We start from the raw sequence: 55,619 nt of genomic DNA, 5'->3' as shown, positions 1-55,619 counted from the left end.
TCTCTGGGAGCCCGGCGCGCCCCACCTCTACGGCGTGCGGTTCGAATTGCGCGGCCCGGACGGTGCGCTGGTCGACGCCCTCGATTCGTACGCCGGCCTGCGGTCCATCGCGATCGACGGGCAACGGGTGTTGATCAACGGCCGCCCGGTGTTCCAGCGGCTGGTGCTCGACCAGGGGTACTGGCCCGACGGCCTGATGACCGCCCCGAGCGAGGCGGCGCTGGTCGCCGACATCGAGCTCGGCCTGGCCGCGGGGTTCAACGGGGCCCGCGTGCACCAGAAGATCGCCGAGGAACGCTACCTCTACCACGCCGATCGGCTCGGTTACCTGGTCTGGGGCGAGTTCGCCGACTGGGGCGCGAGCGGCGCGGGACCGGCGGGGGACAACCAGCGCCCGACGCCGACCTGGATCGCGCAGTGGGTCGAGGCCGTCGAGCGCGACTATTCCCACCCGAGCATCGTCGGGTGGTGCCCACTGAACGAGACCCACCAGTTCATCCATGATCGATTCACCGTGCTGGACGATGTCACGACCGCGCTCTTCCTTGCCACCAAGGGAATCGACCGCACCCGCCCGGTGATCGACGCCTCCGGCTACAGCCACCGGGTCGCCGCGACCGATGTCTGGGACAGCCACGACTACAGCCAGGATCCGGAGGTGTTCGCCGACCGGATGGCCGGGCTGGAACGTGGCGAACCGTTCGCCAACACGGGCGCGAACAGCGGTGAGGCCCGGCCGGGCGCCCCGGACTACTCGCTGCCGTACGCCGATCAGCCCTACTTCTGCAGCGAGTTCGGGGGGATCTGGTGGGTCCCGCCGCACCTGCGTGGCGACGGCGACGACGGCTGGGGCTACGGGGATCGGGTCGCCGACGAGGAGGAGTGGTACGCCCGCGCTGCCGGCCTGACCCGCGTTCTTGATCAGAATCCGCTGATGTTCGGCTATTGCTGGACCCAGCTCACCGACGTCTTCGGCGAGCAGAACGGAATCTACCGCTTCGATCGCTCCGCCAAGCTGGATCCCGATCGCGTGCGCGCGATCTTCGATCACCCGGCCGCGTACGAGGACTCGTGATCGAGCACGGCGCTCTTCACCTGCAGCCCGTAGCGGAAGCCGCCCAGGCTGCCGTCGGTGCGCAGCACCCGGTGACAGGGCACGAACAGTGCGGCGGCATTGCGCGCGCAGGCGCTCGCCGCGGCGCGCGAGGCGGCCCGATTGCCCGACAGCTCGGCGAACTCGGTGTAGGTGACCGTGCCGCGTACCGTCCGCAGCACCTGCCAGGCCTGCTCCAGGAACGGCCCGGAGCGTTGCCGGACGGCGACCGAGTCGAGGGCGGTCAGCTCGCCGTCGCCCCACGCGCGCACGGCGTCGTCGACAGCCGCGGCATTGCGCGGGCGTACCGACCCGGGGCGCAGGCTCGGGTGCACCAGCGCGCGCAGCTCCTCCGGATCGGTGGTCCAGCCGCTGGCCAGGACGACGGGCGTACCGCCCTCGTCGCGCCACAGATAGCCGAATCCGCCGCCGACGGTGTCGAGGGTGCCGAAACCGGTCTCGGGTGCGGTGGTCGGGGGGTTGGTGTCGATCATGATGGTGCTCCGTTCCACAGGTGCAGGGATGCATAGGTACGCCAGGGGGCGAGGCGGTCGGTGTCGGTGACCCCGCGGCGGTCGAGTTCGCGGCGGATGATCAGGTCGGAGTCGAGCAGCACGTCGGGATCGCCGAGCGCGCGGATCATCAGATAGCCGGCGGTCCACGGGCCGATCCCGCGCAGCGCAGTCAGCGCGCGGTACGCCGCGGGCCGGTCGGCTGCCGGGCCGAGGTCGATCTCCCCGGCAGCCAGGGTGGCGGCGAGACCGACGAGGGCGCGCCCGCGGCTGCGGGGCATCGCGAAGGCGTCAGGGTCGGCCGCGGCGAGCGTCGCCATCGACGGGAACAGCCGGGTCACCGCGCCCCGGACCAGTTCGGGGGGCAGGTCCTCGCCGTGCTCGGCGACCAGCCGCTCGGCCGCGCGTACCCCGCCGAGCAGGGAGATCTGTTGGCCGAGCAGAGCGCGGACGGCGAGCTCGTCCGGATCGGGGCCGCCCGGAATGCGCAGCCCGGGGTGCGCGGCCACCAGCGGGGCGAACGCCGGGTGCGCGCCGAGGACGCCGTCGATAGCGACCGGATCGGCGTCCAGATCGCACATCCGCCGCAGCCGTGCCACCAGCGGACCAAGATCGCGCAGCTCGGCGAGCCCGACGATCGCCTCCAGCGGTGACGTCGCGCCCGGGGTGACGACCAGCTCGAACACGCCCGGACCGTGCGGCAACCGTACGCTGCGCGCGAAGCGGAGGGGGCCGTCGGCGAGCTGCGCGGACTCGGTACCGGCGACAGTCCGGGTGCCGAGGAAGCGCAGCAGCGCCGCGCCGTCGAACGGCTCGCGGACCGGCAGTCGCAGGCGCAGCGTCCCGGCGGAGCCGGCGGCCGGGGTCCGGCGCGCCGCGCGCAGCCGGGTGGGGGTGGCGCCGAAGACCTCGCCGATCGTGTCGTTGAACTGCCGGATCGAGCTGAATCCGGCGGCGAAGGCGATGTCGGCCATCGTCAGGGTGGTGTTCTCGATCAGCAGCCGGGCCGCGTGTGCGCGCTGGGCGCGGGCGAGCGCGACGGGGGAGGCGCCGGTCTCGGCGACCAGCATCCGATGCAGTTGCCGCTCGCTGTAGCCGAGCCGGCGCGCCAGGCCGCTGACCCCCTCGCGGTCGACGACGCCGTCGGCGATCAGCCGCATCGCCCGGGCGGCAACGTCGCCGCGCAGATTCCATTCGGGTGATCCGGGCACGGCGTCGGGATGGCAGCGGCGGCAGGCCCGGAAGCCGGCCTGCTGCGCGGCACCCGCGGCGGCGAACCAGCGACAGTTCTCCCGGCGCGGCGTGAGGGCCGGGCAGGACGGGCGGCAGTAGATGCCGGTCGAGGTGACCCCGACATAGATCCACCCGTCGAAGCGCGGGTCGCGTCCGCTGACCGCGCGGTAGCAGGTGTCCGCATCGGGCAGCGCCCCGGTGGCGGCCGGCTGGTGTGCGGTGGCTGTCATGGGAACGAGTCTGGCACCGCAACGGCGGCGGCTCTGGCGGAAATCGGACATGGGTACGGGTGGTGTCTCGGCCCGGCGCGCTCTACCCGGCCGATCATCAGGCCCCGTGCCGGAAGGTACGCCGGTACGCGTCGGGGGCGACGCCGACGATGTCGCGGAAGTGGCGGCGCAGGTTCGCCGCGGAGCCGTGGCCGGTGCGCGCCGCGATCACCTCGACGGTGTCGCCCGTGGTCTCCAGCAGTTCCTGGGCCCGGCGTACCCGCGCCTGCGCCAGCCAGTCCAGTGTGCCGTGTCCGGTCGCGGCGCGGAAGCGCCGGCCGAGCTGGCGGGTGCTGAGCCCGGCCCGCGCGGCCAGATCGGCCACCCGCAGCGGCTGGTCGAGCCGCGCGATGGCCCAGTCGCAGAGCGCGGCGAGGTCGTCGGGCCGATCCCGCCCGGGCCGGTGCGCGACGAACTGGGCCTGGCCGCCGTCGCGGTGCGGCGCCATCACCAGCCGGCGGGCGACGGCGTTGGCAACGGCGGCCCCGTGATCGCGTTGCAGGACGTACAGGCACAGGTCAAGGCCAGCCGCGTTGCCGGCCGAGGTCAGCACGTCGCCGTCGTCGACGTGGATCCGGTCGGGCTCGATGACGGCCGTCGGCGCGAGCTCGGCCAACCGGCGCGCGTAATGCCAGTGCGTCGTTGCGCGGCGGCCGTCCAGCAGGCCGGCGCGCGCCAGCACGAACGCCCCGGTGCAGATCGAGATCACCCGGGCGCCGCGGGCGTGGGCCGCCCGGAGGGCGTCGACCAGGGGATCGAGATCGCGGAATCGCGCGCCGCCCACGCCGGGAACGACGATCGTGTCGGCGATGTCGAGCGTCTCCGGCGGATCCGTCGGGTCGAGCCGTCCCCAGGGACCGAGCGGCACGGAGTCGCCGCCGCAGACCCGGAAGTCGTACCAGCTCGCCGCGCCCGGCGGCGGCGCGGCGCCGAACGTGTCGCAGGGTGCGGCGAGGGACAGCATGGTCGGCGCCTCGACGAGCGCGACCGCCACGACATGGGAGCGTGGGACGTCGGGCGCGACCGTCATCATGTCCGAAATTGTACGATCATCGTCATTTCCGACACTGGTGGATCCGGACCGCGTCCGGGCACAGTGGCGATCGTGCAGCGCTTCGATTCGTCTCCGACGACCGGAGACGTTCCCGCGGGAACGTCTCGGCGAGAGGACGTTCCCGCGGGAACGCCGCGCGCCGATCGGCCGGTCTCGCCGAATGCCTGGTGGCCGCCGGCGCTGGCGCTGATGGCGGTCGGCTGGGGCGCGAACCAGTTCACGCCGATGCTGTTGCTCTACCGCGCGGACTTCGGGGTCGCCACCACGCAGGTGCAGCTTGCGTTCGCGGCCTACGTCTTCGCCCTGGTCCCGGGCCTGCTCGCCGGCGGGCCCGTCTCGGACCGGATCGGTCGCCGCCCGGTCGTGCTGATCGGGGTCGCCTGCTCCCTGCTGTCCGGGCTGGTGCTCGCCGGGGCCGGGATCGCCGATCGTCCCGCGCTGGTCGGTGTGCTGATCGCGGGCCGGCTCCTGCAGGGCTTCGCCGCCGGCGCGGCCTTCAGTGCCGGCGCCGCCTGGGTCGCCGAGCTCAGCGCACTCGCCGGCGATGCCGCTGCCGCACCTCGCCGTTCCACGATCGCCATGACCGCCGGGTTCGCGCTGGGACCGCTGGTCGCGGGGCTGTGCGCGCAGTGGGCGCCGCTGCCTCAGGTCACCGCCTACCTCCCGCATCTGGTGCTGTGCTGCGCGGCCATCCTCGCGCTCGTCCGGATGCGCGTCCCGGCGCGTCTCGGCCCGGTCGCGCCAGGTGCCACCCGCCCCCGTCGGCGGGTGCTCAGCCCGCATCTGCGGCACCGGCGGTTCCTGCTGGTGATCGCGCCGCTCGCCCCGTGGGTGTTCGCCGCGCCGAGCGTGTCGTTCGGCTATCTGCCCGGCGTGATCATGGACCGGCTGGGCGACCTTGCCCTCGCCTGGACGGCGATGCTGACCGCGGTCGTCGGTGTCGCCGGCGTCGCCGTGCAATCGGTCGCCCGCCGGCTCGCGCCGCGGGCCCTGCTGGCGGTGGCTCTCGGGCTCGCGACGGTCGGGATGCTGCTCGGCGGGGGCGCGGCGGGGCTCGGTTCGCCGGGAGCGGTGCTGGTCGCCGGGGTGGTGCTCGGAGCGGCCTACGGTTGCTGTCAGGTCGCGGGGCTCGGTGAGGTGCAGCGGCTGGCCGAGCCGGCTCATCTCGCCTCGACCACCGCCGCGTTCCAGGCGCTGTCCTATCTCGGGTTGACCGCGCCGCTGTGGCTCGCGCTCGCCGAGGCCATCGCGCCGCCGCCGGTGCTGCTGGTGGTGGTCGCCGGTCTGGCCGCGCTGACCATGCTGATCGTGCTCGCCGCCGCGCGGCAGCCGGCGTCGCCGGAGCGCGAGCCGGAGGCTGCGCCGTGACCGATGTCGCGCTCCCCGCGCCGGGCGACCCGCTGCCCGGGCTGCCCGGTCGGCTCGGCATCACCCTCGCGGAGTGCGGGCCGCGGCTGACCCGCGCGTCGCTGACCGTGACGCACGACCACGTCGCGCCCCCGATCGTCGCCGGGCAGGAGCCGTGGTCCCACGCCGGCGCGGCGTTCACTCTCGCCGACACCGCCTGCGGCTACGGCTGCCTGGCGGCAATCCGGGCCGCCCGTGAGCAGTCGACCGATGCCGATCCGGGTACGCCCGGGCCCGCCGGCTTCACCACGATGACCACCTCGGGCAACCATCTCGCCGCGGCGCAGGTCGGCGACGCGCTGGAAGCCTTCGCCCGGCCCGCGCATCTCGGCGCCACGACCCAGGTCTGGGAGGCGGAGGTACGCCGCGGCGACCGCGTGATCATGCTCTTCCGCTGTACCCAGTTGCTGCTCCGGCCCCGCTGACCCGCTCGCCCCCCTGACCCGTGATCAGCCGGTCCCGTGATCACTCGGGCCCGTGATCAGCCGGACCCGTGATCAGCCGGGCCCGTGATCACTCGGAGGCCGGGTGGACGGCGAAGTCCCACGGATCGGTGCGCAGCTCCGAGACCAGTGGCCGGGCGTCCGTCTCGGTCGCGATCACCCGGCCCAGCAGCGGCAGCCAGGTCCACTCCGCCGCCCAGTGCGCGACATCCAGCAGCGCCGGCGCATCGGCGTACTCGCGGAACTCGCTCGCGGGATGGTGCCGCAGGTCGGAGGTGAGATAGGCATCGGCGCCCGCCCGCCGGGCGTCGTCCAGCAGGGAATCACCGGCCCCGCCGAGCACGGCGACGGTGGTGATCATTGCGTCGGGATCGCCGGACACGCGTACCCCCGAAACGGTCGCCGGCAGCGCATCCGCCACCCGCCCGGCGAAGTCGGCCAGTCGCACCGGCGGATCCAGCTCGCCGACCCGGCCCAGCCCGTCGGCCGAGGGCTCGGCGGCCAACTCGTGCACATGCCAGGCCGGCTCCTCGTAGGGATGCGCCGCGCGCATCGCCGCCACCACCGCGGCCCGCCGCGCCCGCGGCATGATCATCTCCACCCGCGACTCGGCGACCTCCTCGATCTCGCCGGCCCGGCCGAGATACGGATCGCTGCCCGGCCCCGGCCGGAAGCTGCCGGTGCCCTCGGCCGTGAAGAAACACCGGTCGTAGTCGCCGATCCGACCCGCACCGGCCGCCGCCATCGCGTCCACCACCGCGCCGCGATGATCCACCGGCACGAACACCACGATCTGGTCGCGGGCCGGCTGCCGGTCGCGCTCGGCCAGCGGCCGTACCGCGCGCAGGCCGAGCGCGTCGGCGAGCGCGGCGGAGACGCCGTCGGGCGCGATGTCGGCATTGGTGTGGGCACAGACCAGGGCGATGCCCGCGGTGATCAACTCGGTCAGGATCGCGCCCTTGGGAGTTGCCGGGTCGACGGTATGGATGCCGCGCAACAGCACCGGATGGTGCGCGATGATCATCTGCGCCCCCGCCTCGCGGGCCTGCGCCACCACCTCCCGGGTGACGTCGACGCAGAGCAATACCCGCGAGACCGGCGCTGCCCGATCACCGCAGACCAGCCCCACCCGGTCCCAGCCCTCCGCGGTCCCGGGCGGCCAGTGCCGGTGCACCAGATCGGTCAGCTCGCCGACCGTCGCCATGATCAGTCCCGTCCGGCGTCGCTCGCCGCGGCATTGAACTCCTGGCAACGCAGGGCGCGCCGGGTGTCGTCGAGCTGCTCGGTCAGGATCCGCGCCACCGAGTCGGTCAGCTCGCGTTCACCCATCCACTCCTGCGCCCGCGCCACGAAGTCGGCATCGGCCACGACCCTCGGGTAGAGCATCTCCAGCACGTTCTGCGACGCCTGCGATCCCCGCTGCGGCCAGTCGCCCCGCGCGGCGGAGATGTCGTCGGCGACGGCCAGATAGCGTTCCGCGTAGGGGGCCAGCACCTCGGCCTGCCCGGGCTGGTTGAACGACGCGCAGATCTGGCGAAGGGTCTCGTTCGGCACCGACGGATCCGCCGTCGCGGCCTGCCAGGCCTGTTCCTTGGCCTCCGCGGTGTTGCCGGCGGCCCGCGCGGCCGCCGCCCTTTCGGCGCCGGTGATCGTCTGGTCCCGTTCGGCCTCCGCGGCGATCTCGGCCTCACCGACCGCGCCGAGGCGCGAGAGCTGGTTGATCAACCACCAGCGCAGCTCCTGGTCGATGGCGAGGCCTTCGGGCGCCTCGTCCCCGGCCAGCCAGCCACGCAGCAACTCCGCTCCGGCGTCGTTGTGCACCGCACCCGCGAGGGCGCGGGCGAAGGCGAGCTGATGATCGGAACCGGGCTCGGCATCCTTCAGCAACCGCGCCAGGCCGGCGACGAACCGGTCGGCCACGGCGCTCGCCCGACCGGCCGGCAGGAAGCGGTCCACGGCCAGGCCCGCCTGGCCGAGGCTGCGCTGCACCGCCGTCAGGTCGGATTCGGCCCCCATCCCGGCCAGCACCAGCTCGACATAGTCGGCGACCGGGAGTTCGGCGTCGCGGCACATGTCCCACGCCGCGCCCCGCAGCAGCGCCCGCGGCAGCTCCGCCGCCAGTCGGGGCAGGTGCGCGGTCGCGGTCGCCGAGGACCGCTCGTCGAGGCGTACCTTGGCATAGCTCAGGTCGTCGTCGTTGAGCAGGATCAGGTCCGGGCGGGCCAGCCCGATCAGCTCGTCGATCTCGGTGGACGCGCCGTCGATGTCGGTCTCCACCCGCTCGGTGCGGACAAGTTGATCATCGCGCAGCCGGTAGAGCCCGATCGCGATCCGGTGCGGGCGCAGCGTCGGCCAGTTCTCCGGCGCCTCCTGCAGCACCGCGAACCGGGCGAGATTCCCGGCATCGTCGACGTCGAAGTCCGCGCGCAGGGTGTTCACCCCGGCTCGTTCCAGCCAGGCGGCCGACCACGCGGCAAGATCACGGCCGGACTCGGCCGTCAGCGCTCGCAACAGATCGGCCAACTCGGTATTGCCCCAGGCATGCTCGGCGAAGTAGCTGCGCAGCCCGGCGAGGAACTTCTCCCGCCCGACGAAGGCGACCAGTTGCCGCAGTGCGGACGCGCCCTTGGCGTAGGTGATCCCGTCGAAGTTCAGCTCCACCGCGGCCAGATCGACCATGTCCGCGGCGATCGGGTGCGAGGTCGGAAGTTGATCAACGCGGTACGCCCAGGTCTTGCGCGAGGCCCCGAACATCGCCCAGGCGTGATCAGGATCGTCGTAGATCAGCGACTGGGCGAAATGCGATGCCCACTCGGCGAACGACTCGTTCAACCACAGATCGTCCCACCAGCGCATGGTGACCAGGTCGCCGAACCACATGTGGGCAAGCTCGTGCAGGATGGTGTTGTCGCGGCTCTCGTAGGCGGCGGTGGTGACCCGGGAGCGGAACAGGTACTCGTCGCGGAACGTCACGCAGCCCGCGTTCTCCATCGCCCCCATGTTGTACTCGGGCACGAATGCTTGGTCATAGCTGCCGAACGGGTACGGCTGACCGAAGTGCTCCTCGAAGACGTCGAAACCCTTGGTCGTGGTCTCCCAGATCCGGTCGGCGTCGAGATGATCAACCAGCGACCGCCGCGCGACCAGCGACATCGGCACGACGGTGCCCGCGGCCGTGGTGTGCTCGCGCGTCACCCGGTGGTAGTCGCCGGCGACCAGCGCCGTGATGTAGGTCGAGATCGGCTTCGTGGTCTCGAAGGTCCACTGGGCGAAGCCGTCGCCGATGTCGGTCGGGTCGCCGGCGACGGTGTTGCTGATCACGGTCCAGTCGCGTGGCGCCCGGATCACGAAGTCGAAGGTGGCCTTCAGGTCGGGCTGCTCGAAGTTGGCATACATCCGCCGGGCATCCGCGGTCTCGAACTGCGTGTAGAGATAGGTACGCCCGTCGGCCGGGTCGACGAACCGGTGCAGCCCCTCTCCGGAACGGCTGAACCGGTGGATGGCGGTGATCGCCAGGCGATGATCACCCTCGGTCAGCCGCAGCGGCAACCGCGTACCCTCGAAACCGGAGACGTCGATCGGGGTGCCGTCGAGCCGGGCGTCGAGGATCCGCTCGGCGATCACGTCGACATGGGTGTCGCCGGCCTTCGAGGAGAAGTTGATCACCGATGTCGCGCCGAAGGTGGCGTCCGGCTCGGGCAGCGCGGTGCCGTCGGGCAGCCGCCCGGTCAGGTCCACCGTCACGTGGTAGTTCCGGGTGGAGACCAGCGCGGAGCGCGCGGCTGCCTCCTCGCGCGTGATATTCGCGTACATCTGCGCGACCTCTCGTCCAGTTCGAGTTGCACCTTGTCGGAGGGTGCATGCCAACAATCAAAGTCCCCCGACACTACTCACGATCATGGCGCACCGAGTGCCCGGGGGCCGGGATTTGGCCGTGACTAGGCTGAGGGCATGTCCGAGACGACGACTGGCGAGCGCCAGCAGGTTGACCTGTGGTTCGATCCGATCTGTCCGTGGGCGTGGATGACCTCGCGCTGGCTGCTGGAGGTGGAGAAGGTCCGGCCGATCACGGTCCGGTTCCATGTGATGAGTCTGTCGGTGCTGAACGAGGGGCGCGACGATCTCCCCGAGCAGTACCGGGAACTGATGAAGAGCGGCTGGGGCCCGGTCCGGGTCTGCATCGCGATCGAGCAGCAGTACGGGCCGGAGAAGCTCGCGGAGTTCTACACCGCAATCGGCACCAGGATCCATCCCGGTCAGGAGGGCCGGGGGCCCGAGGTGATCGAGGCGGCGCTGGCCGATGTCGGGCTGCCGGCCGACCTGGTCCGCTACGCCGACAGCGACGAGCTGGACGAGGCGCTGCGGGCCTCGCACCACGAGGGCATGGACCCGGTGGGCGACGAGGTCGGCACGCCGGTGATCAGGATCAACGGCAAGTCGCTGTTCGGCCCGGTGATCAGCCCCGCCCCGAAGGGCGAGACCGCCGGCCGGCTGTTCGACGGGGTGGAGCTGGTCACCGCCTACGACGGCTTCTTCGAGCTGAAGCGCACGCGCACCGTCGATCCGATTTTCGACTGACCCGGGCTTCGACTGAAATCAGGGCGCGGCGGCACCGGTCGCCGCGCCCATCAGCGCGGTCCAGGCGCCGTCGTCGGTGAGTGAGCCGCCGACGCCGATGTCGGCGAGCACCCGCCCGGTCGCGGCCCGGGTCGCGTCGTCCCAGCGTCCGGTGATCGGCACGTCGAGGCCGTACAGATAGCTGCACACGGCCTGGACGCCCTGCAGTTGCGTCCGCGAGCGCGTGGAGAAACGCGCCAGCTCCGCACCGGAGGCCCCGTTGTCGACGTGGATGTGGTTGCGATGCGCGTCGTTGTAGAGATAGGTGACCACATAGGAGAAGTGCCGGTGCAGGCTGGCCGCCAGCGCCCAGTAGCGCCGCCGCTGCGTCGGCAGGTCCGCCGCTTCCCGCCACAGGTCGTTGCGGCAGGAGACGATCTCGGCATCGCCGCGGACCAGCCGGGCGAAGTCGAGCGCCCGGCCGGAATGGTGCCAGGAATCGCAACTGCCCGACCCGTCGATCCAGGCGCCATACGTCCGGATCCGGTCCGGCGCGCCGAGGCCGGCGCGGGCATCGAAGAACTCCAGCCACCCGTCGAGCTGGCGGGCGAAATCGGCGTCGATGTTGAACGGCTGGGCCCGGTCGTTCTCCTCATAGGCCAGTTCGGCCTCGCCGATGCCCGCGCGCCGCTGCGTCGCCGACCGGGGTACGCAGTACGCCCGATCGCCGTCGCGCTCCCCGCCGCCCAGCCGGTCCAGGCCGCAGCCGGCGAGCAGGCTCGCGGCGCCGATGCCCGCACCGGCGCCCAGCAGGCGGCGGCGGGCGATCACGGACTCCACCGTATGTGCCATGGGGTATGCGCAGTAGGGAATGCGCAATAGTTGGGCCATGCGCGTACACCTCGCCGCCGATCACGCCGGCTTCGAACTCAAGGCCGCCCTCGCTGATGCCCTCGCCGCCGACGGACACGAGGTCGTCGATCATGGCGCGGCCGCCTACGACGCCGACGACGACTACCCGGCCTACTGCATCGCCGCGGCCGAGGCGGTGCGCGACGACCCGGGCTCGCTCGGGATCGTCATCGGCGGCTCGGGCAACGGCGAACAGATCGCCGCGAACAAGGTCGAGGGGATCCGGGCCGCGCTGATCCACAGCACCGAGACCGCGCGGCTGGCCCGCGAACACAATGATGCCCAGGTCGCGGGCATCGGTGCGCGCATGCACACCCCCGACGCCGCGATCGAGCTGGCCCGGATCTTCGTGGGTACGCCGTTCTCGAACAATCCACGCCACGTCCGCCGGATCGAGCAGGTCGCTGCCTACGACGCAGCCCGCGGCTGACGGATGCCCGAGGGTCACACCCTGCGCCGGTTGGCGCTCGATCTGGACGACGCGTTCTCGGGCACCGCGCCGCGGGTGAGCAGCCCGCAGGGACGGTTCGCCGAGGGCGCCGCGCTGCTGGACGGCATGCCCTATGCCGGCGCGATCAACAACGGCAAGCAACTGTTCGTCGGTTTCGGTCCGGACGACGAACACCCCGACGGCGCGCGGGTCCTGCACATCCATCTCGGGCTGATCGGTTCGATGCGGTTCGACGCGCCGCTGCCGGCGCCGGCACGGTTGCGGATCGAGCTGCCCGACGGGCCGGTGGCGGAGCTGCGCGGGCCACAGACCTGTGCGCTGATCACGCCCGGCGAGCGGCAGGCGATCGAGGCCCGGCTGGGTCCGGACCCGTTGCGCGCCGATGCCGATCCGGATCGCGCCTGGCAGCGGATCCGCCGATCGAACAAGCCGATTGCGGCGCTGCTGATGGACCAACAGGTGCTGTCGGGAATCGGCAACGTCTATCGGGCGGAGGTGTTGTTCCGGAACCGGATCAATCCCGACACCCCCGGCAAGGCGCTGAAGCCGGCGAGCTGGCGCGCGATCTGGGCGGATCTGGTCGAGCTGATGCCGACGGGCGTGATCGACAACCGGATTGACACGGTACGCCCGGAGCACACCCCGGAGGCGATGGGCCGCGAACCGCGCGTCGATGATCACGGCGGCGAGGTCTATGTCTACCGGCGCCATGATCAGCCCTGCCTGGTCTGCGGGTCGCGGGTGCGCACCCGGGTGCTCGAGGGCCGCAATCTCTTCTGGTGCGGGAAATGTCAGCGGCGCGGCTGATCATCGACGGCCGGCCGCTGGAGGTCGGCGACGACGGTGCGGCCGCCGCGCCGGGGGTGGCCGTGCGGCTGGTCGGCGTACTGATCGACGGCCGGCGCACGGAGATCGCCGACTGGGCGGTGCAGGCCGATCCCGACGAGGTGAACCTGGCCGGGGAGCTGCCGGGTCTACGGGTCGACCAGCGGCACGGCGCCGACACGGCCTGGAACTGGCGGCTCCGGCTGGCCGCCACCGGCGACGCGGAGGTACGCGTCGCGCCGATCGTCGAGATCGCCGCCGCCGACGGATGGGTACGCCGGGCCTGGGCCGGCGGCACGGATGCGTTGATCACCGTGCGCGTGCCCGGCGAACCGCTGTGGGCCTGGCGGCCGCGGCTCGGGGCGCTCGCCGTGGGGGAGCCGGGCGAGCTTGCCGTAGGCGGGCCCGATGAGCCGGCCGGCCCGGCGGAGTTGATCATGGCCGAGCGGGTGCTCGCACCCGGGGAGGCCTACGCCGTGCACTGGCGGGGCGAGCTGCTGCCCGATCCCGCCGCGGCGGCGGCCCTGCTGCCGGCGTGGCTACCCGATCGGCTCGAACTGGCCGACGACGCCGAGTGGGAGCTCGACCTGCCCGATGCCGCCGTCGTGGGCGTACCCGGTGGTCCCGGTGTGCACCGGGCGCTGGTGCACGCCGGCACCGGAAGCACCGAGTTGATCATCAGCGTCCCGCAGGACCTGCCGATGCTGTTGGACGCGGCGGCCGGGGCGATCATGGCCCGCGGTGGCCGGGGCGGGGCGGATGCCGTCGTGTTGTTGCACACCGCGGCGATCGGCCCGCAGCACGGGGCGATCGAGGAGGCCGAGCTCGCGGTCCAGCGGCCGGCCCTCGACGATCCGCTGGCCGTGATCGCCGTCGCGACCGGGGTGAACGTCGCCGGCTGGAACGACGGGGAGATCGGGGCCGAACTGGTCGACGCGGCGCGGGCCCTGCCGGGCCCCGGGGGCGATCTCGCGCGCCTGCACGTGCGCGCCGCGTCCCTGGTGGCCGGTGCGGAGGCCGGGGTCGGGCAGGTGCACGGCGGCGCCGCTCCCGAGGAGATCCTGGCCCGGCTGGGGTCGGGACTGCCCGGCGAGACCGACGGGGCGAGCCCGGCATCGACCGGCCTGGCGCTGGCCTGGGCGGCAACGCTGCCGGAGGAGTTGTGGGCACGATTCGCCGACGGGCTGGCCGCGCCGCCGGGGGAGATCTTCGACCGGGCGCGGAGCTGGGCGCTGGCCCGGCTGCGCCCGGGCGACGCCTCGCCGCGGGCCGTCGAGGCGCTGGCCTGGCTGGCGATCCACCAGCAGCTCGTCCGGGGCTGACGGGGGCGCTGGTCCGCTAGACTCACGCCGTTGCGGTACGCCGCAGCGGGGCGTGGCCCAGTGGCTAGGGCACCTGCTTTGGGAGCAGGGGATCGCAGGTTCGAGTCCTGTCGCCCCGACGGGGTGATGTCTCACGACATCGGCATGGCCCGATCGACGCAGTCCCGGGGCCGGAGTGTGTCACGAAGGCTCCGTGGCGGCTGGTGCGGCGACCTCCGGCGCGGCGGGTCGGGTGCGTTCCCGCAGCGAGAAGCTTGCGGCCAGCGCGATCACCAGCAGGCCCGTCATGAGCGCCATCGTGGTGCGGATGCTCGTGGCGTCGGCGAGCGCACCGAGAGCAGGGCTGGCCAGCCCGCCGAGGGAGAGGGTGAGCCCGAGAGTGACGCCGCTGGCAAGCCCGATCCGGCTCGGCAGGTAGGAGTGGGCGAGCGTGATCTGCGGCGCGAAGGGGATGAACAGCGCGATTCCCAGTGCTCCCGACCCGATGACGACGATCGCGGGGGAGGGGGCGAGCACGATGAGGAGCATGGAGCACGCAGCGGCCAGGTACCCGCAGCGAATGACGGCGAAGCGCCGATATCGGTCGGCGAGCCACCCGCCAGCCAGGGTGCCGATCGCGCCCGCGGCCGGGAAGACCGACAGCGCGATCGATGCGACGGCCGCGTCCACCTGGAAGCGTTCGATGGAGTAGAGCGTGATGAAGGACGACACGCCGACGTAGGTGATCGACCAGAACGCGACCAGTCCTACCAACAAGGCGAAGAGCACCCATGCATCGTCCATTCGGGGCGGGCCTGCCGGCTGATCCCTGGTGGGCACTGTCGACCGGGACGAGGCCCGTCCCGCCAGCCACGCGCGGGTCAGGTACGGAATTGCCACAGCAACAGCCGGAGCAGCGAGGAGTGGGGTGGCGCCCAGGCCCAGGGTCCCGACCACGAGGATCACCGCGGTGGGCGCGAGGGCGGCGCCGACATTGCCGCCGACGGCGAACATGCTCATCGAACCGTTCGAGCCACCGCCGGCCTGCCGCGCTGCCACGGTCGCGGCCGGGTGATAGGCGGCGACGCCGATCCCCGAGATCGCGATGACGATCCAGGTGAGCCAGTAGGTCTGCGACACCAGCCCGCTGACGGCGACACCGGCAGACGCCATGGCAAGTCCGGCGATGACGAGCCACCGGAGACGGAAACGATCGCTGAGGTAGCCGAACGCCGGTTGCGCAATACTGGACAACGATGTTGCCGCGAGCGTGATTCCCGCAGCCGCGGCGTAGTCGTAGCCTCGCTCGAGGACGAAGAATGGCAAGAGTGCTGCAATGGCCCCCGGGTAGAAGTCGTTGGCCGCATGGGTGGCGGTCAGGATCCACAGACCGGTCCGACGCTTCACGTGACTGCGCTTCGAGGTCTCGTGGTTCGGCTCCGCTCGTCCATTGCCATGTCCTTGTCGTGCGATCGACGGCGTTTGCGAAGTACTTTAGGCAGGGAATAACTCCTCAGACAAGCTGAGAGGTGTGGATGAACACGATACGGCGCGCCCCGCTGGCCGAGCAGGCCGCAGAAGCTCTCCTGTCGCGCGTCCGAGCGGGAGAGTGGGGGCTTGGTCACAAGCTCCCGGGGGAGACGACGCTGTCGGTGCAGCTCGGTGTCGGGCGTTCGACGGTGCGGGAGGCCATCCGCGACCTCGCTGGTCGTGGGGTGCTGGAGAGTCGTCAGGGAGCGGGCGTGTTCGTCACGTCGCTGGAGCCGGCAGACGACTGGGACACGGTGTTGGCGCGGGCGGACGTCGTTGCCGTGATCGAGGCCAGGGTCGCGATCGAGGCGGAGGCCGCAGCACTCGCGGCCGGACGGCGGACCCCGGCGGATCTGCGCACTCTGCGGCGTACTCTCGCTGATCGGTCGAAGCTGGGCACGAGTCCGCAGGTGCACGTGGACGCGGACATGGCATTCCATCGCGCGGTCGTGGTGGCGGCGCACAACGAGGTGTTGTCGGAGTTGTTCGACGCGTTCGTGCCGCGGGTTCACCGGGCGATGGTCGACATGCTCAAGATCAGCCCGCTGCCGTGGGAGGACGCGGACCATGCTTCGCACGAGGTCTTGTTCGAGGCGATCCGGGCCCGTGACCCGCTCGCCGCGGCGGAGGCGAGCCGTTCGCAGTTGCAGACCCTGAAAGACCTGTACTCATGATCGCCCGGCTCGGCCGACCGATCCCGTCCGGGCCGGTCCAACTACTCCGCCGGTGATCTGTGCGCTAGCCTGAGAGACGCCCGGAGACGGGCGACGCGGATGTAGCTCAATGGTAGAGCCTCAGTCTTCCAAACTGATTACGCGGGTTCGATTCCCGTCATCCGCTCCATTTCTCGGCCGTCCCGATGCCCGTATTTCTACGGGTCTTCGGCCACTGCGGGGCGCACGCGACCTGCGCGGCCCTCGCTGCTGCCTACCGTGTTGGGCGGGTCCGGATCAGGGCCCGCGGAGAGCAGCGACGAGCGGATGGACCATGATCAGACAAACCCTGGTGGCGGCGGCGACGGCCGCGCTGTTCCTGGCCGGCTGCGGCACTCAGCCTGCTCCCGAGCCGCCGACGGATGCGCCCGTCCCGCAGCCGAGTTCCCTTCCGACCGGTGCGGGGCCGACCGGTGAGGGGCCGACCGGAGGCGGGACGGCGGCCGCCGGCGAGCCGACGCCCGTGCCCGGCGGGGGCTGGGCCTACGGCACGTATTCGGACGGTACGCCGGTTGCCGCGGTGGCGGACACGACGGGTGGAGCCGTACTGGAAATCGCGTACTCCGACGTCTGGGGAGACGGTGCCGCCCTGCGCGCGGAAGGGCTGACCCTGGAGGAGCTGACCGAACTCTGTCCGCTCGGCTGCGACGGCACCATCGCCTACGACGGCGGAGCGCCGGAAGAGCTCTCGATCACGGTGCCGGAGGCGCCCGACCGCCCGTCGTTGGCTCTCCAGGATCTGCGCGAGGTGATCTGGCCGAAGCTCCGCGAGGCCAGCAAGGTGACGATAGCCGTCGATGACACCGACGTGAGCTGGACATTCGACGTCGCCGGCATCGATCCGTCCAAGGTCCCCGGTCTCGACTCCTGACGGGACCGCCGCTAGTCCGTGCGGGCCGGCTGCGGCACCCGCACGGCGGGCCGTTCGGCGCGTTGCTCGTGCAGGGCCAGCGCCACCACGCTGACCAGCACGACGCCCAGACCCACCCATTGGCTGGGCGCCAGGCTGGCACCCAACAGCGTCACGCCGACCAGCGCTGCGGTCAGCGGAAAGGCCAGCTCGGCCAAGGTGGCGCGGGAGGCGGCCGTCCGGCGCAGCCCGTGGTAATAGAGCAACAGCGCCGCCAGCCCGGGGATCAGTGCGAGCGACAGGATCGAGCCCCAGGTCGACACGGGCATGATCATCGGCGTACCGAGCGCAGCGTTGATGATCACCAACGCGACGAAACCGCCGGCGAAGCGCAGAGCGGTCACCTGCCAGAAGGTCAGTTGCGCCGATACCGCCCGGCCGAGCACGGTGCCGAGCGCCCACAGCGCGGCGGCACCCACGCCGAGCAAGGCCGGTACCAGCGACCGAATGCCCACCTGCAAGGGATTCGGGAAGGCCATCAACCACGCGCCGGCCAGCGCGGGGACCGCGAACAGCCAGAACCGGCCGCGCACCCGCTCGCCCAGCAGCAGGGCGGCGAGCCCGATCGCCAGCAGCGGCTGGAGCTTCTGCAGCACCTGCGGGCTGATCGGGTCGCCGTAGGCGAAGGCCGCCGTGAACAGCGTGGTGGCCAGCGCCGAGGAACCACCGCCGATCACCAGCACGGCCACGACGGTGCGCGCCGAGGATCGCCGCAGGGCCCGGATCGCGCCGGGCAACAGGGGACTCACCAACACCACCAGGAACAGGTGCTCCCACAACACGACCGAGGTCGAGGGGTAGGCCCGCGACAGCGGCGCACGCAACAGTCCGGAGAAGCCCCACAGGGCAGCAGCCAGGGCAATCAGCCAGGTCCGGTCCGCGGCGCCACGTCGCATCACGGCGTGAGGCTAGCGCGCGGGTTGGGCGCGCGGGCGCCGGGCTGGCTACCATGGCCGGGTTATCCGCGCGGGCGGCCGCGCCCGCCAGCACACGATCATTCCCGGGAGACCATCTTGCCCAGCACCGTCGAGCAGCTCAGCCCGTCGCGCGTGAAGATCACCATCGAGGTGCCGTTCGCGGACCTGAAGCCGAGCCTGGACAAGGCGTACGCGCAGATCGCGAAGCAGGTGACGATCCCCGGCTTCCGCAAGGGCAAGGTCCCGCCCGCGGTGATCGACCAGCGGTTCGGCCGCGGAGCGGTGCTGCAGGAGGCGATCAACGATGCGCTGCCCGACCAGTACTCCAGGGCCGTCGTCGAGCACGAGCTGAACCCGCTGGCGCAGCCCGAGATCGAGGTGACGCGGCTGGAGGACGGCGATGTCGTCGAGTTCACCGCCGATGTGGTGGTACGCCCGGACTTCGAACTGCCCGACTTTGCCGACGTCTCTGCCACCGTCGACCCGCTGAGCGTCGACGACGCGGTGGTCGATGAGCAGATCGACCTGCTCCGGCAGCGTTTCGGCACCCAGCACGACGCCGACCGCCCGGCCGCCGACGGCGACATCGTGACCATCGACCTGCTCGGCCGCAAGGGCGGCGAGGAGCTTGACGACGCCACCGCCGAGGGCATCCAATACAAGGTCGGCGCCGGCGGCATGCTGGACGGCCTGGATGACGCGGTCACCGGCCTGAGCGCGGGGGAATCGAAGGAGTTCACCTCCACGCTGGTCGGTGGGCCGCTGCGTGGCGAGGAGGCCGACATCACCGTCACGGTGCAGAAGGTCGCCGAGCAGGAGCTGCCGGAGGCCGACGACGAGTTCGCCCAGCTCGCCTCCGAGTTCGACACCATCGACGAGATGCGCGCCGACCTGCGGACCCGGGTCGAGCAGATGGCCCGCCTGGACCAGGCCGCGCAGGCCCGCGACCGGGTGCTGGAGGCGGTCATCGCCGATCTCGACTTCGAGGTGCCGGAGAGCCTGCTCGAGTCCGAGACCCGCGCCCGGCACGAGCAGATCAACGCCCAGCTCGCGCAGGCCGGCCTGACCCTGGACCAGTACCTCGCCGATGCCGAGGAGGAGCAGACCGCCGAGGAGTTCTGGGCCGATGTCGACACCCGCTCGGCCCAGGCGCTGAAGGCGCAACTGGTGCTGGACAAGGCCGCCGACGAGCTCGAGGTCGGCGTCGACCAGGCTGATCTGACCCAGCATCTGGTCCGCCGGGCGCAGCAGAACAACAGCACGCCCGAGGCCGAGGCCCAGCACATGATGGAGCACAACCACACCGGGGAGTGGATGACCGAGATCCGGCGCGGCAAGGCCCTCGCCGCGCTGGTCGCCGCGGCAACGGTCACCGACAGCGACGGCAATGCCGTTGACCTGGCCAACCTGCGTCCCGACGGCAGCATCGGCGAGGCCGCCCCGGCCGACGACGCGGCCGACGAGGCGGCGGGCGACGCCGCGGACGAGCCGGCCACCGAGGAGGCTCCGAAGGCCTGAGGGCGCGCTGTCGGCGTACCCGCTGCGCCGACAGCGAACACGCCGCGGGCGCCGTCCGGTTTGTCCGCCCGGACCGGTACGTTCGTCGGTGTGAACGCACCAGACAAGCACACCGCGGCCGTGGCCGACGTGCGGGCCGCGACCTCCGCCCCGGCCGGCTTCGGGCTGACCGACAACGTCTATTCCTCGCTGCTGGCCAACCGGATCATCTTCCTCGGCTCCGAGGTCAAGGACGAGAACGCCAACGCGATCTGCGCGCAGATGTTGCTGCTCAATGCCGAGGATGCCGATTCCGACATCTGGCTCTACATCAATTCCCCGGGCGGCTCGGTCGACTCCGGGATGGCGATCTTCGACACCATGAAGTGGATCTCCAACGACGTGGCGACCGTCGCCATGGGCCTCGCGGCGTCGATGGGCCAGTTCCTGCTCAGCGCGGGCACCAAGGGCAAGCGGTACGCCCTGCCGCACAGCCGGATCATGATGCACCAGCCCTCGGGCGGGCTCGGCGGCACCGCGTCCGACATCCGGATCCAGGCCGAGCAGTCGCTGCACATCAAGCAGCAGATGGCCTCGTTGATCGCCGAGCACACCGGCCAGCCGCTGGAGCAGATCGAGCGCGACTCCGATCGCGACCGCTGGTTCACCGCCGAGCAGGCCAAGGACTACGGCTTCATCGACCACGTCTTCGAGCGCGCCGCCCAGATCCCCACCGGCGACGACGCCCCCAACCAGTGAGGCACCCCATGAACATCAATCCCAGCCAGCCGGGCGGGTACGCCCCCGCGGGCCCGGCGATGGACTACTTCATCCCGCAGTGGGAGGAGCGCACCTCCTACGGCATCCGCCGCGTCGACCCCTACACCAAGCTGTTCGAGGACCGGATCATCTTCCTCGGCACGCCGATCACCGACGACATCGCCAACGCGGTGATGGCGCAGTTGCTCGTGCTGCAGTCGATGGACGCGGACCGCCAGATCAGCATGTACATCAACAGCCCCGGCGGCTCGTTCTCCGCGATGACGGCGATCTACGACACGATGCGCTACATCAAGCCGCAGGTGCAGACGATCTGCCTCGGGATGGCCGCGTCGGCCGCCGCGGTGATCCTCGCCGCGGGCGCCAAGGGGCAGCGGCTGATGCTGCCGAACAGCACCGTGCTGATCCACCAGCCCTACACCAGCCAGGGCAGCTACGGACAATCCTCGGACCTGGAGATCCAGGCCAAGGAGATCCTGAGGATCCGCGAGCTGATGGAGACGATGATCGCCGAGGCGAGCGGCAAGGACCGCGAGCAGGTGAGCCTGGACGTCGAGCGCGACAAGTACCTGACGGCCGAGCAGGCCAAGGAGTACGGCATCGTGGACGATGTGTTGACGTCGCTGAAGGACGTCGAGCCGAACTGATCGATCCCGACCCGCGGCGCGGGGCGAAACACCCCCGGAATTGTCCGCGTCGCGGGTTAGGGTGGAGTCGGCAGTTGCCGGCGCCGACGGTGCCGGGCAGCGGTTGGTTGACACGGCGGACTGTTCGCACGGTGGATGGAGAGTGGACGCATGGCACGGATCGGTGAGAGCGGCGACCTGCTCAAGTGTTCCTTCTGCGGAAAGAGCCAGAAACAGGTCAAGAAGCTCATCGCGGGCTCGGGTGTCTACATCTGCGACGAGTGCATCGAGCTGTGCAACGAGATCATCGAGGAGGAGCTGTCCGGCGCCTCCGAGACCGGTCTGCTCGAGGAGTTGCCCAAGCCGGTGCAGATCCGGGAGTTCCTCGACACCTACGTGATCGGGCAGGACCCGGCGAAGAAGGCGCTCGCCGTCGCCGTCTACAACCATTACAAGCGGGTGCAGGCCCAGGCGCAGGCGCCGTCCGGTCGGCGGGCCGCCGAGGACGACGGGGTCGAGCTCGGCAAGTCGAACATCTTGCTGATCGGCCCGACCGGCTGCGGCAAGACCTATCTCGCCCAGACCCTCGCCCGGATGCTGAACGTGCCGTTCGCGATGGCCGATGCGACCGCGCTCACCGAGGCTGGCTATGTCGGCGAGGATGTCGAGAACATCTTGCTCAAGCTGATCCAGGCCGCCGACTTCGACGTGAAGAAGGCCGAGACCGGGATCATCTACATCGACGAGATCGACAAGGTCGCCCGCAAGTCGGAGAATCCGTCGATCACCCGTGATGTGTCCGGCGAGGGCGTGCAGCAGGCGTTGCTGAAGATCCTCGAGGGGACCACCGCCTCGGTGCCGCCGCAGGGCGGTCGCAAGCACCCGCACCAGGACTTCATCCAGATCGACACGACCAATGTGTTGTTCATTGTCGGCGGCGCGTTCGCCGGCCTGGACCACATCATCGACGAGCGGGTCGGCAAGCGGCCGATCGGCTTCAACAACGACCTCGAGTCCCGGCGCCCGCCCGCCGAGGATCCGTATGCGGAGGTACGCCCGGAGGATCTGGTCAAGTTCGGCCTGATCCCCGAGTTCATCGGCCGGCTGCCCATGATCAGCACCGTCGCCCCGCTCGATCGCGAGGCGCTGATCCGGATCCTCACCGAGCCGAAGAATGCGCTGGTCAAGCAGTTCCGCAAGCTGTTCGAGCTGGACGGCGTCGAGCTGGAGTTCACCCCCGAGGCCGTCGAGGCGATCGCCGACCTCGCGCTGCTTCGTGGCACCGGCGCGCGCGGTCTGCGCGCGATCCTCGAGGAGGTGCTGCTGAACGTGATGTTCGACGTGCCCAGTGCCGAGGACATCGCCCGGGTGATCATCACCGAGGACGTGGTCAACGACAATGTCGTGCCCACGCTCGTGCCGCACGCCAAGCTCCCGCGCCGGGAGCGCAAGGAGAAGAGCGCCTGACGCGCCGGGTGCGTCTCCATCGGGGCTGACCCCGTCGGCCGCTACCGTCGTGCTCGTTGTCCGCGACCTGGAAGGCACCATCAGATGAAGATCAAGTCCCTCACACTCGGCGTGCTCGGTGCCGCGATGTCCGGCATGTTGCTGCTCGCCGGTTGCGGCGGAGCTCCGGCCGTTCAGGACCGCCCGACGGAGCCGGCCCAGACCCAGGACGCCGGCGACGAGCAGGGCGGCGAGGAGACCTCCGCGGGCGAGGCGTCGCCGGACACGGGCGGCGAGTCGACCGACAGCTCGGGCGGTGAGGCCGCCGGCAAGCCCAGCCTGGACGACGTGAAGTCGGGCCTGAGCACCTGGCTGAAGGAGAACGACCCGACCGGCACGCTTGGCTCCCTGCCCCAGGACATGGTGAAGAAGCTCACCGACTGCTGGGCTGAGGCGGCCTACGATCAGCTCAGCGCCGAGACGCTGCAGCAGTTGGCCGACGCGACCACCCCGTCCAATGCGGGCGACCTGCAGAAGCTGAGCGAGATCTTCTCCAGCCAGGAGTGCCAGCAGGCCGTCACCGGCTGAGCCGGGCACGTCTGATCGACGCGGCCGGGCTCGCGCCGATCATTCGCCGGTACGCCCGTCGATCAGCTCGCGCACGATGTCGAGATGGCCGAGGTGGCGGGCGTACTCGTTGATCACATGTACGCAGATCCACGCCAGGCTGGCCGGCGGCCGAGGTTCGAACCGCGGGCCGGCCGGCGCGATCTCGTCCAGCGCGTGCTCGGCGAGCACCTGCCGGGTGAGCGCGCCGCCGGCGCGCAGCGCCTCGACCAGCGCCGGCAGATTTTCCTCCGCACCGACGTGCCAGGCGCCGCCCGGGTCATCGTCGGCGGTGTCGCCCCACGGGCGGTCCACCCGGGAGCCGAGGAACCCCCAGACGAACCAGCGCCGCTCCATGAACACCAGGTGCTTGATCAACTCGATCGGTGACCAGCCCGAGGGCAGCCTGCTCGCCCGAAGTTGATCATCGTCGAGATCGGCGACCCGTTCGATCACCGACTCCCGGTAGAAGTCCAGGTAGTCGGCGAACAGGGCGGCGACATCGGTCGACGAAGCGGGCTCGGGGAACTTCGGCTCCGGCATCGCTGCGGCCTCAGCCGGCCTGCGGCACGAGCTGTGCCTCGACCGCGATCGGGGCGTCGTCGGCTGCCCAGTCGATCTCGCCGGTGATCCGACCGACCGCGCGCAGGTCGCCTTCGGCGGCCCGCAGTCGGTCCAGCGATGCCGTCGGCCCGCTGACCCGGGCGCGTTCGATCTCGGTCTTCATCGACACCTTGGCCTGCGACTTCGCGCCGCGCAGTGCCACCAGCGCCGCCGCCACGTCGGTCACCGCGGCCGCGTCGCCGGACGTGGTGATCTCGGCGGCGTCGGGCCAGGCGGCGGTGTGGATCGAGCCGTCGCGCCACCACGACCAGACTTCCTCGGTGACGAAGGGCAGGAACGGCGCGAGCAGTCGCAACAACACGTCCAGCGAGTACGCCAGCGCAACCTGCGCCGAGCGGGCAGCCTGTTCGCCGCGCGCCCCGTAGGCGCGCTCCTTGACCAGCTCCAGGTAGTCGTCGCAGAACGCCCAGAAGAACGCCTCGGTGACCTCCAGCGCCCCGGTGTAGTCGAAGGCCTCGAACCGCGCGGTCGCCGTCTCGATCACCGCCTTCAGCGCCTCGAGCTGCGCCAGGTCGGCCGGCTCGTTGACCACGGCCAGATCCGTGGCCGACCCGTAGCCGAGCACGAACTTCGACGCATTGAGCACCTTCATCGCGAGCCGGCGGCCCACCTTCATCTGCGTCTCGTCGAACGGCGAGTCCAGCCCCGGCCGGGCCAGCGCTGCGCGCCAGCGCACGGCATCGGCGCCGTAGCGCGCCAAGATCTCGGTCGGCACCACGACATTGCCCTTGGACTTCGACATCTTCTTGCGGTCCGGGTCGACCACGAACCCGCTGATCATGGACCGGTACCAGGGCAGCGAGTGGTTGGCCAGGTGCGCCCGCACCACCCGGGCGAACAGCCAGGTCCGGATGATGTCGTGGGCGTGGGTGTTCAGGTCCATCGGGAAGGTCAGCCCGAACAGCTCGGGATCGCGCCCGCCCCAGCCCGTCGCGATCTGCGGCGTCAGCGACGAGGTCGCCCAGGTGTCCATCACATCGGGGTCGCCGACGAACCCGCCGGGCTCGCCGCGCTGCGCCTCGGTGTAGCCGGCCGGCACATCGCTCGCCGGGTCGACCGGCAGTTGATCTTCGGTCGGCAGCAGCGGGTTGGCGTGGTCGGGCTCGCCCGCGTCGTCCAGGGCGTACCAGACCGGGAACGGTACGCCGAAGTAGCGCTGCCGGCTGATCAGCCAGTCGCCGTTCAGGCCGCCCACCCAGTTCTCATAGCGGTGCTCCATGAACTCCGGCACCCACGCCAGTTCGCGCCCGCGCGCGAGCAGTTCCTCGCGCAGCCCGGCGTCGCGGCCGCCGTTGGTCAGGTACCACTGCCGGGTGGAGACGATCTCCAGCGGCTTGTCGCCCTTCTCGTAGAAGTTGGCCTTGCGCTGGGTCGGCTCGGGCTCGCCGGCGAGGTCGCCGGAGTCGCGCAGCAGCGAAACCATCGCCTCGCGCGCGGAGAACACGGTCTTGCCGGCCAGCTCGGCGTACGGGCCGGCGTTGACCAGCCAGTCCGGGGTCTCGCGGCTCAGCCGTCCGTCGCGGCCGATGATCACCCGGGTCGGCAGTTGCAGCTCGCGCCACCAGGCGACGTCGGTCAGGTCGCCGAAGGTGCAGCACATCGCGATGCCCGCGCCCTTGTCCATCTCGGCGGCCGGGTGGGCCAGCACCGGGACCTCGACGTCGAAGATCGGCGACGTCACCGTCTCGCCGAACAGCGGCTGGTAGCGCTCGTCGTCGGGGTGGGCGATCAGCGCCACGCAGGAGGCGACCAGCTCGGGCCGGGTGGTCTCGATCCGCACCGGCGTACCGTCCGCGCGGTGGAAGTCGATCTTGTGGTAGGCGCCGGGGTAGTCGCGGGCCTCCAGCTCGGCCTGGGCCACCGCGGTCTGGAATGTCACGTCCCACAGGGTCGGCGCCTGCGACAGGTACGCCTCTCCGCGCGCCAGGTTCTCCAGGAATGCCTTCTGGGAAACGAATCGCGTGTCGTCGGAGATCGTCGTGTAGAGCAGCGACCAGTCGACGCTCAGGCCGACCCGGCGCCACAGGTCCTCGAACACCTTCTCGTCGATGTGGGTGAGCTCGGCGCACAGCTCGACGAAGTTGCGCCGGCTGATCGGGAGCTGCCGCTTCGGGTCCGGCTTGGCCGGGGGCGCGAAGTCCGGGTCGTAGGGGACGGCCGGGTCGCAGCGCACGCCGTAGTAGTTCTGCACCCGCCGCTCGGTCGGCAGGCCGTTGTCGTCCCAGCCGATCGGATAGAACACGTGCTTGCCGCGCATCCGCTGGTAGCGCGCGATCAGGTCGGTGTGGGTATAGGAGAACACGTGCCCGACGTGCAGGCTGCCGGAGACCGTCGGCGGGGGAGTGTCGATGGAGAACACCTGCTCCCGCGACTCCGGACGGGTGAAGGCGTAGGTGCCGGCATCGCGCCAGGCGGCCAGCCACTTGTCCTCCAGCCCCTCCAGCGCGGGCTTGTCCGGTACGCGTACCTCCCGCGCTCCCGAGCCGGTGGTGGGTTCGGTGGCCGCGCGCTGCGTATCGGTCGTCATGAGCTGCAATCCTACGGATCGGGCCGAAGCGGCGCACGTTCGTGCCGCCGGACCCAGCGGGCCCGAGGCCGGGTCGATGCGTTCCCGGTGAGTGGACGAGGCCGAACACCCGACGCTCCGCCTACAGTTGCCCACCATGAGCCATGCCGAACTCACCGCCGCGCTGACCGCCCGCTGGCCCGAGCACCGGGTCGCCCCCAGCCTGTCCCGCATCCGCGCCCTCTGCGAGCTGCTCGGCGACCCCCAGAACGCCGCCCCGGTGATCACCATCACCGGCACCAACGGCAAGGGCTCGACCGCGATCATGATCGACGCGCTGCTGCGGTCGACCGGCCTGCGCACGGGCCGCTTCTCCAGCCCGCACCTGCGCGACGTGACCGAACGGATCAGCATCGACGGGCGGCCGATCAGCGAGGAGCGGTTCGCCGAGATCTGGGCCGACATCGAGCCCTATGTGGCGATGGTGGACGAGCAACGCCTGGACGGCGTACCGCAGATGACCTTCTTCGAGGTGATCACCGCGATGGCCTTCGCGGCGTTCGCCGATGCGCCGGTGGACGTGGTGATCCTCGAGGTCGGCCTCGGCGGCACCTGGGACGCCACCAGCGTCGCCGACGCCCAGGTCGCCGTGGTCACGCCGATCGACGTCGATCACGCCCACCTGCTCGGCGACACCCCGGCCAAGATCGCGCAGGAGAAGGCGGGGATCATCAAGCCCGGCTCGACCGCGGTGCTGGCCGGTCAGAGCGTCGACGTGGCGAAGGTGCTGCTGGAGCGGTGCGCGGAGGTCGGCGCACCCGCCCTGCGCGAGGGTGTCGACTTCGGCGTGCTGGAGCGCCAGCCCGCGGTCGGCGGGCAGTTGCTGCGGCTGAACGAGCCGCAGGGCACCGTCGGGGACGTGTTCCTGCCGCTATTCGGAGCCCACCAGGCGGCCAATGCCGCGCTCGCGCTGGCCGCGGTCGAGGTCTTCCTCGGCGGCAAGGATCTCGACGCCCAGGTGATCACCGACGGGTTCGGCGATGTGCGCGCGCCGGGTCGGCTCGAGCTGGCCCGCAGCGCGCCCGCGGTGGTGCTCGACGCCGCCCACAACCCGCACGGCGCGGCTGCGCTGGTCGAGGGGATGCGTGAGGCGTACCACTTCGATCCGCTGATCGGCGTGCTCGCGGTGATGCGCGACAAGGACGCCGAGGCCATGTTGCGGATCCTGGAGCCGATCCTGAACGAGGTGGTCGTCAGCCAGGTCGCCTCCACCGACCGCGGCCTGCCGGCCGCCGAGCTGGGCGAGCTTGCCGAAGGCATCTTCGGCGCCAATCGGGTCAGCGTGCAGCCGCGCCTGGACCGGGCCATCGAGCAGGCCGTCGCGCTCGCCGAGTCCGGCACCGGCGGCGACGAGCTCACCGGGTCCGGGGTGCTGGTCACCGGTTCGGTGATCGCCGTCGGCGAGGCGCGCACACTGCTGGTCGCCGAGGAAGCCGACGAGCCCGTCGTCGACGATTCCGACGACGACGAGATCGAGATCGTCGACGCCGAACTGGTCGACGACGAGGACTGATCAGCGGCTGGTCAGGATCTCGGTCAGCGCGCCGAACAACGCCGGGTCCAGCTCCAGCGCCTCCAGCGCCGCGAGTCGGTCCAGCGGCTGGTCGTGATCGACCAGCAACTGCTGCAGCGCCTGCTTGGTCAGCATCTCGACCTGGGAGGTCTGCAACAACTCCATGATCATCTCGTCGTGGCGCGGGGGTGCGATCCGCGGCGTACCGAACGACGCGCGGACGGTACGCCCGACCGGGGTGGCGGGCAGCTCGACGGTCGCGGTCCGCGTCGCCTCGTCCCACGCAGGCTTGCGCGCCCGCGGCCGGTCCACGCCGATCAGCCTGATCACCAGATCGCGCTCGGCGGGCAGCACCGACCGGTCGCCGACCGCCCGATGCACGGTCACCACGCCCGTCCCGTCGTCGTAGGCGATCCGCGTCCGCACGGCACGGGGCTCGGCCGCGTCGTCGTCCTCGTACAGCTCGAACTCGCCGTCGGCGCCGGCGAAGACCAGGATCTCCAGCGACCCCGGGTTCTCGATGCCGTATTCGCCCTCGCCGGTCAGCGGCACGATCGCACCGGCCCGGGCCAGCACCGGGTAGCCCGCCAGGGGGCGGTGGAAGGCGGCCACCCGGCCGCCGGTGTAGCGCTGGGTGGTGAAGATGTCGATCCACTCGCCCTCGGGCAGCCAGGCGGTCGAGCGGCCCAGCCGGGTCCGTCGGTCCGCGGGACGGGTGATCGGTGCGATGATCAACTCGGTGCCGAAGTGGGCGGCATTCGGATGCCGGTACGGCTCGGTGCGGGCCGGGTCCGACCAGTAGATCGGGCGCACCAGCGGCTCACCGAGGCGGTGGGCACGCTCGTTCATCGTGTAGAGGTAGGGCACCAGCCGGTGCCGCAGCCGGAGGAACTCGCCCATCGTCGCCTCGGCGATGGCGTCGAAGCGCCATGGTTCCTTGGAGGCGAAGGCCGAGTTCGTGCTGTGCAGGCGATTGATCGGGGAGAAGCAGCCGAGCTGCACCCACCGGGTCGCGAGCTCGTCGTCGCGCACGCCCCACGTGTGGCCGCCGACATCGTGGCTCCACCAGCCGTAGCCGACATTGGCCGCGGATGCGGTGAACTCCGGCTGGAAGTCCAGGGATTCCCAACTGATCACCGTGTCGCCGGAGAAGCCGATCGGGTAGCGGTGCGAGCCGAGCCCGGCGTACCGGGAGAAGGTCAGCGGCCGGGCGCCGTTCCGGCCGGAGTCCAGGTAGTGCACGTGGTTCAGCATCCACAGCGGATCCAGCCCCGCCATCGTCGAGTACGGGCCGGACTGCCAGTCCAGCCACCAGAAGTCGACGCCCTCGTCCTCCAGGGGGTGGTGCACAAGATCGAGATAGGGCGGCACGAAGGTCGGGTCGGCGATGTCGAACAGCACCGGTCGTTCGCTGGCCGGGTCGATCCCGCGGGCGCGGGCGGTCTCGGGGTAGCGGTCCTCGAAGGCGCGGATGCCGTCGGCCGGGTGCACGTTCAGCGTCACCCGCAGCCCCTGTTCGTGCAGCCAGGCAAGGAATTGCGGCGGATCGGGGAACAGCTCGGTGTTCCAGGAGTATCCCGTCCAGCCCGAGCCGAAGCGCGGGTCGGGCTCGGTCCAGTGCCAGTCCATGTCGATCACCGCGACGCTGAACGGCAGGTCCTCGGCGGCGAACCGCTCGATCAGCTCGCGGTACTCCTCGTCGGTGTAGCGGTGGTAGCGGCTCCACCAGTTGCCGAACGCATAGCGCGGGAGCATCGGCTGCGGCCCGGCGATCTGGGTGAACTCGCGCACGGCGGCGGCGTAGTCGTGGCCGTGGGCGAAGACGTAGAGATCGCGATTGCCGGGCCGACGCGGCTCGACCCAGCCGCGATCGGTGAGGGCGAGGGTGGCCGAGTCGTCGACCTCGGCGTACCCGTGATGGTTGATCAGCCCCGGGTCGAGCGCGATCCGCCCGTCGACCCCGTCGAGGGTGCGCGCGGTGCCGCCCGGGTTCGAGTCCTCGCCCTCCCACGGATCGGGGGGTACGCCCGGCCGCCACACCGAGTGGTAGTTGGAGATCCCCCCGAGCAGCTCGATCCGCAGCCCGGTCGGGGAGAACTCCTGGCCGTCGTAGCTCAGTCGCAGATGCTCGGTGGTGATCAACACCCCGTCGCCGTCCCGCTCGACGGAGAACGCGGGCACCTCGAGATCGCGGTTGATCACGAGCTGGGTCGCGCGGTCCTCGAACTCGTCGTCGGGCGACCATTCCAGGCGGACCAGGCGGGAACTGAGCATCGTGATCCGCCAGTGGGGCCCGGTGATCACCGCCTCCGGCCGGGCCTCCGGCGTGGTCGCCAGACGCAGATGTGCGGGCAGGGATGGGTGGGTCGGCGTCGACTGGGCCATGCGGACAGTCTGGCAGGCCGGTGCGATGATGGCCGCATGAGGATGACGGCCCGATGAGACTGCAGCCGGGCAACCCCATGCAGTCGGTGCTGTTGTCGGTGCTCGCCTTCGAGGTGATCGTCTTCGGCCTGTCGATCTTCGTGATCTACCAGATCTCGCAACGCCCGCTGTGGCTGGCGGTGCTGCTCGGCGGCGGGCTGGCGCTGCTGGCCCTGCTCGCGGCGGCGACGCTGCGGCGGGGCAGCTTCGGCTATCTGCTGGGCTGGCTGGTCCAGCTCGGCGCCGTCGCGCTCGGCTTCGTGAATCCGGCGATCTGGATCATGGCGCTGGTCTTCGGCGGGCTGTGGGTGCTCGGCATCGTGCTCGGGCGCCGGCTGGAGGCGCGCGCCCGGGACACCGACTGAGCCTCACCATTAGGGTTGCGGCATGACTCAGCGCACCTTCGTCCTGATCAAGCCCGATGCCGTGCGGCGTGGGCTGGTCGGTGAGATCCTGCACCGTTACGAGGCGAAGGGCCTCGCGATCGAGGCGCTGGAGCTGCGCCACGTCGATGCCGAACTGGCCGACGCCCACTACGCCGAGCACGTCGAGCGGGATTTCTACCCGCCGCTGCGGGCCTTCGTCACCTCCGGGCCGTCGATCGCGATGATCCTGTCCGGCGATTCGGCCATCGAGGTGGTACGCCTGCTGAACGGCGCGACCGACGCCCGGGTGGCGGCGCCGGGCACCATCCGCGGCGATCTCGCCCTGTCCAACCGGGAGAATCTGGTCCACGGCTCCGACTCACCAGAATCCGCCGAGCGCGAGATCGCCCTCTGGTTCCCAGGCGAGGTGCCGGCCCGATGACGGCACCCCCGCCCGGGGACCGGCCGCCGGGCGCCGTGCCCGGCGACGCCGCTGCGCCACCCGACGGCTTCCCGCCGCCAGCGGCCGGCTTCGCCGTGCCACCTGGCGGCTTTCCCCCGGCTCCGGGTCCCGGGGGCTTCCCGCCGGCGGCCGTCCCGCCCGGCGCCCATCACCCGGGTGCGCAGCCGGGCCCGCCCGTGGCGTACCCGCCGGGCGCACCGCACCACCCGGTGCCGATGGCCCATCCGGGGCGGCCGCCGATGCTGCCCGTCGAGCCGCGGAACTACTACCGGTTCTATCGGACGCCGGCGCTGCGCTGGTGGCGCCCGCTGGTCGGCATCGTCTTCTTCGTCGGGCTCGGTTTCGTGGCGTCGCTGGTCTTCGGCGCGATCGGCTTCGGGGTGGACATCGCGACGGGCCGAACCGACTTCGACGCCTTGAGCCCCGCCGAGCTCGAGGTGACGCCGGCGACCTTCGTCGCCAACAACCTCGGGCTCGCCGCGCTGATCGGTATCGCGATCCTTGCCCAGTTGATCTTCTTCGGACAGCGGCCGGGCTGGCTGGCCTCGGTCGACGGCAAGCTGCGCTGGGGTTGGCTGGCCCGCTGTTTCGGGGCGGCCCTGGTCGGCTATCTGCTGATGTATGTCGTGCTCGGCCTGCTGGAGCCGTTCCCGCCGTTCGGCAATGATCCCGATTTCGGGCTCTATCTGGCCTTCACGCTGCTCACCACACCACTGCAGGCGGCGGGGGAGGAGTACGCCTTCCGCGGATTCCTGCCCCGGGCCATCGCGTCGTGGATCCCGCACCGCTGGGTCGGCATGATTCTCGCCTGGGTGCTCTGCTCCATGGTCTTCATGACCCTGCACGGGGCGGGCGACGTCTGGCTGAACGTCTACTACTTCTGCTTCGGGATGATCATGAGCATCGCGACCTGGCTGACCGGCGGCCTCGGCGTGGCCATCGCGTTGCACGTGGTCAACAATCTCGTCTCGCTGATCGTCGCCTTCTACGCCGGGGAGGGCGGCTCGCTGTTCGAACGCGGCGCCGGCACGGTCAATCCGGTCGAGCTGGTGCCCAATGTGGTCGTGCTGGTGGTCTTGTCGGTCGTGCTGGTGTGGTGGGCGAGCCGCCGCGGCCTGCGTCGCGAGTCCGCGCCCGCGGCAGTGGCCGGTCGGGGCTGAGATGGAGCTTGTCGCGGGGCGCTTCGAGCTGTACGACCGGATCGGTGACGGCGGCATGGGTCGGGTCTGGCGTGCCTTCGACCGCAAGAGCGGGCGCTGGATCGCCGCCAAGCAACTGACCCACTCCGATGCGGCGATGGTGCTGCGCTTCGTCCGCGAACAGGCCCTGCGGATCGATCACCCGCACGTGCTCGCACCGACCGGGTGGGCGGCCGACGACGACCGGGTCGTGCTGGCCATGGACCTCGTCGCCGGCGGCTCGCTGGAGACGCTGCTCGGCGATCACGGTGCCCTGCCCGACGCCTATGCCGCGGTCCTGCTCGACCAACTGCTCGCCGCGCTGGAGGCGATCCACGCCCACGGGGTCGTGCACCGCGACATCAAGCCGGCCAACCTGCTGCTGGATGCCACCGGGACCGGGATGCCCCGGCTGCGGGTCTCCGACTTCGGCGTCTCGGTGATCATGGACGAGCCGCGCCTGACCCACACCTCGATGAGCATCGGCACGCTCGGCTACATGGCGCCGGAACAGGCCCGCGGCGCCGAGCCGGAACCACGGCACGATCTCCACGCGGCCGGCGTCGTCGGCAAGCGGATGATCACCGGCCAGCCGTCGCGCGGCCTGCCCGAGAACTGGCCGTCGCCGCTGTGGCCGTTCCTCGCCCGGCTCACCGATCCCGATCCGCGGCGCCGGCCGTCGTCGGCGGCCGACGCCCGCGCCGAGCTGCGGCGTACCGGCCTGCTCACCGGGGGTACGCCGTGGCTGGCCGAACCCGATCCGCCCGAGGTGTTCGATCAGCTCGCCGCCCTGCCGCGGCGCACGCTGATCGATTCCCCGCCGACCCCGACGCCGGTGGATCCCGGCACCGGCCGTCGGATCGCCGCCCCGGCCCGCGCGCAGCGCCCCGCCCGGAACTCCGGACGGGGCGCTCGGAAGACGGCGCTGATCGTTCTCACCGCCGGCGCCTTTCTCGGCGCCATCGCGCTGGTGGTGGCGATCCTCGTGATCCTGCTCGGGTGATCCCCGGGCGGCGGGCGTGCTGTCGTGACGCGCTCAGCCGCGCCGCAACAGCCACAGCGCGCCGCCGCCGATCGCGACCAGAGCCGCCGCGCCGCCGGCCAGACCGATGATCAACGGCCAGGGCCGCCCGCCCAGCAGGCCGCGATCGTTCCCGGGGCCGCGGACGTCCGGCGGGTCGCCCTGATAGTCCGGGACCTGGGCGTCGTCGCCGATCACGTCCGCCTGCAGGGTCGCCGTCATGGTCTCACCGTCGCCCTCGTCGTAGGTGACCGCGATCAGATACTCGCCCGGCAGGGCCGCGCTCGTCCGGGCCTCGGTGGGCAGCTCCCGGTTGCGGTAGGCGATCGGATAGGTCGACACCGACGCCGCGGACTCCGTGCCCGTCGAGGTGCTGTCGGAGCTCGAGTTGGGCGATTCGGCGGCATCGACCGAGGCGTCTCCGCCCAGCGGCGACAGCACCCGGAGCTTGAACGACGACCCGTATCCGTCGCCGGTCGCGGGCGGCATCAGTACGGTCGCCTGGATGCGCTGCCCCCAGCCCGCCGGGACGCGGAAGAGTTGCACATCGCCGGGGCTGATCGTGAACCGATAGGTGCCCGGGTCGATCAGCGGTGCCGTGTCGAAGCTGAACTCGCCCTGCCGGTCGATCGGCTGGCCCAGGGGAACCGGCTGCCAGGTCGGGTCGGCCGGCGGCTGCGGGATCGCAGCATCCGCGGCCAGCGGCGGTTCCTCGACGACGTTGATCTGGATCGGTTGGCCCTCCAGCGGATCGTAGGCCTCCGCCGGGGTGACGCTGAGGACCAGATCGCCGGTCAGGCAGTCGGTCTTCGTCGAGTCCGGCGGCAGCCACGAGTTCGCGACCCCGGTCAGCAGGGTCCGGGAGAAGCTTGCGGTGATCCGGCTGGCGATGTCGTCGCCGCAGCTCAGGCTGGGCTGGCCGAGCGGGGACAGGCGCAGCGAGACCTGGGCGTCTGAGCTGGACGGCGGCTGCATGCTGGCGCCGACCCAGAAGGACGAGCCCTCCACCGTGCGGGTCAGCCGGTAATGCCTGGCCTGACCCGGCGCGCCCAGCTTGTCCACCCAGCGGCCCGTGGTCAGCGGCGGCGCCGCGGCCGAGTCCGGCGTACCCTCCACCGGCGTGCCGGTGACCTCGAACGGGTTCAGCGCCTGGTCCTTCGCCTCGTTCAGCGACTGGGTGAGCTGTTCGGTGTCGGCGGCGTCGTAGTAGCCGCCCCGGCCCTTGTCGGCGATGCATTCGAGCTGTTCGCGGGCCTGCCCGGAGACCTGGAAGCCGACGACGTCGATCCGCAGGTCGATGCCCCGATCGGCGATCTGCTGGGCCACCTTGCACGGGTCCGGTGCGCAGGTCTCCTCGCCGTCGGAGACCAGCAGGATCGAGCGCCGGCCCTCACCGCCGAGATCCTTGGCGGCCTGTTCCAGGGCATAGGCCATCGGAGTCTCGCCGAACGGCTTGTACTTCGCGATCTCGGCCTTCAGCGCGGCGGCGTTGCCGGTTCCGATCGGAACGACGAGCTGGGAGTCCTCACAGGCGCCGGGGTCGTCGGCGGAGAACACTGTGGCGCCGTAGACGCGCATGCCCACCTGCGCGTCGGCGGGCAGCGAGTCGGCGACCGAGGTCAGCGCGGTCTTGGCGGCGTCGATCTTGCTGCGGTCGTCGCCGGCGGGTTCGTTCATCGACCCGGACGAGTCGAGCACCATCAGCAGTCGGCCGTCGGGGACATCGGCCCGGCTCAGCGCGGCGGGCCCGGCGACGAGCCAGGTGAGCATCAGCCCCAGACTCGCTGCGAGGGCGATGAGATGTCGGATACGCATGGTTCCCCTTTCCCAGGTGTTTACGAACGGAAAGTATTGACTACGTTCGGAACCAGTGTCAAGCATTTCGTTTCCATCCGTCATCGCCTGTCCTAGGCTGGCGTGGTGCCCGACGACCCGACAGCCAGCCACCGCGCGAGCCAGGCCGCACTCTACGGCCAGCCGCTCGCGGAGATCATCGCCGAGATCGGCCGCGCGCTGGGCCTGAACCAGGCCCGGATCGCCGCGGTCCTCGGGCTGTCGGCCCCGATGCTTTCCCACCTCGTAGCGGGCCGCCGCGTGAAGATCGGCAACCCGGTCGCGCATGCCCGGCTGGGTCAGTTGCGGGCGCTGGCCGCCGATGCGACCGCGGGCCGCGTCGGGGCGGGAGAGCTCGCCGACCGGCTGGCCGGAATCGAGGCATCGAGCGACAGTTGGGCCACCACCGAGCTCTCGACCGCCGCCTCGTCGGACGACCCCGGGGCGCTCGCCCGGCAGACCCAGGGCATGTTCCGCGGCGTGGCGGCCGCCGGGGACTTCCTGTCCGCCGCCGACCGACTGGACGCGGAGTTCCCCGCGATCGCGGAACTGCTGCGGATCTACGGCGCCGGACGTTCGGACTCGGCGGCCGCGCACTGGGCACGGTCGACGACCGGCTGAGCGCTGCCGGCCGCCGGCAGCTCGTCCTCGATCACCCGCGGCCGCGCGGCGAGCAGGGCGAAGAAGGCCATCAGGACCGAGATCGCCATCATCAGCGCCAGCGGCCAGGTCCACCCGCCGGTGGCATCGCGCAGGACACCGACCGCCATCGGGCCGAGCAGGCCGAAGGCGTACCCGGTGCTCTGGGTGAACGCCGAGAGCGACCGCAGCCCGGCCGTCGTGCGGGCGCGGTGCCCGATCATCGCCAGATAGATCGGGAAGCTGGAGTTGCCGATGCCGAGGATGATCGCCCACAGCACGGGCGCCGCCGTGGGAGCCAGCAACAGCCCCAGGTCGCCGATCACCGCGAAGCCGATCGTCACGCCGATCAGCCCGTAGGGGCTCGGGTGCCGCGCCGTCCAGTAGCTGAAGACCAGCGCGAGCGGTACGCCGATGCCGGCGACGACGGCTAGCAGGGCCCCGGCAGTGACGCGGTCCAGGCCCGCATCGACGAAGATCGTCGGCAGCCAACCGAACAGGGCATAGGCCTGCATCGCCTGCAGCGCGAAGAAGGCCGTCAGGATCCACGCGGTCGGGGTGCGCGCGATCTCGCCCAGCCCGACCCGCCGCTCGGCGGGGCCGATCCGGGCGTCATGGCCGAGCAGCCCCAGCCACGGCGCCAGACAGATCGCGGCCAGCACGGCCCAGACCGCCAGCGCGGGGCGCCAGCCGCCGACGGCGTCCGCGAGCGGCGCGGTGCCGACGCTGGCCAGCGTCATCCCGATCATCAGCGTCGTCGTGTACCACGCCGTCACCTGACCCACCCGGTCCGGGAAATGCAGCTTGACCAGCGCGGGCAACAACACATTGCCGAGCGCCATCCCGGCCAGCGCGAGCGCGGACAACGCCAGGAACGTCACCTGGTCCTGGGCGAACACCCGGCCCGCCTGTCCGGCCACCACGGCGAGCAGGCCCAGCGCGACCGCCCGGTGCAGGCCGACCAGCCCACTGAGAGCCGGGGCGAGGATCCCGAAGATCGCGAAGCAGATCACCGGCAGCGAGGTGAGCAGGCCGGCCACGACGCCCGTCATGGCGAGATCGGCACGGATGGGGCTGAGCTCGGGGCTGACCGCCACCGCGGCGACGCGCAGATTCGCGGCGAGCGAGAGCAGGGCAACCAGGGCCAGCAGGCCGGCCCCGACCCGCGGCCCGCCCCCTCTCGTCACGGCCTCACTCTAGGCAGCGCTGCCTACAGTCGATGTCATGACCGCGACCCGGAACACCCGCTGCCGCGCCGCCGTCGTCGCTGCCGCGCTCGGCGGCTGGCTGCTGCTCGGCTGCACCGCCGGCGATCCGGCGCCCGGCGCACCGCCCACCCCACCCGGGACACCTGCCCCCGGCGCGCCGGGCGCGTCCCGGCCGACCCCGACCCCCAGCCCGACCCCGGCGCCGGAGTTCTCCGCCGATGCGGCGCTGGCCGACGTGGAATGGCTGGCGGGCGACATCGGCCCGCGGCTGGCGACCGATGAGTCCTTCGCCCGGGCCGCCGATGAGGTGTCGCGACGGCTGCTGCAACTCGGCTACGACGTCGATCGTCCCGAGTTCGACGTCCCGGCCGGCGACTCGTGGGGTACGCCGGTCGCGGCCGGCACCTCCAGCAACGTGATTGCCCAGCCGGCGACCTTCGACCCGGACCGCGACTACGTGACCATCGGCGCGCATCTCGACACCATCGCCGTCTCGCCGGGCGCGGAGGACAACGCGTCGGGGGTGGCCGTGCTGCTGGAGCTGGCGCGGCTCGCGGCGAGCCAGGATCTGCAGCAGGTGCGGTTCATCGCCTTCGGTGCCGAGGAACCCCGCGGGCGGGGCGACGATGATCATCACTACGGCTCGCAGCGCTATGTGGCCGACCTCGGCAGTCAGGGTGATCGGATGGTGGCGATGATCGCCCTGGACCGGGTCGGCGTGCCCGCGGACGAGGTACCGATCTGCACCGGCGGCCCGGTCGGCAGCGACCTGCGCGACGAACTGCTCGATGTCGCCGCCGGCCTCGACATCGCCGCCCGCGGCTGCGAAGGGCGTACCTCGGATCACTGGTCGTTCGAGAAGGCGGGCCTGCCCGCGGCCCGCTTCGGCAGCGTCGACTACGCCGGCTACCACTCCCGGCGCGACACCCCCGATGTCGTCGACGAGGCCCAGCTTCGCCGGGTCGGCGAGATCGTCTGGGCCTGGCTCGCCGACCGGCACTGACGGGCCACGGTCAGGCGTCCGGGTCGGCGAACGGGCCGGAGCTGGTCGAGGCCAGATCGCCGAGGATCTCCGCGCGCGCCCGGTCGTCGGCCAGCCGCGGGGCGTGGTCGTCGCCGATCTGGTGGGCGACCGGATCCACCGCGACGACCGTGCCGTCCCAGCTCGTGATCTCCACGAACACGCCCTGGCGTACCTGGTCGTTCATCGACATGTCGAAGATGAAATTGCCCAGCGAGTACGCGACCGTCGTGTCATCGAGTTGCTCCCAGCCCTGCACCCAGTGTGGGTGCCCACCGATCACCAGATCCGCGCCGGCATCGGCGAAGGCCCGGGCGGTCTCGCGCTGGGAGTCCTCCACCTCGTGGGTGTATTGCGTGCCCCAGTGCGGCATCACGATCACCACGTCCGCGTCGGCGGCTGCCTCCCGGATCACCTGCAACGTCGCCTCCCGCTCGGCCCGGTTCAGCGGACCGGTACGCGGCGGCATCGACAGCCGGTTGACGCCGGGGGAGTCCTCGGTGGCGGCGACGCCCTCGATCGACTCCGTGCCGATGAACGCGATCCGCTGCCCCTGGGCTTCCATGATCAGTGGTGCCCGCGCGGCGGCGACATCGCGCCCGGCGCCGAACCGCCCGATTCCCGCCTCGTCGAAGATGTCGAAGGTGGTCACCAGCGCGCCGGTGCCGAAGTCGCCGACGTGGTTGTTGGCCAGGCTCACCGCGTCGAAGCCTGCCCTGTCCAACCCGGCGAGTGCGATCTCGGGGTCGGCGTGGAAGGAATCGGCGCCCTGGTAGGGTGGGCCGTCATCGGACAGTGCCGCCTCGAACGTCCCGACCGTGAGATCGGCCCCAGACAGTCGGTCGGCCAGCGGGGCGAAGACGGCGGTCGGGTCCTCGCCCGCGGCGAGCGAGTCACCCACCCGCCGGCCGAGCATGATGTCGCCGACGATCGTCACGGTCGCGACCGATTGCGGCGGTCGGCCGGACGTGGTCAACGGATAGCGGGTCGGATCGGCGAGCGGATGGGCGCCGCCGACCGTCAGCACCCGTACGGTCGGGTCGACCGCGTCGGCGGGCACCAGGGCCAGCGTGTCGGGGTCGGCGCGAACCCGGTCGAGGGCCTCGGCCGGTGTGGCCGCCTCCGCGGCGCCCGGTGGCGCCGCCCGGTCCGGCAGCGCGGAGGTCACCCGCAGGCGCCCGCGCGGCAGGCCCAGGTCGGCCCAGTCGTCGGCGCCACCGGCCAGCAGGGCCTGCGCGGCAGCCGCGTCGATGTCGAGCACGGGGCGGGTCGCGTGGGCGGCCAGGACGAGGGGTACGCGGGGCGCGGTGCTCGGCGTCCCGGCCGGCGCCGGGGAAAGCGGCGCGGACGCGCCCGGGTTGGTTTCGCGCGGGCCGGTTTCGCGCGGGTTGGTTTCGCGCGGGCCGGTTTCGCGCGGGGCGGTGCACCCGGCCACGGTCAGGGCCGCGACGGTCAGAGCGACCGCGGCGACCGCCCGGGCGGCGCGACCGTGTACTGCGCGGCGACGCGGTGGGATGCGCCTCATGCGGTGAATCTATGTAGTCCGGACAACTGGGCCGTCGAGCGCCTCCGCGGCGCGCGGCCGGCGCCGGAGTTTCGGGAGCCGGTGGAACTTGTGGGATACTGGCCGAGGTTCGGGACCGACCGGTCCCACCTGGTCAACCCGGTCACGGGTACCGGCCGCGAGGTGACAGCTCGCGACCGTGGCCCCACCGCGACGCCGCCCACCCGGGTGGCTCGACCGCGGGGGCGTACCCGGCCGCTGACCGCCGAGATCTTTCTGTCCGGCCACGGCCGGCAGCCAACCCCGGCGTGCGCATGCGCCGCCGGATGAAGGAGCCCCGATGCTCGACGAGCCGACGAACAATTCCGACAACGGCTCCGGGGAGGACGCGCGCCCCCAGCGCCGTCGCCGCCGGGCCGCCAGCAGGCCCGCGGGTCCGCCGGTAGCCGTCCCGGAGAACTCTCCCACGGCGGAACAGTCCACCCCCGAACAGGCCACCCCCGAACAGGCCACCCCCGAGGTGGTCGGCGACGGCCCGATCCCGGCCGAGGCCGAGCTGACCGATCAGACGCCCGTCGATGCCGAAATCGTCGACGAGCCTGCCAGCGACGCGAGCGTCGGACCGACCGAGATCACCGCGGCCCCGGCCGAGCAACAGCCCGCCGCCGAGGCCGTCGAGGAGCCTGGCGAGGCGGTCGCCACCGGCGCCGACGAGGCCGAGGACGTGCAGCCGGCCGGCGGCGGATCTACCCGGCTGAACCGCGTGCTGCTGGACCCGTTCGCGCCGCCGCAGGTCGTGGCCGCGCCCGCCCGCCCGGAGAGCGATCGTGTCGGCGAATCCGATGGGGATGCCGACGAGCCCGACGACGACAACGACGACTCCGACAACGACGACTCCGACAACGACGACTCCGACAACGACGATTCGGACGAGTCCGGCGACGGGCGCCCGCGCCGCCGGCGCCGCCGGCGCGGCGGTCGCCGCCGCCGACGTGGCGGCGATGATTCCGACGAGTCCGACGACCAGCAGTCCGCCGGCTCCGACGACGCCGAGAGTGGCGAAGGCGAGGACAAGGCGGGCGAGTCGGCCAAGGACGGCAAGGGCGATTCCGGCGCGAAGTCCGACGACGATGCCGACGACGAGGACGAGGGTCAGTCCTCGGGTCGCCGTCGCCGCCGCCGGCGTCGCCGGCGCGGGGAGGACGCCTCCAGCGCCGATGACGACCCGAGCGATGTGGTCGTCAAGGTACGCGACGGCCGGCGCGGCAAGGCCAGCGACGAGGTCACCGGGATCGACGGCTCGACCCGGATGGAGGCCAAGCGGCAGCGCCGCCGGGAGGGCCGCTCGGCCGGCCGGCGCCGCGCCCCGATCCTCAGCGAGGCCGAGTTCCTGGCCCGCCGGGAGTCCGTCGACCGGAAGATGGTGATCCGGCAGAACGACGAGCTCGCCCAGATCGGCGTGCTCGAGGACGGCGTACTCGTCGAGCACTATGTCGATCGGGCCAGCGCCGCCTCCCTGATCGGCAATGTCTATCTCGGCCGGGTCCAGAACGTCCTGCCGTCGATGGAGGCCGCGTTCATCGACATCGGCCGCGGCCGCAACGCCGTGCTGTACGCCGGTGAGATCGACTGGAACGCCTTCGGTGTCGAGGGCGATGCCCGCAAGGTCGAGAACGTGCTGAAGTCCGGCCAGACCGTGCTGGTCCAGGTCACCAAGGACCCGGTCGGCGCGAAGGGCGCGCGGCTCACGGGCCACGTCTCGCTGCCCGGGCGCTACATCGTCTACGCGCCGGGCGGTCACCTGTCGGGCATCTCCCGCAAGCTGCCGGACAACGAGCGCAAGCGGCTCAAGGAGATCCTGGCCGAGCTGGTCGACGACGACGCATCGGTGATCGTGCGTACCGCCGCCGAGGGCGCCACCGAGGACGAGCTGGTCCGTGACGTGACGCGGCTGAAGGCGCAGTGGGAGGCGATCAACAAGCAGGTGAAGTCCGGCTCCGGCGCCCCGAAGCTGCTCTACGGCGAGCCCGATCTGACGGTACGCATCGTCCGCGACCTGTTCACCGAGGACTTCTCCGAGCTGACCATCGACGGCAACGACTCGACCAACGATGCCTACGAGACGGTCACTGCCTATGTCGGCCACGTCGCGCCGCACCTGGCCGACCGGATCAAGCGCTGGGACCGCGAGCAGGGCGACATCTTCGCCGCCAGCCGGGTGGACGAGCAGATCGCCAAGGCGCTGGAACGCAAGGTCTTCCTGCCCTCGGGCGGTTCGTTGATCATCGACCGCACCGAGGCGATGACCGTGATCGACGTGAACACGGGCAAGTTCACCGGCAGTGGCGGCAACCTCGAGGCCACGGTCACCTCCAACAACCTGGAGGCCGCCGAGGAGATCGTCCGGCAACTGCGTCTGCGCGACATCGGCGGCATCATCGTGATCGACTTCATCGACATGGTGCTGCCGAGCAACCGCGAGCTGCTGCTGCGGCGCCTCGTCGAGTGCCTCGGCCGCGACCGCACCCGCCACCAGGTCGCCGAGGTGACCAGCCTCGGCCTGGTGCAGATGACGCGGAAGAAGATCGGGACCGGGCTGGCCGAGGCCTTCACCGAGACCTGCGAGTGCTGCTCGGGCCGCGGCTACGAGATCCACGACATGCCCGTCGAGACCCAGGCGCCCTCCGACGGCGGCGAGCGCAAGGGCCGCGGCGGCCGGCGCGGCGGGAAGGACCGCTCCTCGGCCAAGGGCCGGAAGAACCGCGACAAGGCCGGTGACGATTCGGGCAAGAGCGACTCGGGCAAGAGCGACTCGGGCAAGAACGACTCGGGCAAGAACGACTCGGGCAAGAACGACTCGGGCAAGAACGACTCGGGCAAGGGCGCGAGCGACCCGGCCGGCAACGATGCGGCCGGGTCCGGCGCCACGGAATCCCCGGGGCCCCAGCAGTCCGACGGCTGATCGCGAGAGCGCCGCGTCCCTCGGGGCGCGGCGCTCTCTTGTATCCTTCGATGCGTCAGTTGCGTAAACGACGAAATAGGACTCCCATGCCGCCATCAACCGCCCCCGACGCGCGAGACATCCGTCGCTGGCGCGGCTACCTTGCCGACGAGCGCGCCGAGCGCCAGGTCTATGCCGAGCTGGCCCGCCGCCGCACCGGCGAGGACCGCGAGATCCTGCTCGCCCTCGCCGAGGCCGAGCGCCGACACGAACAGCACTGGGTGGACCTGCTGGGGGAGCGGGCCGAGCCGGCCCCGCGACCCTCGCTCGATGTGCGCCTGCTCGGCACGCTGGCGCGGCGCTTCGGTTCGGTGTTCGCGCTCGCGCTGATGCAGCGCGCCGAGGCGCGCTCGCCGTATGCCGCCGACGCGCACGCGACCGAGCAGATGGCCGCGGACGAACAGATCCACGGCGAGGTGGTGCGCGGCCTCGCGGCCCGCGGCCGCCGCCAGCTCGCCGGCTCGTTCCGGGCCGCGGTCTTCGGCGCCAACGACGGCCTGGTCTCCAATCTGGCGCTCGTCACCGGCATCGGCGCGGTCACCCAGGAGCCGGCGATCGTGTTGGCGACCGGCATTGCCGGCCTGCTCTCGGGTGCGCTGTCGATGGGGGCGGGGGAGTACGTCTCGGTACGCTCCCAGCGCGAGCTGCTCGGCGCCTCGCGCCCCGACCACCGATCGGTGGATGTGATCGACGATCTCGATCTGAACACCAACGAGCTCGCCCTGGTGTTTCGGGCCCGGGGGCTCACCCCCGACGAGGCGGAGGCGCGGGCCGGCGCGCTGATCAGCGATCGCGAGAGCCGGTCCGCCGGACTGCTGGGCGGGATCGACACCTCCGCCGACGCCGGGGTCGATCCCGACGAGGCGGTCGGCAGCGCCTGGTCGGCGGCCATCTCGAGCTTCCTGTTCTTCGGCGGTGGCGCGCTGATCCCGGTGCTGCCGTTCCTGTTCGGCATGGTCGGCCTGCCCGCGATCGCGGTCTCGCTGGCGCTGGTCGGGGTGGCGCTGCTGCTCTCCGGCGCGCTGGTCGGGATCATGTCGGGCGCCTCGCCGGGCAAGCGCGCGCTGCGGCAGCTCGCGATCGGTTTCGGCGCGGCCGGGGCAACCTATCTGCTGGGGCGGCTCTTCGGCGCGACGATGGGCTGATCGGACCGCTCGTCCGGGGCGGTTTCGGCGATCATCGTCAGCGTCCGGCGCAGATCGGCCACCCGCTCGTTGCCGATCCGCTCGGCCAGCCAGGCGTCGAAATCGGCAACCACGCCCAGGCCGGCGCTCAGCACCTCCTCCCCGCGCGGGGTCAGGCGTACCCGCCGGACCCGACGGTCGGCCTCGTCGGTACCGACCGCCAGATAGCCCCGATCGCTGAGCTGGCGGATCAACTCGCCGACCGCCTGCTTGGTCATCCGGGTCCGCTCGGCGAGCGCCGTCACGCTCGTCCCTTCGGTGTCGATGGCCAGGAACAGCGGCGCATGCGCCGCTCGGACGTCGGCGAAGCCGGCCGCGCGCAGCGCAGCGTCCAGCTCCGCCGAGAGCCGGCGCCCCGCGGCCGCCAGCAGGGAGCCCAGCGGTGCCGGGCGCTCGCCGGATGAATTAGTAAGGGTCTTGACCATATCCGATCCCCGTTCTAGCATTTGGTCAGGAACCTTACTGAATCACAGCCCCGGTCGGGGCGGATGGGGTCGCGATGAGCTGGATGGACGGGGCGCGCCGGGTGGGCGGCTGGCTGTGGGTCTTCGGCGGACTGGCGTGCCAGCTCGTCGGAGGATTCGCGTTCGCGGTGTGGCCGGGCTGGATCACCGGCACCGTGCTGGTGGCGATCGGACTGCTCGGCATCGCGACGCTGCCGCGCGTGGCCGAGCGCCTGGGCCGCATCCCGCGGGTGCTCGGCATCGTGGTCGCGGTGTTGTTGGCGGTCTCCCTGCTCGGCGCGGTGGCCGATCGCTTCGGCCTGTTCGGGCCCGCCGGCTCGCCCGGTGTCTCCTGGGGGAACTGGCCCGCCTTCGTGGCCTACACGGCCGGCCTGTTGCCGGGCCTCCCCGCGCCGGCGGTCACGGTGGCCGCGATCGCCGCGACGATCGCCGAGGCCGTGCTGGGTGTGGCGCTGATCGTCGGCTGGCAGCGCCGCTGGGTGGGCAAGGCCGCCGCGGGGCTGTTCGCGGTCTATCTCGTCGCGATGCTGCCGAGTGTCGGCGCGGGCGAGGTGGTGCGCTACGGCGTACCGATGCTGATCGGCGGCGCCCTGCTGGTGTCGGCCACGCCCCGGTTTGACCGCCGCGAGGCCCCCGCGTACGCTTGACCGTCGGTGTGCGGAGGCGAATCTTCGCAGCGCCTCGGGAGTGCCCGGCCGGTCGGCAAGCGGCACCCACACCAGAAGCAGACGAGGAAAGAGGGTCAGGCGTGTACGCGATCGTGCGTAGTGGCGGCCGCCAGCACAAGGTCGCCGTGGGCGATGTCGTCGAGATCGACAAGGTCACCGACGAGGTCGGCTCGTCGGTCGAGCTGCAGCCGTTGCTGCTGGTCGACGGCGACTCGATCACCGCCGATGCGGCGACGCTGGGCAAGGCCAGCGTCAAGGCCGAGGTGCTGGGCGAGACCAAGGGTCCGAAGATCCGGATCATGAAGTACAAGAACAAGACCGGCTACCGCAAGCGCCAGGGACACCGCCAGCGCTACAGCCAGGTCAAGATCACCGGCATCGAGAGCTGAGGCGAGACAGATGGCACACAAGAAGGGCGCGTCCTCGACGCGGAACGGTCGCGATTCCAACTCCCAGCGGCTCGGCGTGAAGCGCTTCGGCGGCCAGTTGGTCAACGCCGGCGAGATCATCGTCCGGCAGCGCGGTACCCACTTCCACCCGGGCGACGGCGTCGGCCGCGGTGGCGACGACACCCTGTTCGCGCTGGTCGAGGGGCGGGTCGAGTTCGGCACCCGCCGCGGCCGCCGCGTCGTGAACATCCTGGTCGAGGAGACCGCCGCCGCGCAGTGACGCGACGCCTCCCGGCCGATCGGCGAGGGCCCGTCCCAGTTGGGGGCGGGCCCTCGCCGCTGTTCCGGCGTGGACCGGCGGTCGCCTAACAAACCTAATTTCGGCCGGTTTTCGTTTTGTTAGGTACGCTGATGCGCATGGACGGTCCGTTCTTCCCCGGCGCCGGGACCAGCCCGTATCGGCTCGAGGGCCGCGAGGCCGAGCTGCGGCAGTGGCGGCGCGTGCTCACCGACTTCGCGGCGTTCGGCCACACCCAGGCGAGACACCTGATCATCTCCGGCGTCCGCGGGGTCGGGAAGACCTCGCTGCTCAAGGAGTTCGCGGAGGCGGCGCTGGTCGAGGGCTGCCTCGCGATCCGGGTGCGCTGCCAGGCCTCCGGCCGGGAATCGCTGATGGACCGGGTCGACGCCGCGGTGGATGCCGCGCTCGAGCGCGCCGACTTCGCCGCCGAGCACGGCCGGCTGACCCGGGCCGCCATCACCACCCCGATCGGCGGGATCGAGCTCGAGCGCGAGCTGAACGACGACGACACGCTGATCGACACCGCGTTCATGACCCGGCTGCTCACCGCCACCGACACGGTGCGCCGACGTGGCGGCATCGGGCTCGCGCTGCTGATCGACGAGACCCAGTACGCCGATCACGCCAGCCTGGTCAACCTGTCCGAACTGGTCTCCCTGCTCGGCGAGCGCGATGCCGACAAGCCCGGGTTGATCATCTGCTTCGCCGGCCTGCCGGGCGACACCGCCCGGCTGGTCGGCAAGTCCTCCAGCCACGCCGAGCGCGTCTATCGCCGGATCAATCTCGGCTACCTCGACGCCGAGGCCACCCGGGACGCCTTCCTACTCCCGGTCCGCGAGGCGGGAGGCGCCTGGACCCGGGAGGCCCTGGACGCCGCGGTCGAGGTGTCTGGCGGCTACCCCGCCTTCATCCAGGAGCTGGGCGCCGAGGTGTGGGCGCACCGGGTCGACGACGAGCTCACGCTGGCCGCCGTCCGGGCTGGCATCGAGGCCGCCGCGCCGCAGCTCGAGGCCTACTACGAGGGGGCCTGGGAGGCCGCACCCGCCGAGGGGCGCCGGATCCTGATCGCGCTGGCGGATGCCGGCGGCGAGGCGAGCGTCGCCGAGCTGGCCCGGGCCGTCGGCAAGGAGTCCAGCTCACAGATCGCCTGGGCCGTCGATGCCCTGGTCAAGCGCGGTACGGTGCTGCGGCCCGCCCGCGGCCGGATCGTCTTCGGCCGCTCCGGGATGGACCGCTGGGTGCTGGAGAACCACGGGGGTCCCGATCCCGGCGAGCAGCATCGGCCGATTGGCCGGAAAGGTAGGCACTGATGGCGATTCCGAGCTTCGTGGACCGGGTCAGGCTGCACGTCGCGGCCGGTCGTGGGGGCAATGGCACGGCGTCGGTGCATCGGGAGAAGTTCAAGCCCCTCGGCGGTCCCGACGGCGGAAACGGCGGCGACGGCGGCTCGATCATCCTGCGCGTCGACCCGAACCTGTCCACCCTGGTCGACTATCACCGCCAGTCCCAGCGCCGGGCCCGCAACGGCCAGCCCGGCGAGGGCGACAACCGCAACGGCGCCCGCGGCGAGGACATCGTGCTGGCGGTGCCCGACGGCACCCTGGTCACGGACGCCGACACCGGCGAACAGCTCGCCGACCTGACCGGGGCCGGCGCCGAGCTCGTCGTCGCCCGCGGCGGCCGGGGCGGCCTGGGCAATGCCGCGCTCGCCTCGGCCTCGCGCAAGGCGCCGGGCTTCGCGCTGCTCGGCGAGCCGGGCGAGGAGCGTACCGTCACCCTGGAGCTGAAGGTCGTCGCCGATGTCGGACTGGTCGGCTTCCCGAGCGCCGGCAAGTCCTCGCTGGTCGCCGCGCTGTCCCGCGCACGGCCCAAGATCGCGGACTACCCGTTCACCACCCTGGTGCCGAATCTCGGTGTCGTCGTCGCGGGCGACCTCACCTACACCGTCGCCGATGTGCCCGGCCTGATCGAGGGCGCCAGCGAGGGCCGCGGCCTCGGCCACGACTTCCTGCGCCACGTCGAGCGCTGCGCCGCCCTGGTCCACGTCGTCGACACCGCCACCTACGAGCCGGGACGCGACCCGGTCGGCGACCTCAAGATCATCGAGAACGAGCTGGCCCGCCACGGCGGTCTGGAGGATCGCCCGCGGTTGGTCGCGCTGAACAAGGTGGACGTGCCCGACGGACGCGACATCGCCGACATCGTCGCCGCCGATGTCGAGCAGTTCGGCTGGCCGGTCTTCGAGATCTCCACCAAGACCGGCGAGGGCCTGACGGAGCTCAGTCACGCCATGGCCGAGGTGGTACGCCGCCGCCGCGCGGCCACCCCGGCCCCCGAGCCCGCCCGGATCGTGCTGCGCCCCGCGCCGGCTGCCGGCGAGGAGTTCGCCATCAAGCGCCAGGGCGACGGCGAGGGCGGACACCTGTGGCGGGTCCGCGGCGACAAGCCCGAGCGCTGGGTACGCCAGACCGATTTCGGCAATCCCGAGGCCGTCGGCTATCTCGCCGACCGGCTGAACCGGCTCGGCGTGGAGGACAAGCTGCTCGAACTCGGCGCGGCCGCCGGTGATGCGGTGGCGATCGGGGGCGACCCGCGTACCGGCGACGGGGCCGTGGTCTTCGACTTCCGCCCCCAGGTCGACATCGGCGCGGAGATCTTGTCCCGGCGCGGCGAGGACGACCGACTGGTCGAGGACCGTCCGGCGGTCGCCCGGCGGCGCGAGCTGGACCGCGAGTACCACCGCCGCAAGGCCGACGGGACCTGGCGCACCGATGTCGGTGAGGATGCGCGCGACGATGATCAACAGCCCCGCCGGGACCCGACCGATGACTGATCGGGCGGCGCTGCGCGATGCGCGGCGGGTGGTGATCAAGGTCGGCTCCTCCTCGCTGACCAGCGACGGCGGCGCGCTCGACCCCGACCGGCTGGCCGGCCTGGTCGACGCGCTGGCCGCCCGGCACCGCGCCGGTGCCGAGGTCGTCCTGGTGTCCTCGGGGGCGATCGCCGCGGGGCTGGTCCCGCTCGGCCTGACCCGCCGGCCGCGGGATCTGCCGCTGCAGCAGGCCGCGGCCGCCGTGGGGCAGGGCCTGCTGGTGGAGCAGTACGCCAGCCGGTTCGCCGCGCACGAGATCACCACGGGCCAGGTGCTGCTGACCGTGGACGATGTCACCCGGCGCAGCCACTATCGCAATGCGCACCGGACCTTCGCCAAGCTGCTGGAGCTCGGTGTCCTGCCCGTCGTGAACGAGAACGACACGGTCGCGACCAGCGAGATCCGGTTCGGCGACAACGACCGGCTGGCCGCGCTCGTCGCCCATCTGGTCCATGCCGACGCGCTGGTCCTGCTCAGCGATGTCGACGGGTTGTGGACGGACAAGCCGGGGACGCCGGGCGCCGTCCCGGTGCCGCAGGTGCACTCGCGTACCGATATCGACAAGATCAACATCTCGGCGACCGGGTCGGCTGTCGGCACCGGCGGCATGATCACCAAGGTCGACGCCGCGGCGATCGCCACTTCGGCCGGCATCCCGGTGGTGCTGACGGTGGCCGCGAACTGCCGGCGCGCGCTGGCCGGGGAGCCGGTCGGCACGATCTTCCATCCGACCGGCAAGCGCCGCCCCGCCCGATTGCTCTGGCTGGCCCATGCCTCCAGCACCAGCGGCGATCTGTGGCTCGACGCCGGGGCCGTGCGGGCCGTGGTCGAACGCAAGGCCTCGCTGTTGCCCGCCGGGGTGACCCGGGTCGAGGGGGCCTTCAGCGCCGGCGATCCGGTCAACCTGCGCGGCCCGTCGGGGCAGGTGGTTGCCCGCGGTCTGGCCGGCTTCGACGCCTCGGAGCTGCCGTCGCTGATCGGGCGCTCCACCCGCGAGCTGGGCGCCGAGTTCGGTCCCGAGTACGAGCGGACCGTTGTGCACCGTGACGCGCTGGTGGTCCTGGGTTAAGCGTTCCTGAACGCTTCGCCGCCCGGGTCGTCGGGGTCCTCCGGCTCGGGCGGGGCGTGCCGCGGGTCGGCGCCGTCGCGGACGGAGCCGAGCTGGTGGCGACCGAGCCGGGACACGCTGAGTGAATCGGCCACCTCGGCGAAGGCCCGCTCGATGGCGGCCGCCGCCGGCCGGGCGGGGCGGTCGCGGACCCGGCTGAGCAGGATCCGGCGGTGCGGCACGTCGTCGTCGGCGGCGATGCTGACCAGGCGGACGTCGTCGCGCAGGTTGGTCAGCCCGAGCCGCGGCGCCAGGGCGATGCCCAGCCCCGCGGCCACCATCGCCTGGATCTCCTGGTAGTCCTGGGCGCGGTAGGTGATCCGCGGCTCATAGCCCGCCCGCACGCAACTGCGCAGCAGCAGGTCGCTCGCGGGGTGGGTCTCCGACCGCACGACCCAGCGCCGATCCGCCAGGTCGGCCATCGTCACCGGCCGCTCCCGGGGCAGGTCGCTGGCCGCCGGGACGACCAGCACCGGCGGGTCGTCGAGCAGGTGGACCGAGGTCAGGCCCGGATCGCGCAGCCGGTTCCACGGGTAGTCCCACAACAGCGCGAGCTCGACCTCCCCGCTGTGCAGCAGATCGATCAGCGGCGCGAGCAGCGCGCTGTGCACGGTCAGGTCGATGTCGGGCCAGCGCTGGTGGAAGCGGGTCACCACGAGCGGGAGCAGCGACGCGCTGGCGGTCGGGAACGAGCCGATCCGCAGGCTGCCCGCGCGCAGCCCGGAGTGCTCGGCCAGATCGGACTCGGCGGCCCGCAACTGCCGCCGGATCGCGCCCGCGCGCGTGGCCAGCGCGGCCCCGGCCTCGGTCAGCCGGATGCCGCGCGGCAGCCGTTCCAGCAACGGCTGGCCGGCCTCGGACTCCAGCCGCCGGAGTTGTTGCGAGATCGCCGAGGTGGTGTAGCCCAGCGCCGCGGCCGCGCCGGTCAGCGAGCCGTGTTCGGCGACATCGGCGAGCAGCAGCAGGCGACGGACATCCACGCTCATCGGCGTACCCACGACTTAAGCATGAGTACATGCTAGTCAACGAACTCGCGATTGTGCTTCAACCTCTGCGAAGTCAGGCTGGGACGCGGAACCGGCTGCGGTGGCCGGACGGTGCGAGGAGGACGAGGATGCAAGTACGCGGGACGCTGGTCCGCGGTGGCACCAGCAAGTGCTGGCTGTTCACCGAGCGCGACGTGCCCGGTACGCGTACCGATCTCGAGGCCATGCTCGTGGCCGCCTACAACGCGGCGGACCGGCGCCAGATCGACGGCGTCGGCGGCGCCACCTCGACCACCTCCAAAGCCGCGGTCGTCGGACCGTCTCGCGCCCCCGATGTCGACATCGACTACCTCTTCGCACAGGTCGGGATCGGCGAGGGGAGAGTCGAGTGGGGCAGCAACTGCGGCAACTGCGCGACCGCAATCGCGCTCTACGCCGTCGCCAAGGGCCTCGTCCCGGCCGACCCGCGCGAGACCCGCGTCCGGCTGCGCAATGTGAACACCGGGTCCCGGCTGGACGCCGTCGTGAGCACCCCGGGCGGCCGGATCAGCGACCACCCGAACGCGCTGGTGCCGGGCACTGACGCCGCCGGGGTCGGTGTGCGGCTGATCTTCCTGGCCCCGGGCGGCGGCAGCACCGGCGCGCTGCTGCCGACGGGTCGGCCCGCGGAGCCGATCACGATCGCCGGGCGGCGCGCGCGGCTGAGCCTGCTCGACGCCGGCGCGCCGGTCGCACTGCTGCGGGCCGGCGACCTCGGGCTGACCGGCGACGAGGACCCCGCCGAGCTGGCGCCGTGGCTGCCGGAGCTGATCGCGGTACGCGCGCAGGCCGCGATTCGGATGGGCCTGGCCCGGCCCGGGGAGCCCGCTCCGCAGGCGGTACCGAAGGTCGGCATCGTGGGCGAACCGCGTGGTGATCGGATCGGCGTCCGGATGGTCTCGATGCAGGAGTTCCACCCGGCGATCGGCCTGACCAGCGCGGTCGCGCTGGCCACGGCGACCCGGACCCCGGGGTCGGTGCTGGCCGGCGCGGCCGCGCCGGAGGGGCCGGCCCGGCTCCGGTTGGCGACGCCGTCGGGGGAGGTGGCGGTACGCAGCAGCCTGACCGCGGACGGCGCCGTGGCCGAGGTCGAACTGGAACGAGCGGCGCGGCTGATCGCCGATGCCGTGATCTACCTACCGGCGGCGGCCTGAGCGCCCACCCGGACAATCACTGTCAGCAGGACAACAACGAAGTTGGAGGCGAGGACACCATGCGGGTATCCCTTGAGCAGTTGGTGATCAAGTACGGTGCGGCAACGGCCGTCGACCGGCTCGACCTGACCATCGAGCCGGGGGAGTCGCTGGTGCTGCTCGGCAAGTCGGGCTGCGGCAAGACGACGACCATGCGCAGCATCGCCGGGCTGGAGACGCCGGTGGCCGGGCGGATCACCATCGGTGACCGCGTGGTGCTGGACGCCGAGCGCGGCATCGAGGTGCCGTCGCACCGGCGCAATGTCGGGATGGTCTTCCAGTCCTATGCGGTGTGGCCGCATCGCACCATCTTCGAGAACGTGGCCTTCCCGCTGCGGATGCAGAAGCTGTCGCGCACGGAGACCCGGCAGCGGGTGCACGAGGTGCTGGAGCTGGTCGGGCTCGGCGAGCACGCCGATCGCGGTGCCAGCCTGTTGTCCGGCGGGCAGATGCAGCGGGTGGCCCTCGCGCGCAGCCTGGTGATGCGGCCGAGCGTGCTGCTGCTCGACGAGCCGCTGTCCAACCTGGACGCCCGGCTGCGCGAGCGGCTGCGGATCGAGCTGCGCGGCATCCAGCAACAGCTCGGTCTGACCTGCGTCTATGTCACCCACGACCAGGCCGAGGCGATGGCGCTGGCCGACCGGATCGCGTTGATGCAGGGCGGCCGGATCGTCCAGGCCGGTACGCCGGAACAGATCTGGTCGCGGCCGGCGAGCGCGTCGATCGCGGACTTCCTCGGGGTCAGCAACATTCTTCCGGTACGCGGGGACGCAGGCGGCGGCTACCGGATCGACAACTCGCCGCTGACGGTGACGGCGGCGGAGCGCGTCGACGGCGATCAGGCCCTGCGCGCCTGTATCCGTCCGGAGGACCTGAGCCTGGCCGGCGAGTCGAACGGACACGGCAATGCCTGGGCGGGCGGCGTCGAGGTGGTCACCTTCCAGGGCAACCACACCGTCTACCGGGTCGGCCTGGACGACGGGCCGGCGGTCGAGGTGGCCGCGCCGGCCGGCGGTCCGGCCTTCCGTACCGACGATCGGGTCTGGGTCAGCGCCGATCCCGCCGCCGTGCGGATCCTGCCGCAGGAGGTGCCGGCCTGATGAGCACCCTCACCCGATCCCTGCGGATGCTGCCCGTCGGGGCCCAGTTCGCGCTGCTGGTCGTGCTCGTGGTGATCCCGATGGGGCTCATCGGGCTCGCGGCGATCAGCGCCGAGACCCCGCGCCCGGGCGCGCTGTTCGGCGGCCTGTCGGTCGACAACTTCGCGATCCTGGCCACCCCGGCCGCCCTCGGCGCGCTGGCTAACTCGGTGTTCGTCGCGGCCTGCGCCTCGGTGCTCGCCATGATCATCGGCGGGGTGCTGGCCTTCCTTGCCGCCCGCAGCGACGCGCCCGCCCGCGGCCTGATCTATTTCGCCGGGATCTCGCCGATGTTCCTGCCCTCGCTGGTCGGCGCGCTGGCCTGGTCGCTGTTGGCCGGGCCCGCGATGGGCTACCTGAATGTCGCGGCCCGCGCGATCGGCCTGCCGAACCTGGTCGACATCTATTCCTACGGCGGGCTGATCTTCGTCCTCGCCGTCTACTACGCGCCGTATGCCTTCTTGCTGATCCACGGGGCGATGAGTCTGATGAACCCCGACCTGGAGGACGCGGCCGGGGTGCACGGCGGCTCGCCGCGGGCAACCCTGCGCCATGTCACCTTCCCGCTGGTGCTGCCGGCCATCCTCGGCTCCGCCGTGCTGGTCTTCACCCTGACCATGGAGAACTTTCCGGTCGCGCAGATGATCGGTACGCCGGGCCAGATCGAGACCCTGCCGGCCTTCATCTACCGGCTGATGAACGCCGCCCCCGCGCGCGGCACGGAGGCCGCCGCGGTGGCCGTTGCCCTGACCGCGGTGTTGATCATCGTCACCGCCGTGCAGCAGCGGATCGTGATGCGGCGCCGCTTCACCACCGTGTCCGGCAAGGGCGTGAAGCCGCGGCGCTTCGCGATCGGGCGCTGGCGCTTTGCCGGGCTCGGCTTCGCGATCGCGTACCTCGTCTTGGCGCTGATCCTGCCGCTGCTCGCGCTGCTGCTCGCCTCGCTGCAGTCCTCGCCCTATGTCGCCGAGCTGTCCCAGCTCGCCCGGCCGGGCGCGCTGTCGTTCTGGTCGCTCGGCCAGACGATCACCGACCCGCAGTTCCTGCGCTCGCTCGGCAACAGCGTCGCCGTCGGCGTCCTGGTGGCGGCGATCGGCACCGCCTTCGCGTTCTGGCTCGGCTACTCGGTCTATCGCACCGAGCTGCCCGGCCGGCGCGTGCTGGAACAACTGGCGATGGCCCCGCTCGCGGTGCCCGCGATCGTGATGGGCCTTGGCCTGCTGTGGACCTGGTTGGTCGCCCCCGTGCCCGTCTACGGCACCCTGGTCGTGCTGGTGATCGCGTTCTTGTCGATCTACCTGCCGCAGGGCTATCGCGGGGCCACCGCGGCGATCCAGCAGGTCGATGCCGATCTCGAGGACAGCGCCGTGCTGTCGGGCGCCCGGCGGCTGCGGGCCATCGGTTGGGTGACCGTGCCGCTGCTGCGGACCGGGCTGTTGTCCACCGCGTTGTTGTTGCTGATGCTGGCGATGCGCGAGCTCTCCGCAGCCCTGTTCCTGTTCACCTCCGACACCCGGTTGCTCTCGATCGCGGTGTTCGACGAGTACGACAACGGCGCATTGCGCGCCGCCGCATCCACCAGCCTGCTCTACTGCCTGGCCGTCGTGATCATGGTCGGCCTGCTCCGCTTCGCCGGCGCGCGTACCGCGTCGGGACCCAGTTCTGATCAAGGGAGATCGTGATGCACCGACGTACCCTGCTGACCGGATCGGCCGGACTCGCGGCCGCACTCGGCCTCGGCGCCGCGGCCTGCGCCCCGCCGCCGCAGACGCAACTCGTCACCGGGGCCCCGGTGATCGACGATGCGGCGGCGTTGATCATCGACGGCGAGCAGATCGCCGATCAGGCGCTGTGGCGGGCCGCCCAGGACGAGGGCGGGCTGATCCTCTACAGCGGGTATGTCGAGAACAGCGAGAAGGAAGTGATCAAGGCCTTCACCGCCGACACCGGGCTGGCGGTCTCCCTGGTCCGGTTGGTGCCGAACCGGCTCCTGGAGCGGGTGCTGAGCGAACAGGGCGCCGGGAAGCTGCGCGCCGACCTCATTCGGACCTCCGACCCCGCGGGCGTGGCCAAGATGGCCGCCGCCGGCGCGTTCGGGCGCCACCGGGTCCCGGGCATCGACGACCTCGGTGCCGATGTCGTCTTCGACGACGGCCGCTACTACCGGACCTTCGATCCGGCATTCACCTTTGCCTACAACACGGCTCTCGTGCCCCCCGGACAGGAGCCCCGCGGGTGGCAGGATCTGCTGCACCCGCGCTGGCGCGGCAAGCTCGGGATCACCCAGGCCGGTGCCGGTGGCAGCTCGCTGTCGTTGCTGCGCTTTCAGCTCGACGTGCTCGGCGAGGACTACCTGCGCGCCCTCGCCGCGCAGCAGCCGCGGATCTTCGACTCCTCCGGCGCGATGCAGGAAAGCCTGGCCCGCGGTGAGCTGCACGCGGCAACGGCTGTGATCAGCTCGGTGAACGTGGCGGCGGCCAGCAATGCGCCGGTCCGTTTCGTCGTCGCACCCGAGGGCTTTGCCCTCTACGACTACTTCCTCGGGGTGAGTGCGTCGCCTGTCAACCCGGCCGCCGCGAAGGTGTTCTGCAATTGGAACCTCAGCCGCCGCGCCGGCGACGTGTTCGGACAGATCGGTGAGTATCCGGCAATCGCCGCGTCGGCGCCGCCGCGGGTACTGGGGATCGATCTGCCGTCGATCGCCAGCGGGATCCCCTATCGCCCGCTGCCCGCCGACCTGGCCGCGAACCGGGAGGCCGACCAGGCACTCTTCAACAAGATCTTCGGCTACCTGGCATGAATCCACGAGTGCCCGTGGTGGTCCTCGTGCACGG

50 protein-coding genes and 2 tRNA genes (2 of these 52 cut by a window edge) are annotated in these 55,619 nt (G+C 71.6%); 36 read left to right on the top strand and 16 right to left on the bottom strand.

Annotated elements, in window-relative coordinates; translation table 11 throughout:
* On the top strand, positions 1–1,075 hold the 3' portion of the coding sequence (locus GGQ54_RS03295) for a sugar-binding domain-containing protein (protein ID WP_179444085.1). It extends 794 nt beyond the left edge of the window; only the last 1,075 of its 1,869 coding nucleotides appear in the window; its start codon lies beyond the left edge, outside the window; the stop codon is at positions 1,073–1,075.
* Here GGQ54_RS03295 and GGQ54_RS03290 read toward each other — a convergent pair.
* The 3 genes from GGQ54_RS03290 to GGQ54_RS03280 form a co-directional block, all read right to left on the bottom strand.
* Positions 1,048–1,587: a methylated-DNA--[protein]-cysteine S-methyltransferase gene (locus GGQ54_RS03290; RefSeq protein WP_179444084.1), complete on the bottom strand. Its 540-nt coding sequence runs from the start codon at positions 1,585–1,587 to the stop codon at positions 1,048–1,050. The two genes, GGQ54_RS03295 and GGQ54_RS03290, sit on opposite strands and share 28 nt — an antisense overlap.
* Complete coding sequence (locus GGQ54_RS03285; protein WP_179444083.1) at positions 1,584–3,068, bottom strand: AlkA N-terminal domain-containing protein; 1,485 nt, start codon at positions 3,066–3,068, stop codon at positions 1,584–1,586. Before GGQ54_RS03285 ends, GGQ54_RS03290 begins: the two co-directional genes overlap by 4 nt.
* Before the next feature lie 97 nt (positions 3,069–3,165).
* Positions 3,166–4,140 carry a GlxA family transcriptional regulator gene (locus GGQ54_RS03280; RefSeq protein WP_246292538.1) on the bottom strand — a complete coding sequence of 325 codons (975 nt, stop codon included), beginning with the start codon at positions 4,138–4,140 and terminating at the stop codon, positions 3,166–3,168.
* Between the two features lie 72 nt (positions 4,141–4,212).
* Between GGQ54_RS03280 and GGQ54_RS03275 the strand changes: the two genes are divergently transcribed.
* Complete coding sequence (locus GGQ54_RS03275; RefSeq protein ID WP_179444082.1) at positions 4,213–5,529, top strand: MFS transporter; 1,317 nt, start codon at positions 4,213–4,215, stop codon at positions 5,527–5,529.
* On the top strand, positions 5,526–5,993 hold the full coding sequence (locus GGQ54_RS16835; RefSeq protein WP_179444081.1) for a hotdog domain-containing protein: 468 nt from the start codon (positions 5,526–5,528) through the stop codon (positions 5,991–5,993). The genes GGQ54_RS03275 and GGQ54_RS16835 overlap by 4 nt, the downstream gene beginning before the upstream one ends.
* 88 nt (positions 5,994–6,081) lie before the next feature.
* Here GGQ54_RS16835 and GGQ54_RS03265 read toward each other — a convergent pair whose 3' ends face one another.
* Positions 6,082–7,215: a Nif3-like dinuclear metal center hexameric protein gene (locus GGQ54_RS03265; protein WP_179444080.1), complete on the bottom strand. Its 1,134-nt coding sequence runs from the start codon at positions 7,213–7,215 to the stop codon at positions 6,082–6,084.
* A gap of 2 nt (positions 7,216–7,217) precedes the next feature.
* The gene (gene pepN / locus GGQ54_RS03260) at positions 7,218–9,824 is read right to left on the bottom strand and encodes an aminopeptidase N (RefSeq protein WP_179444079.1); all 2,607 of its coding nucleotides are present in this window, start codon (positions 9,822–9,824) and stop codon (positions 7,218–7,220) included.
* Between the two features lie 138 nt (positions 9,825–9,962).
* Between pepN and GGQ54_RS03255 the strand changes: the two genes are divergently transcribed.
* Positions 9,963–10,589, top strand: coding sequence for a mycothiol-dependent nitroreductase Rv2466c family protein (locus GGQ54_RS03255; protein ID WP_179444078.1), 627 nt, complete (start codon positions 9,963–9,965; stop codon positions 10,587–10,589).
* A gap of 18 nt (positions 10,590–10,607) precedes the next feature.
* Here GGQ54_RS03255 and GGQ54_RS03250 read toward each other — a convergent pair whose 3' ends face one another.
* Positions 10,608–11,420 (bottom strand): hypothetical protein, encoded by an 813-nt coding sequence (locus GGQ54_RS03250; protein ID WP_179444077.1) that lies wholly within the window; start codon positions 11,418–11,420, stop codon positions 10,608–10,610.
* Positions 11,421–11,457: 37 nt separating this feature from the next.
* On the opposite strand from GGQ54_RS03250, the gene GGQ54_RS03245 reads away from it, so the two are divergent.
* The 4 genes from GGQ54_RS03245 (at position 11,458) to GGQ54_RS03230 (ending at position 14,197) form a co-directional block, all read left to right on the top strand.
* Entirely contained in the window at positions 11,458–11,910 is a 453-nt protein-coding gene (locus GGQ54_RS03245; RefSeq protein WP_179444076.1) for a ribose-5-phosphate isomerase, read from the top strand.
* Between the two features lie 3 nt (positions 11,911–11,913).
* Positions 11,914–12,738, top strand: coding sequence for an Fpg/Nei family DNA glycosylase (locus GGQ54_RS03240; RefSeq protein ID WP_179444075.1), 825 nt, complete (start codon positions 11,914–11,916; stop codon positions 12,736–12,738).
* Positions 12,711–14,078, top strand: coding sequence for a hypothetical protein (locus GGQ54_RS03235; protein WP_179444074.1), 1,368 nt, complete (start codon positions 12,711–12,713; stop codon positions 14,076–14,078). Before GGQ54_RS03240 ends, GGQ54_RS03235 begins: the two co-directional genes overlap by 28 nt.
* A gap of 46 nt (positions 14,079–14,124) precedes the next feature.
* Positions 14,125–14,197, top strand: a tRNA-Pro gene (locus GGQ54_RS03230).
* Positions 14,198–14,258: 61 nt separating this feature from the next.
* Here GGQ54_RS03230 and GGQ54_RS03225 read toward each other — a convergent pair.
* Positions 14,259–15,464: an MFS transporter gene (locus GGQ54_RS03225; protein WP_179444073.1), complete on the bottom strand. Its 1,206-nt coding sequence runs from the start codon at positions 15,462–15,464 to the stop codon at positions 14,259–14,261.
* A 128-nt stretch (positions 15,465–15,592) separates the two neighbouring features.
* Here GGQ54_RS03225 and GGQ54_RS03220 point away from each other — a divergent pair, with 128 nt between their 5' ends.
* The 3 genes from GGQ54_RS03220 (at position 15,593) to GGQ54_RS03210 (ending at position 17,171) form a co-directional block, all read left to right on the top strand.
* The gene (locus GGQ54_RS03220) at positions 15,593–16,261 is read left to right on the top strand and encodes a FadR/GntR family transcriptional regulator (protein ID WP_179444072.1); all 669 of its coding nucleotides are present in this window, start codon (positions 15,593–15,595) and stop codon (positions 16,259–16,261) included.
* A gap of 95 nt (positions 16,262–16,356) precedes the next feature.
* Positions 16,357–16,430: transfer RNA gene (locus GGQ54_RS03215), tRNA-Gly, on the top strand.
* A gap of 144 nt (positions 16,431–16,574) precedes the next feature.
* Positions 16,575–17,171, top strand: coding sequence for a hypothetical protein (locus tag GGQ54_RS03210; RefSeq protein ID WP_179444071.1), 597 nt, complete (start codon positions 16,575–16,577; stop codon positions 17,169–17,171).
* An 11-nt stretch (positions 17,172–17,182) separates the two neighbouring features.
* Here GGQ54_RS03210 and GGQ54_RS03205 read toward each other — a convergent pair whose 3' ends face one another.
* Positions 17,183–18,106, bottom strand: coding sequence for a DMT family transporter (locus GGQ54_RS03205; RefSeq protein WP_179446400.1), 924 nt, complete (start codon positions 18,104–18,106; stop codon positions 17,183–17,185).
* Between the two features lie 117 nt (positions 18,107–18,223).
* Between GGQ54_RS03205 and tig the strand changes: the two genes are divergently transcribed.
* The 5 genes from tig (at position 18,224) to GGQ54_RS03180 (ending at position 23,064) form a co-directional block, all read left to right on the top strand.
* The gene (gene tig, locus GGQ54_RS03200) at positions 18,224–19,645 is read left to right on the top strand and encodes a trigger factor (RefSeq protein WP_179444070.1); all 1,422 of its coding nucleotides are present in this window, start codon (positions 18,224–18,226) and stop codon (positions 19,643–19,645) included.
* Positions 19,646–19,765: 120 nt separating this feature from the next.
* Positions 19,766–20,383, top strand: a complete 618-nt coding sequence (locus GGQ54_RS03195) for an ATP-dependent Clp protease proteolytic subunit (RefSeq protein WP_179446399.1) — start codon at positions 19,766–19,768, stop codon at positions 20,381–20,383.
* 8 nt (positions 20,384–20,391) lie between these two features.
* The gene (locus tag GGQ54_RS03190) at positions 20,392–21,051 is read left to right on the top strand and encodes an ATP-dependent Clp protease proteolytic subunit (RefSeq protein ID WP_179444069.1); all 660 of its coding nucleotides are present in this window, start codon (positions 20,392–20,394) and stop codon (positions 21,049–21,051) included.
* Between the two features lie 150 nt (positions 21,052–21,201).
* Entirely contained in the window at positions 21,202–22,497 is a 1,296-nt protein-coding gene (gene clpX / locus GGQ54_RS03185) for an ATP-dependent Clp protease ATP-binding subunit ClpX (protein ID WP_179444068.1), read from the top strand.
* A gap of 84 nt (positions 22,498–22,581) precedes the next feature.
* Positions 22,582–23,064, top strand: a complete 483-nt coding sequence (locus tag GGQ54_RS03180) for a hypothetical protein (protein ID WP_179444067.1) — start codon at positions 22,582–22,584, stop codon at positions 23,062–23,064.
* A gap of 39 nt (positions 23,065–23,103) precedes the next feature.
* On the opposite strand, the gene GGQ54_RS03175 is transcribed toward GGQ54_RS03180, so the two are convergent.
* Positions 23,104–23,625 (bottom strand): DinB family protein, encoded by a 522-nt coding sequence (locus tag GGQ54_RS03175; protein WP_179444066.1) that lies wholly within the window; start codon positions 23,623–23,625, stop codon positions 23,104–23,106.
* Positions 23,626–23,635: 10 nt separating this feature from the next.
* Positions 23,636–26,233 carry a valine--tRNA ligase gene (valS, locus tag GGQ54_RS03170; protein WP_179444065.1) on the bottom strand — a complete coding sequence of 866 codons (2,598 nt, stop codon included), beginning with the start codon at positions 26,231–26,233 and terminating at the stop codon, positions 23,636–23,638.
* Positions 26,234–26,369: 136 nt separating this feature from the next.
* Between valS and GGQ54_RS03165 the strand changes: the two genes are divergently transcribed.
* Positions 26,370–27,785 (top strand): bifunctional folylpolyglutamate synthase/dihydrofolate synthase, encoded by a 1,416-nt coding sequence (locus tag GGQ54_RS03165; RefSeq protein WP_179444064.1) that lies wholly within the window; start codon positions 26,370–26,372, stop codon positions 27,783–27,785.
* Here the strand turns inward: GGQ54_RS03165 and GGQ54_RS03160 are convergent, their stop codons facing one another.
* The gene (locus GGQ54_RS03160) at positions 27,786–30,170 is read right to left on the bottom strand and encodes a glycoside hydrolase family 31 protein (RefSeq protein WP_179444063.1); all 2,385 of its coding nucleotides are present in this window, start codon (positions 30,168–30,170) and stop codon (positions 27,786–27,788) included.
* Between the two features lie 53 nt (positions 30,171–30,223).
* Between GGQ54_RS03160 and GGQ54_RS03155 the strand changes: the two genes are divergently transcribed.
* From GGQ54_RS03155 to GGQ54_RS03140, 4 genes are read left to right on the top strand one after another with little or no spacing between them, the layout of a single operon-like run.
* Positions 30,224–30,574, top strand: coding sequence for a DUF4233 domain-containing protein (locus GGQ54_RS03155; protein WP_179444062.1), 351 nt, complete (start codon positions 30,224–30,226; stop codon positions 30,572–30,574).
* Positions 30,575–30,596: 22 nt separating this feature from the next.
* Positions 30,597–31,016 (top strand): nucleoside-diphosphate kinase, encoded by a 420-nt coding sequence (gene ndk, locus GGQ54_RS03150; protein WP_179444061.1) that lies wholly within the window; start codon positions 30,597–30,599, stop codon positions 31,014–31,016.
* A complete protein-coding gene (locus GGQ54_RS17280) occupies positions 31,013–32,197 on the top strand; it encodes a CPBP family intramembrane glutamic endopeptidase (protein WP_179444060.1) in 1,185 nt (394 codons plus the stop codon). Before ndk ends, GGQ54_RS17280 begins: the two co-directional genes overlap by 4 nt.
* Before the next feature lies 1 nt (position 32,198).
* Entirely contained in the window at positions 32,199–33,218 is a 1,020-nt protein-coding gene (locus GGQ54_RS03140) for a serine/threonine-protein kinase (protein WP_179444059.1), read from the top strand.
* A 33-nt stretch (positions 33,219–33,251) separates the two neighbouring features.
* On the opposite strand, the gene GGQ54_RS03135 is transcribed toward GGQ54_RS03140, so the two are convergent.
* Positions 33,252–35,051, bottom strand: coding sequence for a vWA domain-containing protein (locus tag GGQ54_RS03135; protein ID WP_179444058.1), 1,800 nt, complete (start codon positions 35,049–35,051; stop codon positions 33,252–33,254).
* Positions 35,052–35,156: 105 nt separating this feature from the next.
* On the opposite strand from GGQ54_RS03135, the gene GGQ54_RS03130 reads away from it, so the two are divergent.
* Positions 35,157–35,690, top strand: a complete 534-nt coding sequence (locus GGQ54_RS03130) for a DNA-binding protein (protein ID WP_218843664.1) — start codon at positions 35,157–35,159, stop codon at positions 35,688–35,690.
* Here the strand turns inward: GGQ54_RS03130 and GGQ54_RS03125 are convergent.
* Positions 35,630–36,895: an MFS transporter gene (locus GGQ54_RS03125; RefSeq protein WP_179444057.1), complete on the bottom strand. Its 1,266-nt coding sequence runs from the start codon at positions 36,893–36,895 to the stop codon at positions 35,630–35,632. The two genes, GGQ54_RS03130 and GGQ54_RS03125, sit on opposite strands and share 61 nt — an antisense overlap.
* A 37-nt stretch (positions 36,896–36,932) precedes the next feature.
* Between GGQ54_RS03125 and GGQ54_RS03120 the strand changes: the two genes are divergently transcribed.
* The gene (locus GGQ54_RS03120; RefSeq protein WP_218843663.1) at positions 36,933–37,919 is read left to right on the top strand and encodes a M28 family metallopeptidase; all 987 of its coding nucleotides are present in this window, start codon (positions 36,933–36,935) and stop codon (positions 37,917–37,919) included.
* Between the two features lie 10 nt (positions 37,920–37,929).
* On the opposite strand, the gene GGQ54_RS03115 is transcribed toward GGQ54_RS03120, so the two are convergent.
* Positions 37,930–39,462 carry a CapA family protein gene (locus GGQ54_RS03115; RefSeq protein WP_179444056.1) on the bottom strand — a complete coding sequence of 511 codons (1,533 nt, stop codon included), beginning with the start codon at positions 39,460–39,462 and terminating at the stop codon, positions 37,930–37,932.
* Positions 39,463–39,781: 319 nt separating this feature from the next.
* Between GGQ54_RS03115 and GGQ54_RS03110 the strand changes: the two genes are divergently transcribed.
* Both GGQ54_RS03110 and GGQ54_RS03105 read left to right on the top strand, forming a co-directional pair.
* Positions 39,782–42,403 (top strand): Rne/Rng family ribonuclease, encoded by a 2,622-nt coding sequence (locus GGQ54_RS03110; protein WP_179444055.1) that lies wholly within the window; start codon positions 39,782–39,784, stop codon positions 42,401–42,403.
* 86 nt (positions 42,404–42,489) lie between these two features.
* Complete coding sequence (locus GGQ54_RS03105) at positions 42,490–43,587, top strand: VIT1/CCC1 transporter family protein (RefSeq protein ID WP_179444054.1); 1,098 nt, start codon at positions 42,490–42,492, stop codon at positions 43,585–43,587.
* Here GGQ54_RS03105 and GGQ54_RS03100 read toward each other — a convergent pair.
* Entirely contained in the window at positions 43,548–44,051 is a 504-nt protein-coding gene (locus GGQ54_RS03100) for a MarR family winged helix-turn-helix transcriptional regulator (RefSeq protein WP_179444053.1), read from the bottom strand. The genes GGQ54_RS03105 and GGQ54_RS03100 overlap by 40 nt on opposite strands.
* A 74-nt stretch (positions 44,052–44,125) precedes the next feature.
* Here GGQ54_RS03100 and GGQ54_RS03095 point away from each other — a divergent pair, with 74 nt between their 5' ends.
* The 6 genes from GGQ54_RS03095 to proB all read left to right on the top strand — a co-directional run bounded on the left by GGQ54_RS03095 (position 44,126) and on the right by proB (position 49,389).
* On the top strand, positions 44,126–44,737 hold the full coding sequence (locus GGQ54_RS03095; protein ID WP_179444052.1) for a hypothetical protein: 612 nt from the start codon (positions 44,126–44,128) through the stop codon (positions 44,735–44,737).
* A 101-nt stretch (positions 44,738–44,838) separates the two neighbouring features.
* The gene (gene rplU, locus GGQ54_RS03090) at positions 44,839–45,147 is read left to right on the top strand and encodes a 50S ribosomal protein L21 (RefSeq protein ID WP_179444051.1); all 309 of its coding nucleotides are present in this window, start codon (positions 44,839–44,841) and stop codon (positions 45,145–45,147) included.
* Positions 45,148–45,157: 10 nt separating this feature from the next.
* The gene (gene rpmA / locus GGQ54_RS03085) at positions 45,158–45,427 is read left to right on the top strand and encodes a 50S ribosomal protein L27 (RefSeq protein ID WP_179444050.1); all 270 of its coding nucleotides are present in this window, start codon (positions 45,158–45,160) and stop codon (positions 45,425–45,427) included.
* A gap of 137 nt (positions 45,428–45,564) precedes the next feature.
* Positions 45,565–46,758, top strand: coding sequence for an ATP-binding protein (locus GGQ54_RS03080; protein ID WP_179444049.1), 1,194 nt, complete (start codon positions 45,565–45,567; stop codon positions 46,756–46,758).
* Complete coding sequence (obgE, locus tag GGQ54_RS03075; RefSeq protein ID WP_179444048.1) at positions 46,758–48,281, top strand: GTPase ObgE; 1,524 nt, start codon at positions 46,758–46,760, stop codon at positions 48,279–48,281. The genes GGQ54_RS03080 and obgE overlap by 1 nt, the downstream gene beginning before the upstream one ends.
* Positions 48,244–49,389: a glutamate 5-kinase gene (gene proB, locus GGQ54_RS03070; RefSeq protein ID WP_425487393.1), complete on the top strand. Its 1,146-nt coding sequence runs from the start codon at positions 48,244–48,246 to the stop codon at positions 49,387–49,389. The genes obgE and proB overlap by 38 nt, the downstream gene beginning before the upstream one ends.
* Here proB and GGQ54_RS03065 read toward each other — a convergent pair.
* A complete protein-coding gene (locus tag GGQ54_RS03065; protein WP_179444047.1) occupies positions 49,386–50,414 on the bottom strand; it encodes a LysR family transcriptional regulator in 1,029 nt (342 codons plus the stop codon). The genes proB and GGQ54_RS03065 overlap by 4 nt on opposite strands.
* A gap of 128 nt (positions 50,415–50,542) precedes the next feature.
* Between GGQ54_RS03065 and GGQ54_RS03060 the strand changes: the two genes are divergently transcribed.
* The 5 genes in view from GGQ54_RS03060 to GGQ54_RS03040 are tightly spaced (at most 59 nt apart) and all read left to right on the top strand, a layout consistent with a single transcriptional unit that may run on beyond the window.
* Positions 50,543–51,607, top strand: a complete 1,065-nt coding sequence (locus tag GGQ54_RS03060) for a PrpF domain-containing protein (RefSeq protein WP_179444046.1) — start codon at positions 50,543–50,545, stop codon at positions 51,605–51,607.
* Between the two features lie 59 nt (positions 51,608–51,666).
* On the top strand, positions 51,667–52,746 hold the full coding sequence (locus GGQ54_RS03055) for an ABC transporter ATP-binding protein (RefSeq protein ID WP_179444045.1): 1,080 nt from the start codon (positions 51,667–51,669) through the stop codon (positions 52,744–52,746).
* Positions 52,746–54,467 carry an ABC transporter permease gene (locus GGQ54_RS03050; protein ID WP_179444044.1) on the top strand — a complete coding sequence of 574 codons (1,722 nt, stop codon included), beginning with the start codon at positions 52,746–52,748 and terminating at the stop codon, positions 54,465–54,467. The genes GGQ54_RS03055 and GGQ54_RS03050 overlap by 1 nt, the downstream gene beginning before the upstream one ends.
* Positions 54,467–55,585 carry an ABC transporter substrate-binding protein gene (locus tag GGQ54_RS03045; protein WP_179444043.1) on the top strand — a complete coding sequence of 373 codons (1,119 nt, stop codon included), beginning with the start codon at positions 54,467–54,469 and terminating at the stop codon, positions 55,583–55,585. Before GGQ54_RS03050 ends, GGQ54_RS03045 begins: the two co-directional genes overlap by 1 nt.
* Positions 55,582–55,619, top strand: the start of a protein-coding gene (locus tag GGQ54_RS03040; protein ID WP_179444042.1) for an alpha/beta fold hydrolase. The gene runs 760 nt beyond the window's last position; only the first 38 of its 798 coding nucleotides appear in the window; its start codon is at positions 55,582–55,584; its stop codon lies beyond the right edge, outside the window. Before GGQ54_RS03045 ends, GGQ54_RS03040 begins: the two co-directional genes overlap by 4 nt.

The sequence above is a fragment of the Naumannella cuiyingiana genome, from assembly GCF_013408305.1.
GTDB classification, from domain to species: domain Bacteria; phylum Actinomycetota; class Actinomycetes; order Propionibacteriales; family Propionibacteriaceae; genus Naumannella; species Naumannella cuiyingiana.
The sequence above is the reverse complement of the archived record's forward strand: the minus strand, read 5'-3'. Positions and strand labels throughout refer to the sequence as shown.

What these genes read in the sequence shown, in the direction of transcription:
- GGQ54_RS03290 (WP_179444084.1), bottom strand. Translation starts at nt 1,587, where the DNA reads ATGATCGACACCAACCCCCCGACCACCGCACCCGAGACCGGTTTCGGC.
- GGQ54_RS03285 (WP_179444083.1), bottom strand. Translation starts at nt 3,068, where the DNA reads ATGACAGCCACCGCACACCAGCCGGCCGCCACCGGGGCGCTGCCCGAT.
- GGQ54_RS03280 (WP_246292538.1), bottom strand. Translation starts at nt 4,140, where the DNA reads ATGATGACGGTCGCGCCCGACGTCCCACGCTCCCATGTCGTGGCGGTC.
- GGQ54_RS03265 (WP_179444080.1), bottom strand. Translation starts at nt 7,215, where the DNA reads ATGGCGACGGTCGGCGAGCTGACCGATCTGGTGCACCGGCACTGGCCG.
- pepN (WP_179444079.1), bottom strand. Translation starts at nt 9,824, where the DNA reads ATGTACGCGAATATCACGCGCGAGGAGGCAGCCGCGCGCTCCGCGCTG.
- GGQ54_RS03255 (WP_179444078.1), top strand. Translation starts at nt 9,963, where the DNA reads ATGTCCGAGACGACGACTGGCGAGCGCCAGCAGGTTGACCTGTGGTTC.
- GGQ54_RS03250 (WP_179444077.1), bottom strand. Translation starts at nt 11,420, where the DNA reads ATGGCACATACGGTGGAGTCCGTGATCGCCCGCCGCCGCCTGCTGGGC.
- GGQ54_RS03245 (WP_179444076.1), top strand. Translation starts at nt 11,458, where the DNA reads ATGCGCGTACACCTCGCCGCCGATCACGCCGGCTTCGAACTCAAGGCC.
- GGQ54_RS03240 (WP_179444075.1), top strand. Translation starts at nt 11,914, where the DNA reads ATGCCCGAGGGTCACACCCTGCGCCGGTTGGCGCTCGATCTGGACGAC.
- GGQ54_RS03220 (WP_179444072.1), top strand. Translation starts at nt 15,593, where the DNA reads ATGAACACGATACGGCGCGCCCCGCTGGCCGAGCAGGCCGCAGAAGCT.
- GGQ54_RS03210 (WP_179444071.1), top strand. Translation starts at nt 16,575, where the DNA reads ATGATCAGACAAACCCTGGTGGCGGCGGCGACGGCCGCGCTGTTCCTG.
- GGQ54_RS03205 (WP_179446400.1), bottom strand. Translation starts at nt 18,106, where the DNA reads ATGCGACGTGGCGCCGCGGACCGGACCTGGCTGATTGCCCTGGCTGCT.
- GGQ54_RS03190 (WP_179444069.1), top strand. Translation starts at nt 20,392, where the DNA reads ATGAACATCAATCCCAGCCAGCCGGGCGGGTACGCCCCCGCGGGCCCG.
- clpX (WP_179444068.1), top strand. Translation starts at nt 21,202, where the DNA reads ATGGCACGGATCGGTGAGAGCGGCGACCTGCTCAAGTGTTCCTTCTGC.
- GGQ54_RS03180 (WP_179444067.1), top strand. Translation starts at nt 22,582, where the DNA reads ATGAAGATCAAGTCCCTCACACTCGGCGTGCTCGGTGCCGCGATGTCC.
- GGQ54_RS03175 (WP_179444066.1), bottom strand. Translation starts at nt 23,625, where the DNA reads ATGCCGGAGCCGAAGTTCCCCGAGCCCGCTTCGTCGACCGATGTCGCC.
- valS (WP_179444065.1), bottom strand. Translation starts at nt 26,233, where the DNA reads ATGACGACCGATACGCAGCGCGCGGCCACCGAACCCACCACCGGCTCG.
- GGQ54_RS03165 (WP_179444064.1), top strand. Translation starts at nt 26,370, where the DNA reads ATGAGCCATGCCGAACTCACCGCCGCGCTGACCGCCCGCTGGCCCGAG.
- GGQ54_RS03160 (WP_179444063.1), bottom strand. Translation starts at nt 30,170, where the DNA reads ATGGCCCAGTCGACGCCGACCCACCCATCCCTGCCCGCACATCTGCGT.
- GGQ54_RS03155 (WP_179444062.1), top strand. Translation starts at nt 30,224, where the DNA reads ATGAGACTGCAGCCGGGCAACCCCATGCAGTCGGTGCTGTTGTCGGTG.
- ndk (WP_179444061.1), top strand. Translation starts at nt 30,597, where the DNA reads ATGACTCAGCGCACCTTCGTCCTGATCAAGCCCGATGCCGTGCGGCGT.
- GGQ54_RS17280 (WP_179444060.1), top strand. Translation starts at nt 31,013, where the DNA reads ATGACGGCACCCCCGCCCGGGGACCGGCCGCCGGGCGCCGTGCCCGGC.
- GGQ54_RS03140 (WP_179444059.1), top strand. Translation starts at nt 32,199, where the DNA reads ATGGAGCTTGTCGCGGGGCGCTTCGAGCTGTACGACCGGATCGGTGAC.
- GGQ54_RS03135 (WP_179444058.1), bottom strand. Translation starts at nt 35,051, where the DNA reads ATGCGTATCCGACATCTCATCGCCCTCGCAGCGAGTCTGGGGCTGATG.
- GGQ54_RS03120 (WP_218843663.1), top strand. Translation starts at nt 36,933, where the DNA reads ATGACCGCGACCCGGAACACCCGCTGCCGCGCCGCCGTCGTCGCTGCC.
- GGQ54_RS03115 (WP_179444056.1), bottom strand. Translation starts at nt 39,462, where the DNA reads ATGAGGCGCATCCCACCGCGTCGCCGCGCAGTACACGGTCGCGCCGCC.
- GGQ54_RS03110 (WP_179444055.1), top strand. Translation starts at nt 39,782, where the DNA reads ATGCTCGACGAGCCGACGAACAATTCCGACAACGGCTCCGGGGAGGAC.
- GGQ54_RS03105 (WP_179444054.1), top strand. Translation starts at nt 42,490, where the DNA reads ATGCCGCCATCAACCGCCCCCGACGCGCGAGACATCCGTCGCTGGCGC.
- GGQ54_RS03100 (WP_179444053.1), bottom strand. Translation starts at nt 44,051, where the DNA reads ATGGTCAAGACCCTTACTAATTCATCCGGCGAGCGCCCGGCACCGCTG.
- GGQ54_RS03095 (WP_179444052.1), top strand. Translation starts at nt 44,126, where the DNA reads ATGAGCTGGATGGACGGGGCGCGCCGGGTGGGCGGCTGGCTGTGGGTC.
- rpmA (WP_179444050.1), top strand. Translation starts at nt 45,158, where the DNA reads ATGGCACACAAGAAGGGCGCGTCCTCGACGCGGAACGGTCGCGATTCC.
- GGQ54_RS03080 (WP_179444049.1), top strand. Translation starts at nt 45,565, where the DNA reads ATGGACGGTCCGTTCTTCCCCGGCGCCGGGACCAGCCCGTATCGGCTC.
- obgE (WP_179444048.1), top strand. Translation starts at nt 46,758, where the DNA reads ATGGCGATTCCGAGCTTCGTGGACCGGGTCAGGCTGCACGTCGCGGCC.
- proB (WP_425487393.1), top strand. Translation starts at nt 48,244, where the DNA reads ATGATCAACAGCCCCGCCGGGACCCGACCGATGACTGATCGGGCGGCG.
- GGQ54_RS03065 (WP_179444047.1), bottom strand. Translation starts at nt 50,414, where the DNA reads ATGAGCGTGGATGTCCGTCGCCTGCTGCTGCTCGCCGATGTCGCCGAA.
- GGQ54_RS03060 (WP_179444046.1), top strand. Translation starts at nt 50,543, where the DNA reads ATGCAAGTACGCGGGACGCTGGTCCGCGGTGGCACCAGCAAGTGCTGG.
- GGQ54_RS03055 (WP_179444045.1), top strand. Translation starts at nt 51,667, where the DNA reads ATGCGGGTATCCCTTGAGCAGTTGGTGATCAAGTACGGTGCGGCAACG.
- GGQ54_RS03050 (WP_179444044.1), top strand. Translation starts at nt 52,746, where the DNA reads ATGAGCACCCTCACCCGATCCCTGCGGATGCTGCCCGTCGGGGCCCAG.
- GGQ54_RS03045 (WP_179444043.1), top strand. Translation starts at nt 54,467, where the DNA reads ATGCACCGACGTACCCTGCTGACCGGATCGGCCGGACTCGCGGCCGCA.